This window comes from Pseudomonas sp. 25 R 14, assembly GCF_900004755.1.
Lineage (GTDB): Bacteria > Pseudomonadota > Gammaproteobacteria > Pseudomonadales > Pseudomonadaceae > Aquipseudomonas > Aquipseudomonas brenneri.
Genome location: NZ_CVTS01000038.1, coordinates 343,167 through 400,468, shown reverse-complemented (window position 1 = coordinate 400,468; position 57,302 = coordinate 343,167). Strand labels below are relative to the sequence as shown.

The window sequence follows — 57,302 nt, the reverse complement described above, 5'->3', positions numbered from 1 at the left end:
GACCCTGCAAGGCTGGTCGCCGTTCTGGGGGGTAGGCCGGCACATGCTGGGCAGCCAGATTTTCGATTATTGGCGGGACCCGTCCGGCAACCTTATCGAGCACTTCACCGATGGCGACCTGTTCAACCAGGACTCGCCCTCGGGTTACACCCAGGCGTGCGACGCCAGCCTCTACCAGTGGGGCCCGCCGATGTCGGTGGAGTTCTTCCTGGGTGGGGAGTGTGCCGCCGAACAGACCGTGCCCCGGTCGACTTCAGACCGTCAACGACGCAGTTGAGGACAGATGCCATGAGTCAGGTAATCAGCGAGCAGGTGCTCGATAGGTTGTTTCGCCAGGCCCGTAGCCAGAATGGCTGGCTGGATAAACCGGTGGATGATCACACCCTGAAGAAACTCTACGACCTGGTGCGCTGGGGCCCGACCAGCGCCAACGGCTGCCCGGCGCGCATTGTGTTTTTGTGCAGCGCCCAAGCCCGGCAACGTTTGCTGCCAGCCCTGAGCGCCGGCAATGTCGAGAAGACCCTGGGCGCCCCGGTGACGGCAATCATTGGCTACGACACGCAGTTCCATAAGCAGTTACCCAGGTTGTTTGCGCACAACCCCACGGTACGCGACTGGTTTGCCGACCAGCCGGATTTGCTTGAATCCACCGCCTTTCGCAACAGTTCGCTGCAGGGCGGCTACTTCATCCTCGCAGCCCGGGCCCTGGGCCTCGACTGCGGGCCGATGTCCGGGTTTGACCACGCACAGGTCGACCAGGCGTTTTTCGCTCCAGGGGCCGAGGGCATGCAGGCCTTTGCCGGGATGCAGATCAAGTCGAACTTCCTGTGCAACCTCGGCTATGGCGACCCCGCAAAACTCTTTGCCCGTAACCCGCGCCTGGACTTCGACGAGGCCTGCGCGCTGCTGTAACTGACTGACCGCACCCGTAAATCCTCCAGGCCGATCAAGCGTGCTGCGACGCATCACGTCTGTCGATCGGCCTGGCAAAACAACAACAATAAGGAAAACCTGCAATGCGAGCTCTATCCAAATGGCATGTACTTATCGGCGGTTTCCTCGCGTATCTGTTTGACGCCATGGAGATCATCCTACTCACCATCGCACTCCCGGTGATCCGCCAGGACCTGGGCCTGACGTTCAATGAAGCCGGTATGCTCGCCTCGGCAACCCTGCTGGGGATCGGTTTGAGCGGCATTACCACGGGCTGGTATTGCGACAACTACGGCCGACGCAAAGCCCTGCTGATCTCGTTGATCGTGTTCGGCGTGTTGACCACGCTGGTCGCTACCACGCACAACTGGGGCTTGCTCCTGCTCCTGCGGTTTCTGTCCGGGCTGGGCTTGGGCGGGGTGTGGGGGATTGTCTCGGCCTATGTAACGGAAACCTGGCCTGCCCATCAGCGGGCACGAGCGATCGGGTTCGTGTTGAGTTCATTCCCGATTGGCGCGGCCATCGCGGCAATGGCGGCGGCCAGCTACCTGCCTGACTGGCAGACCTTGTTCATGGTGGCCGGGATCTCCACCCTGATCCCGCTGGCGTATCTGTTCTTCTTTGTGCCCGAGTCACTGGAGTGGACCGCGCAGAAAACCCGCAACCTGGCCGGCCCCAGGCAGCACAAGCACGTCTCGGTACGCGAAATATTTTCCCCCGAACTGCTGCGCCTGACCCTGCTGGGTACCCTGGCGGCGAGTTTTGCGGTGATTGGTTTCTGGGGGGCGAGTACCTGGTTGCCCACCTACTTGATCAAGGAACGCGGACTGGACATTGGCATGATGGCCAACTTCATGGCGATCCTCAATATCGGCGCCTTTATCGGTATCAATGCCTTTGGCTTCATCGCCGACCACATCGGCAAACGCAATGCCACGCTCCTGTCATTGCTCGGCAGTGCGGTGATGTTGTCGATTTATGCACTTACCACCGATAACGCCATCCTGTTCTGGCTGGGGCCGATCTATGCCTTCTTCTACGCCTTCGCCAGTTTGTTTGCCTCCTACTTCAGTGCGTTGTACCCCACTCGGGTACGCACCCTCGGCGCGGGCTTCTGCTTCAACTTTGGCCGGGGCCTGGCGGCTTTTGCGCCGTTGCTGTTGAGCGGCATCGCGACCCACTACAGCCTGGCGTGGGGCCTGTTGGTGTGCGCCGGGTTCTTTGCCCTGGCCACCCTCACCCTGTTGTTCATGCCCCAGGTGGAGTCGGATCTGCCCGCCAGCGCGGGCGTGACGCTGAAAACCACGGATTCCTGATGTTTGAGATCAACCTGGAGTGTCAAGCGATGTTAGAGCAACGCGTAGAACAACAGATCCAAACCCTGGAATTGCGCCGCCGCCAGGCCATGGTCGAGGGCGATATGGACTTTCTGGAAAGCCTCTATACCCGCGACTTGACCTACAGCCACTCGGACGGCAAGAGCGACAGCAAGAGCAGCTACCTGCAGGGCATGCGAGAGGGCGTCTGGCGCTATCGGGGTTTCACCAGCCGTGACGAGCAGATGCGCAGGGCAGGGGACTGCGTGGTCGTTACCGGGCTGATCGACATGGACGTGGTGATCCGTGGCGAGCCCATGCTCCTCAACTCGCGCTACATCAGCGTGTGGAAGGCGGGCAATAACGGCTGGCAAATGATTGCCTGGCAATCCACTCGTTATACCCATGCCTGACGCCCGCTAAACCACAGCACAACTGGCAACTTGAACCCGGCCCTCGTGGTCGTCCGGGCAAGGCTTGCGCATGCCTGGAAACCGGGATGGCTGGAACTTTGACGTGATGGAATCCTGAACATGTACGTACAACAATTACAAAAAACGTATTGCAAGGCCCTTCTGATAACCGCAGGCGCAATGAGCCTGATCTCAAGCCCGGTGCAGGCCAGGGATTGGAGCGACACCTTCATCGGTTTTCGCTACGGTACCGACTTCACCGAACCCAGTATCCGCGGCAAGGTCCAGAAGGAGATCTACCAACTGGGCCATGCCAGCGGCAATGAAGCCGGTTCCAATTTTTTCAACCTGGACGTGCTCAAGTCCGACAGTAACGATCCAAAGAAAGACAGCGATTCGGGGGCAACCGAGGCCTATCTGGTGTACCGCCATCAACTGTTCCTCAGCCAGGTGTTCGAGCGGTCGATGGCGTTTGGCCCGGTCAAGGAGGTGGCCCTGAGCGGCGGGGTTGAGCTCAACTACAAGAACACCGAGTTCGCCACCCGCAAGCGCATGCTGGTGGCCGGCCCGACGCTCAAGTTCGACGTGCCCGGTTACCTGGATATCAGCCTGCTGTATGCCATGGAGTGGAACCACTGCGGGTTGAATGCGTGCCAGACCGAAAACATCCAGTTCGACCCGTACTATGTGTTGCACATGGTCTGGGGCATCCCGTTCCAGGTGGCTGGCGTGCCCCTCAAGTTCCAGGGCTTTGCCAGCTACAAGACCGAGAAGGGCAAGGATTACTTCAAGCAGGACACGGCCGAGGAAAGCCTGGTGCGTGCGTCATTGATGGTCGATGTCGGGCAACTGGCATTCGCTCGCAAAAATACCCTGCTGATCGGTCCAGGCTACGAGTACTGGAAACACAAGTACGGCGCGATCCATAAACCCGGCACCGACACCTACGCACCCACCGTGCATCTGGAGTGGCATTTCTAAAGCCCTTGGGTGAGCCGCTTCTGTGGCTCACCTTTTCCACAGCATGTCTATTGAGAAAGGCTGCGAGTAGCCCGGGTAAAAATCCGGGTGGCGGCCTTGCTGTTGGGCGGATAGCGCTCAAAGAGTTGCTGTACCCAGTCTGGCCGGGTCTTGCTGGCGTCGTTGATCCAGTTGGCCACCGAGTCTTGGGCATATTTGTCGGATTCTTCAAGCATTGCGATCAGCAAGGGCTCGGCTATTTGCGGCTCGGCCTTGAGGTGGGCGATGTGTTCGCACCAGACGCCACGCGGGCGTAGGATTTCAACGCAGAAACGGCGTATTAGCGGATCGTCGCTACGGGCATGGCGGCGTAGCAGTGCCAGGGAGGTAGGCAGGTCCTGGGTCAGAAGCGGCCGCAAGGCAATCCAGGCCCATTCGCGCACGCCAAAGTGGCTGTCGGTGGCGAACCGGAACTGGCTCAGCAAGGCCTTTTCCGGCTCACTGTTACGTTCGCAATAGGCATTGGCGAAGGCCGCCCAACTGCGCACGGTGTCCGATGGATGCTCCAGCAGCAGGCGCCAGGTCTGCTCGCGCAAGGGCCGGGCGGAGCTTTCCAGCCACTGCCCCAACAGGAGACCCATGGCGGCGACTTTCTTGGAGATGCCCAGCGCCTGGCCAGCCTGGGCTGCGGTCTGCAGGGCCACGGCCAGCGACGGGTCGAACTGCGGGGCAAGGGCCGCTGTCAGCGCCACCTGGTCAACTGCCAGGCACTCGCCCAAATTGCGGGTTGCCAGGCGGCCCTGGTCGATCAGGGCTTTGCGTTCTTCACTGATATCGATACGTTGACTGTGCAGCATCAAACACCTCCTTGTGTGATTACCGTGATTGAAGCAATTGAAGCCCGGGCCCGATGCCCATCTGGTAGCTTGATGCAGTTTGTCTTGGCGTCTTACTAAGTCAACGTTTTGTTTGATGTTGGTGCTGATCGGCTTGGTCAACGGGATGCTCTGCATTTTATAGGACGCCATCGCCGGCAAGCCGACTCCTATAAAGAGGGACGTTCCGCCTTCAGGCGCCAACCGCCCGCCCGTTGACGCTCGTGCCAGAAGCCGGCGTAGCGCCCGTTGTCGGCGAGCAACTGACGGTGGCTGCCAGACTCCACCAGGCGCCCTTCATCCAGCACCAGGATCTGGTCGGCCGCCATGATGGTCGGCAAACGATGGGCGATCACCAGTACGGTGGCGTTCTGGATCAGCGTGCCAATGGCGGCTTGCACGTAAGCCTCATTCTGCGGGTCGAGTGCCGCCGTGGCTTCATCCAGCAGCACGATGGGCGCGCGTTTGAGCAGGGCACGCGCCAGGGACACGCGTTGGCGTTCACCCCCGGACAGGCTGGTACCGCCTTCTCCCACCGGGGTGGCCCAGCCTTGTGGCAGGCGCGCCACAATCTCATCGACTCCCGCCAATGTTGCCGCTTGCGCCAACTGCCGGGCGCTGGCATCCGGGTTGCCCACACGAATATTGGCCTCCAGGCTGTCATCGAACAGATACACGTCCTGCATCACCAGGGACAGCTGCGCCATCAGGGCTTCGCTGGACAACGCGCGCACATCTACGCCGCCTACCTTGACGCTGCCCTCGCTGGCATCGAAGAAGCGCATCAGCAGGCGGGTGACGGTGGTCTTGCCCGAGCCCGACGCGCCGACAATCGCCGTCATTGTGTTGGGCTGGGCGCTGAAGCTCAGGTCCTTGAGCACCGGCGGGCCACAGGGGTAGGCAAAGCCCACCCGGTCGAATTCCAGGCTGCCGGGTGCTGTCAGGGGCAGGCTGGTGGCCGGCGCAGGCAGCGCGGGTTGGCGCAGGATGCTCGCCAGTTGTTCCAGGTCGTTGCTGGCCATGCGCAACAAACCGCTGCGCGCGGCCGCCTCCGCCAGGGGGCCGACAAACCGTGCGGCCAGGGCCAGCAACGCCACCAACTCGATAGCATCGATCTGTTGGGTGGCCGCCAGGGCGATGCCTACCGCTACCAACAGGGCGAACGCCAGTTGCACGCTCAGGCCACCGGCCAGCAACTTGGGAAAGGTCTGCGCCAGCATCGAGCCACCGGCCTGTTGCTGTGCGCGATTGGCCGCCTGTAATGGCCGATAGCCGCGCTGCGCCTGGCCAAAAGCACGCAGCACCTGCTGATAGCGGGCAAACTCCACCACCCGGTTGCCGGCTTCGCTGGCCGCGGCTTCGACCCGTGCATCATTGGCGCCAATGGCATTGGCCGACCAGTGATGGGTGAAGTAGATCAGCGGCGCACACGCAACCGCCGTGAGCCCCAGCCGCCAGTCAAATACAAACAGGGTCAGCGCAACGGTGGCAGGCACCACGACACCGGACACCACCGGGCCCAGATAATGGGCAAACAGCCCGGTGACCATCAGCGTACCGCTGGTGGCGCTGCGCGACAGTTGGCCGACTTTCTCGCTGTTGAACCAGCCCAAGGGCAGGCGCATCAGGTGCTGGCCAAGGCGTTCATGCAAGGTGGTGAGCACCAGCAGTGCCAGGGCGAACCCCTGCATCGCCTGCTGGTAGTGGGCGATGCAGGTCAGCAGCACCATCGCCGCCAGGCCGGCGAGCCAGGTCATGGCCAGCGGCAGGTTACCGGCAAACAGCGCGTGGAGGATCGGCACCAGCAACGCCACCGCCAAGCCTTGCAACACGGCACTGGCCACCAGCCAGGCGAGGTAACGGTACAGGCGCGTGGCGTGGGCCGGACCCAGCAGGGTCAGCAGACTGCGGATCATTGCGAGACCTCCACGGCGCTGGCGTGCCATAACCGGGCATAGGCCCCGTCGGCTTGCAGCAGTTGATGATGGCGACCACATTCGACAATACGGCCATGGTCGAGCACGACGATCTGGTCGACATCGCGAATACTCGCCAGGCGATGGGCAATCACCAACACCGTGCGCCCCCGCGCCAGCGCTGAGAGCGCGTCCTGGATCAACGCCTCGGATTGCGGGTCGGCGTGGGAGGTGGCTTCGTCGAGGATCAGCACCGGGGTGTCCGCCAGCAGCGTGCGGGCGATTGACAGGCGCTGCGCCTCGCCGCCGGAGAAGATCGCGTCATCGCCAATCACAGACTGATAACCCCGGGGCAGGGCCAGGATGCGCTGATGAATCTGCGCCGCGCGGGCAGCGGCCTGCAATTGCTCATCGCAGGCAGTGGGGCAGCCAAGGCGCAGGTTATCGGCCACGCTGCCATGCACCAGTTGTGCATCCTGCAAGACAAAACCGACGTGCCGGTACAACTGGTCCGGGTCGATCTGCCGCACATCGACGCCGCCCACCAGCACCCGGCCAGCGTTGACGTCGTGAAAGCGCGGCACCAGCTTGGCCAGGGTCGATTTGCCGGCACCGGAACTGCCCACCAGCGCGGTGATCGTGCCCGCCTTGCAATGCAAGTCGATGCCCTTGAGGATCGGCTGCGCTGCGTCGTAGCCAAACTCGACCTGCTCGAAGGTCACGGCGTGCTCCACCGGTTGGCTGTAGCGTGGCGCCGCAGGCAGTTCTTCTATGCTCAACAGGGCTTCGATCCGCCCGGCGGCGGCCTGGGCGGTGCGTTGGGCGGTCAGGCTCTGATTGATCACCAGCAACGACTGCGGGATCACCACGGCCACCAGGGTTTCGGCGAACAGTTCCAGCGGCGTGATCCAGCCGCGACTCAACCACAGGCTGCCCACCCCCAGGCTGACCAGCAGAATCACCGGCACGCTCAGGGCCATCGACGAAATGGCTTCCAGGCGCAGCAAGGGCCGCACCCAGCCGGCGTACTGCCGGCCGAACTGGTTGACCGCCTGTTGATAGCTGCGATGGGCCTGGCCGACCCGGCCAAATGCCTTGACCACGGCAATCCCGTGTACGAACTCGACAATGGCTGCGCTGATGCGGGTCATGCTCTGGTCCAGCAACTGCATCTTGCTGGCAAAGCCACGCATCATCAGGGTATAGGCCAGCCCGTAGAGGGGCAGGGTCAGCACTGCCAGCAACGCCAGGCGCCAGTTCAGACTGGCCAGCCACACCAGCCCGGCCAGGGGGGTGACGATGGCGGCGGTGCGCTCCACGGCGTGATGGGCGATCAGGTGATGCAGGTCTTCGAGGTCGTCCTGGACTCCCTTGCGCACTGCGCCGGAATTGGATTCGCTATACCAGCCGAGGGGCACGCGGGCGAGTTTGCCGACCATGGCTTCGCGCAAGCTCGCTTGCAAGCGATGGTCCGCCAGATGGGTCAGCCACAACGCGGCACCGCAGGCCATCCAGCCGAGGCACAGGGCAATCACCACCCACCCGGCGCACAGCCATAGGGCTTGCCGGTCGACAGTGCCGGCCAGTAGCAGGCGCGCCAGTTCGGTCAGGGCAATGAAGGGCACCAGGTTCACCAGCGCACCGATGGCAGCGAGCGCTACACCGAGGCGAATCAGGTGGTTGACCGGGCGTTGCAGGGTGTCCAGGGCGGTAGTCATGGGTTTTTCCGTAGGCCGATACACGGTCAGGGATGCTAATCGCTCTCATTTTGGCGGCTACCCGTATCGAGTCGATTGCCCCTCGTATCCGCATGTTGGCCACGGGTTGAGCGTTGCAGCGCCAGGCCGCAGGCGTCGGAAGTTGCGCGATACGGTTGGAAATTGACTTGAATCGGGTAGAGGGCGCTCGCGTGCGTGGCTACCGTCCCGGGCTGTGCCTCTCAAGGGCAATCATTCTCAAATAAGCGCTATCCGGCAGACCTGCTCTCCCTGGATCGGCGCGTTTGCCCATGGAGTTGCAGATGTCAGTCGATTCGGGTTTGCAGGTGCGCGGCCTGCACAAGCGCTACAACAACGGTGTGCAAGCGCTGCGTGGTGTGGACTTGAGTGTCGGCCCCGGGATGTACGGGTTGCTCGGCCCCAATGGCGCCGGTAAAAGCAGCCTGATGCGCACCTTGGCGACCTTGCAGCAACCCGACGCCGGTAGCATTTATCTGGATGGCGTGGATGTGTTGGCCGACTCCGATCATCTGCGTCGACGCCTGGGCTACCTGCCGCAGCAATTGGGGGCATATCCGGGCGTCAGCGCACGTGACCTGCTGGACCGCTTTGCCTGGCTCAAGGGCCGTACCGACAGCCGCCAACGCCGCGCAGAAATCGAAGGCCTGTTGGCCAAGGTCAACCTGCAGGATGCCGCGCACCGCGCGCTGGCTACCTATTCGGGGGGCATGCTGCGCCGCTTTGGCATCGCCATGGCGTTGGTGGGTTCGCCACGCTTGCTGATTGTCGATGAGCCTACGGCGGGCCTCGATCCGGCGGAGCGCAATCGTTTCCATCGGGTGTTGGCGGATGTGGCCGCCGAATCGATTGTGTTGCTGTCGACCCATATTGTCGAAGATGTCGAAAACCTGTGCAGCCGCCTCGCGGTGTTGGCTGGCGGGCAGATTCTGGTGGAAGGCAGCCCGCAGGCGTTGCTCAGTGCGGAGCAGGGACGCCTGTGGGTGGCGTCGTTCGGGCGCGGCGAAGCCTTGCCGCCGGCCTTGCATGTGGCGGCTAGCCCCGAGGGCAGTCGGGTGATTGTGTATGGTGAGCGGCCTGCCGATCCACGCTTCATGCCCCACGCACCGCGCCTGGAAGATATCTATTACCTGGCGCTGGCCCAGGCCGGTGAGGCGGCCGACGCATGAGTACCTTCGCCCTGATGATGCGTGAAGCCTGGGTGGAAGTGCGCGCCGGGCTGCGCAGCGGTATTCCCTTGCTGGTATTTTTGGGCCTGGCCGGCTACCTGCTGATGTCCCTGACCAACGCCGACTATGTGCAGAAAATGGGCGCCAGCGACATCCCGCGCAATGCCCCGAGCCTGATCTACCTGATGGCCTGCGGGTGTATGTTTTTCCTGTTTTTCGCCTGGGCCTGGGTGTTTGCCCAGCCGGCCCTGCGTGATCGCAAGGCGCAGTTGGAGGAAGTGTTGCTGGCGCTGCCGGTATCGCTGCCGGCGTTGTTATGGGGACGGTTTATCGGCGCTGCGGTGGTCGCAGGCTTGCTGGCCAGTTCACTGATTGTCGGCTTCCTGCTGAGCCCGATCCTCGGCTGGTTGGGTTGGGTGCCGGTGGCGAGTATCGGTGCGCCGGCCTGGTCGGCGCTGGGCTTTGCCTGGGTCGCGCTGCTGTTGCCGGTCAGTACCGGCGTGGGCGCCCTGTATTACCTGTTGGCGCTGCGCAGCCGGGGCCTAGCCGCGCCGTTTGCCCTGGCCACGGGGTTGATGCTGCTGTGGATGTTCGCGGTGGTGGTGCTCAAGGGTGGGCATATCAACCCGCTGCTGGCGGCCAGTCTCGATCCGTCCCTGTTTACCTTCGCCCAGGCCCAGGTGGAAACCTGGACCGCAGCGCAGAAATCCCAGGCACTGCTGGACCTCACACCGGGGTTCTGGCTCAACCGGGGCCTGTGGTGTGTGCTGCCGCTGCTGCTGTTGGCCTGGTCCCTGGCCCGTGCCACGCGCCAGAGCCTGATGGGCCGACGTAGCGGTGCGGTGTTGGCAGAGCCGCCGATGCAACTGGCACAGGATGTGCGCTTGCCTGGCCCTTTGCTGGTCAGCCACTGGCCGCGCGCGTTATGGCGCGAAACCTGCTGGCAGATACGCCAGGTCTTTGCGCGCAAGGTCTGGTGGCTGGCGCTCGGGATGCTGGTGGTGATGGGCGTGCTCAGCGGTCTTGTGCATGGGGTGTGGCATGCCCATGGGCCGATGGTGCCGCGCGCTGACTTGACGTTGCCGCTGCTGGCCAGCGCGCTGTTCCTGGTGATTGCCTTTATGGTGGCGGCGCTGGTCGGCCTGATCTGCCGGCGTGATGATGTGCAGGGGCTGGGGGCGATGCTGCAAGCCACACCGGCGCCGGTGTGGCTGCGTACGTTCGGTCAGGTGCTGTGTGTGTTGCTCGCCACCCTTTCGCTGGCTGTGGTGCCTGGCGTCGCCAGCCTGCTGATCAGCGCTGTCGTCGCGCCTGCCAGCCTGGCGCCGGGGTTTGCGCTGATCTACTCGCTGTTGGTGTTTGCCCCGCCATTGCTGGAGTTGGCGATGCTGACGGTGCTGGTGCATGCGCTGATTCGGCGGTCCGGCCTGGCATACGCCACGTCGATGTTGCTGACGTTTTTCCTGGTGCTCAATCACGAACTGGGACTGGTGAGTTACCCCGCGTATGAAATGGCGATCCCGGGCCACATGGCGCTCTCGGCGCTGACCGGCTGGGCCCCGTGGCTGGCCTATCTCGGCACACTGGCCAGTTGGAAGCTTGCGGTGTGCCTGGTGCTGGTCGCACTGGCGGCCCTGGCCGTGCCCCGAGGGCCGGAGAGCCGACGTCTTGCCGACCTGAGTACGCGAGTGCGCGGTGTACCCGGTGTGTTGCTGACAGTGGGTGTGCTGGTGATGTTGGGCAGCGGTAACGTGTTGCACCGCCAGTTGGTGGAGCGGGGCGATTATCAGACCGCCACCCAGGCGCGTGCGGACAGCGCCGCCTGGGAGCAGCGCTGGCTGGCCGGCGCCGGTGCCTTCCAGGTGGCCGGCGGGCAATTGCAGTTGCAGATCGACAGTGCCCAACGCCAGGTGCTAGGGCAGTGGACCCTGGAGGGCGTGACTGCTGCCAATGGCCATCTGGATGCCGAGTTGCCGGCGGGTCTGCAGGTGACGGGCGCCAGGGTGATGGACCAGTCGGTGGTGGTTGAGCAAGCCCATGATCATCTGCGGCTGGCCCTGGGCGCTTGTGCGTCGAGCGGTTGCCAGGTGACCTTGCACTGGACCCTGAATGCCACCGGTTGGTCGAGCGAGGGCGAGGGTATCTGGCTGAGTCCTCGGGCGTTATGGTTGGAAGCGCGACGGGTGGTGCCGCGCCTGGGCCTGGACCCGGAACGTGGCTTGCGTGCGCCAGTAGAGCGTCTGGCAGCCGGCTTGTCCGCTACCGCACCCGCGCTGCCCGAGGGGGCGGCGGTGGCTGCGCAAGCCGTTGCACCGGCCGGGGCCTGGCACTGGACCATCGACGCCCAGGGTTACTCCCTCAGTGGCCGCAGTAAACAGCCGCTGGACTTCGCTTATGCCCTGTCCTCAGCAACCGTGACCCATGAACTGGACGGTGTCCGGGTGCTGGCCGATGCCAGTCGCCAAGCGACCGCCCGCGAGGTGCGTGAGGACCTCACCGCCATGTCTGCCTGTATTGCGCAGCATCTGGGCGCAAGCCCACCGGTCAGCGACGTGAGCCAATGGCCCAGCGGCATGGGGGCCAGTCGACTGAGTAACGGTCACCTGTTGCTGGCCCAGACCCCGGACTGGGACGTGGCGCCAACCGGTGTCGGGCGCTGGGCACGACGCGCCCATATCGCCGAACTGTTGGCCCGCCAGCGGCTGCTCAGCGCCAGCGACCTGCGCGAGCAACCGGGTCACGTGTGGCTGAGCCAAGGTGTGGCCGCAGCGCTGGGTTTGCTGTGTGTCGGCGAAGTTGATGGCCCCGATGCCCGTGCGGCATTGATCGGGCTCAAGGCTGATGACCTGACCCGCGCCCTCGCCAGCGATGGCGAGCCGATCGGCACCCTGGCCAGCGCCCGGCAGCAGGGCTGGGCCGCGCCTTATGCGGCGCTGGCCAGTCTCGATTGGGTTGCCAGCCAGAGCGCTGCGCAACTGCTGGACATGACGGCACAAATCCGTACAGGCCAGGGATGGCCGCCATCGATCCAAGGGCTGCTGGGTGCGCCCTCGGATCCGGTGATCGCCCAGGCGCGTCAGCGCTGGGGCACGCCGCAATGAACCTGTCCCTCTCTTATCTGCCTGGAGTTTTGCATGCTTGATCAGTGGCTACTCAAACCGTTACGCCACCCGCAGGGTTGGCGCGCCAACGTCCTTACCCAAGCCCTGGCGCTGGCCTTGTCCAGCCAGGCGTGCAGCGCGTTTGCTGCCGACTACCAGTCCGACTCACAGGCCCTGGAGCTGGCGCCGGTGACCGTCAGTGCGCGATTGAACCAGGAAAGCGCTAGGGACATTCCCTTCGGCCTCTCGGTGATCGACGGGCAAACCCTGCAAACCCGGCGCCTGCGCACGCTTGAAGACGCATTGCGCGGCACCCCGGGCGTCGACGTCAATTCCTGGGGCGGTGCGAATGACGCCAATGTGCGTATTCGCGGGGTCGGTTCGCTGAACCAGATGAGTATGGATGACGGCTCGGTGGTGCTGAACGTCGATGGCGTGCCGATGTCGGTGCGCAATGCGGCCATGGCTTCCCTCGATGTGCAGCAGGTGGAAGTGCTCAAGGGGCCCCAGGGCACTTTGCTGGGGCGCAACAGCGAGGCCGGGGCGATCAACGTCACCACCCGCAAACCCACCCGTGAGGTAGAAGGCTATGTGCGCGGTGAAGTCGGCCAGCAAGGCCAGTTCATGACCGAAGGCGCGGTAGGCGGCCCCTTGACCGAGACCCTGGCCGGGCGCGTTGCGGTGCGTCGCAGCGGCTTCGATAACTGGGTCGACGACCAGCAGGACCGCGATCCGCTGACCGCGCCACGGGACCTGGCCTTGCGTGGCAGCCTGCTGTGGGACAACGACGCCGGCACCACCGGGTTGCTGGTTGCCGAGCGCCAGCGCGCCGAGCACTACGTCGGCCTGGAAATGCTGCGGCCCTTTGGCGACAGCCCGCGCCTGGACTACACGCCTGGCGTATTTGACGGCAACCAGAAAACCAACGAGCGCTATTCCTTTGAACTCAATCACGATCTGGCGCAAGCTCGGATCACCTCGATCAGCGCCTACACCAGCACCGACTTCAATGCAGTCAAGGGTTATGACCGCAACATCACCCGTGCACTGTACGGTTCACCCTTCGAATACCTTATTGAGGACTCGGCCCACGAACGGGTCTGGAGCCAGGACCTGCGCCTGGGCTCGCTGCCAGAGGCCGAGGTGTTCTGGGTAAGTGGGGTCAATCTTTCCCGTTCCGAGCGCAATTTCGACTCGAACAACTTCACCAACGGCGCGCTTCAGCAACGTGAGTTCACTACCAACAGCTACGCGGCGTATGGCGAGATCACCTTCCCGATTGCCGAGGACTGGAAAATCACCACCGGCCTGCGCCACACCTGGGATCGCAAGACCTACGGTGGCGAATATACGAGCGCAGGCAATCGGGCCAGCGACAGCCGCCAACTGCAAGACAACTACAGCACCGGGCGCGTGGCACTGGCCTATGCGCTGACGCCGCAGACCAATCTCTATGCCGTACTTTCCCGTGGCTACAAGTCTGCCGGCTTCAATGATTACGCGACCTCGGTCACGGACAGCGAGCCGTACAAGGCAGCCAAGGTCAGTGCGGCCGAAATGGGGTTCAAGCACGAAAGCGAGGGCGGTGCGTTGAGCCTGGAGGGGGCGCTGTTCTTCACGCGGGTGCGCGATGACCACTTGCTGGGGTATGACTTCAAGACCGTGGCCGTCAGTGCGGTGAATGCCGACACCCGCAGCAAGGGCGCAGAGCTGTCGAGCACCTGGCACGTCACTGACCAATTGACCCTGGGCAGTGCCGTGAGCTACACCAATGCGCTCGTGACCTCCGATGCCCGGGGTGTTTCTGGCGGTGACGTGGTGGCAGGCAGTCGGGTACCAGACGTGCCGCTGTGGAGCGGTAACTTCAGTGTGGCTTGGCACAAGGATCTGCCTGACCTGCTGGGATTACCGGCGCCCCGTCTCAATACATTGCTCAATTACCGCCTGCAGAAAAACCGCCCGGCAGACCCGCAGAACCACTATGACCTCAAGGGCTACGCCAAGCTGGACCTGCACCTGGGCCTGGAAAGCGGCGGCTCGGAAGTCTACCTGTGGGGCGATAACCTGCTGGATGCGCGCTATGACTTGTATGGTGCCTATTCCACGGCCCAGGTGTTGACCGGGATGCCAGGCAGAGGGCGCTCGGCGGGGGTGGGCTACAGCTATTCGTTCTGATAGAGGCTTGGCCAACAAACCTTATAGACGCTGGCAAGCCAGCGCCTACAAGGGGATTGATTCACCAATCAACCTGCTCCCCCTTCACGTCAGAACTGATAGGTGTAGCCGACGCCCAGGGTACGGCGTCGCGCGGGTGCGCCATAGGCTACCGGATCACTGTAGAACCCATAGGTGTCGTACGTCTGGTTCAGCAGGTTGTCGGCATAGGCATACACCTCGCCGAACTTGCTATGCAGGCCGGCGCGCAGGTCGAGTTTCTCGTAGTTATCCAGGTTGAAATGGTTCTGCGGATCTGCCGCTCGCTCGCCCACAAGGTGGTAGTTGAGGCTGGTGTTGAGGGTGGTTTCACCCAGACCGGCGAAACTGCCCAATGGATGCTCCCAGGCGACGTTGAAGTTGCCACTCCAGCGCGGTACATCCGGGGTCCGGTTGCCAGCGGCGACGTCACCGGCCTGGATGCCCTTCACCGCGCTGGTGATTTTCGCGTCGAGGTAGGTGGCACTGGCGGCCACGCTCAGGCCGTAGTCGAAGCGCCAGCTGCCTTCCAGTTCGGCGCCGCGGGTGCGGGTGTCGGCATTGAACGCATTGGTGGCGAAGGTTGCAGCGTCGTACCCCAGCAGATGGTCGTCGTGCACGCGGGTGAAGAACAATGCGCCATTGAGGCGGCCACGGCGGTCGTCGGTTTCACTCTTGAAGCCCAGTTCCGCAGCTTTGCTGACGGCGGCCTTGTAGGGTTCGCTGTCGCTGACCTGCGATGCATAGTCATTGAACCCACCGGACTTGTAACCGCGCGCCAATTGCACATAAACGTTGGTTTGCGGGGTGATCGCATAGCTCAGGGCAGCGCGACCGGTGCCGTAATTGTCCGTCAGCCTGCGTGAGTCGTTGACCGAGTCGCTGCCCGAGAAGTACTCGCCGTCATAGGTCTTGCGGTCCCAGGAATGGCGGTAGCCGGTGGTCAGTTTCAGCTGCTCGGTCAGGGGGAAGGTGACTTCGCCGTAGCCGGCATAGGTGGTTGTGGTGAAGTCGCGGAACTTGGCGCCTGAGGTGCCGTAGGTATTGCGCGGGGTGTCGTAGGTACGCTCGCTGCGTGTGGCGGCCAGCCCCGTGACCCAGAACACCTGCGAGTCGGGCAGGGAGCTCAGGTGTACGTCCTGGCTCCAACTGCGCTCAAAGGATTTGTCGACCACCCAGAACTCGCTGGGGGTGCCGTAGAGCGCGCCCATCAGTTTGCTGTCATAGGCGATCAGGCCTTCGAAATCGGCGGTTGAAGTGGAACTGGTGGAGGTCAGGCGGCTGTTGGCGAAGTCATGCTCGACCTTGATCGCGTAGCGCTCGGTGGTCTTGTAGTTGTCGTCGAACAGGCCGGGGGTGAGGTCCAGGCTCGGGTCGCTACCGTACGGGCGCAGCACCAGGGAGTTGGTGGCGCGCTTGGACTTTTGCCGCTCGGCGCTGAACAGCACGTGGGTGTCATCGTTGAGATCCCACAGCAGGCTGCCTCGGTATGCTTCGTTGCGGGGTTTGGTCTGGGGGTGGTGGGTCTGGTCGTTGTCGATCCAGCTGTCGTAACCCGCACGGCGTACTGCGAGGCGGCCGCTGAGGTTTTCCGTCAGAGGCCCGCCCACGGCGCCCTCAGTGAGGAACTGGCCTTGCTGGCCGACTTCGCCGCGCACATAACCTTCCCGTTCACGGGTCGGCTGGCGTGTGGTGATATTCACGGCGCCGGCCTGGCCAATTGCCCCGGACAAGGTGCCCTGTGGCCCCTTGAGGACTTCGATGCGCTCCACATCCAGGGTTTCGAAACCCAGGCTGCGCGACGATACCGGCACGCCATCGATATTGAACGCCACCGAGCTGTCATCCATCGACATCTGGTACAGCGAGCCCACACCACGGATCAGCACGTTGAAATCATTCGGACCGCCAGAGGAGTTCACGCTGACCCCGGACGTGTTGCGCAGGGCGCTTTCCAGGGTATTGAGGCGCTGGGTGCGCAACTGCTCACCGCTGATCACGCTCAGGCTGATCGGCACCTCCTTGGGATCCTCCTGCTCCATCCGCGCGGTGACGGTTGAAACCGGCAGTTGCAGCGGTTGGACGGCTGTATCGGCAAAGGCTGAATGAGTGAGTGTGCAACTGAGCAGAGCTGTTATAGTATAACAAATGTGCGGTGATCGACGGTGAGTCGTCGAGTGGCGTCGTGCAGACATGATGGGACCTTGACTGAGGTTTGGGGCAGTGCGCGTCGCGGTGGGCGACGGCGGCTAAGGGCGTAACTGCAGCGCGATAGATGCTAGTGATTATCAATTGCGCTCATCTACCCCAATGTGGTCTGATTCGAGCCGTATCCGGTCAGCAAGGAGATCCAAGATGTCAGCCGTTGAGGAGCAGGGGCGGGCGTTCATGCCGGTCTCGCGGATTATTGCCGATGGCTACGGGGGCGATTTCGGCCCGGGCTCCCAGTGCCGGGTCACCCGAGTGACCTTGCAGGGCGGGCTGGATATCGTGCGTTGGCAAAGTACTTTCGAGCAGCCAGTGGAGATGCCTCTGCATGACGACAGCGAGCGCATCCACTTCAGCTTTACCAACCTGCTCAAGGGCAAGGCCTCTTGCAGCTTTCGCGATGGTCGGCGGCAGCGCCGCTATGTCATTGACCAGGGTACCGGCAGCATCAGCTATGGGCGCAGTCGCAACGGCCTGTATCACCAGCAGGGTGAGATAGACAATATTACGGTGATGATCCATCCCGAATTGTTGACCCAGTGGGAACTGGAAATCGACCCGACCCTGTATAACGCGCTGGCCTGCGATCATTGCTTTCTCGATGGACACCGCAGCGGTGAAATGAGCGCCACCGCCCACCAATTGTCCAATGCCCTGACGTACGCGCCTGGCCAGCCGCGCAGTAGCCTGTGGCTGTATGGCCAGAGCGTGACCTTGGTCAGCCTGTTCCTGGAAGCACGGCGCAGCGTGGACTGCGCCTGTCGCCTGAGCCCCATCGATCGCCAACGCCTTCAGCATGCTCGCGAGCGCTTGCTGGCAGACCTGGGCAAAGCGCCCAGCCTGTCTGAGCTGGCCCGTGAATCCGGTCTGAGCCAGCCCAAACTGACGCGCGGGTTCCGGCAGTTGTTCCTCAACAGTGTCTACGGGGTGTTCCAGCAAGCGCGCATGACTCAAGCCCGCAGCCGGCTACTGGAAGGGGACGAATCGGTGATGCGCGTGGCGTCGGATCTGGGCTATGCCAATGCCAGCCACTTTGCTACGGCTTTTCGCAAGCAGTTTGGCATCAATCCGTCCCTGCTCAAGCAGGGTGGGCGCAGTACTTCCCTGGCCCCGAGCAAACTGTCTTAAGCTGCCTCGGTACGCGATTTGCTCACCGACCGACTGGCCAGCAGCCCCAGCTCGAACAGAATCCACATCGGCACCGCCAGCATGGTTTGCGAAAACACATCGGGCGGGGTCAGCAGCATGCCGACCACAAAGCAGCCGACGATTACATACGGTCGGCTTTTCTGCAGGGTCTGCACATCCGTGATACCGGCCCAGATCACCAGGAAGGTCGCCACCGGTATTTCAAACGCCAGGCCGAACGCCAGTAACAGCGCGAGGATGAAATCCAGGTACAGGGCGATATCGGTCATCATCGCCACGCCGTCCGGGGTTACGCTGGTAAAGAAGCCGAACATCATCGGGAATACCAGGAAAAACGCAAACGCCATGCCGGCGTAAAACAGCACCACGCTGGCGGCCAGCAACCAGGCGGCGGTGCGTCGTTCCTGGCGGTACACCGCCGGCGCGATCATGCCCCAGGCCTGGTGCAGCAACAGCGGCATGCTGATGAACAGGGCGATCATCATGGTCAGCTTGAGCGGTGCCAGAAACGGAGAAGTCACCCCAGTGGCGATCATCGTTGCGCCGCTGGGCAAGAAATCGCGCAGCGGTTGCGAGACGAAGCTGTACAGCGTCTGGGCAAAGGGAAACAGGGCGCAAAACACCAGGAGGATCGCCAGGACGCAGCGCACCAGGCGCGAGCGCAACCGGGTCAGGTGGCCGGTCACCGACAGGCGCGGGGCAGACAAGGGCAGGTCGCTCATGGGGCAGGTTGTCCTGGAGAAGGGGGGATTTCTGGCTGCGGCGCAGCGTCCAGGCGGATGCCGTCGCGCAGTTGCTGCTCCAGTTGCCGCAATGGCTGCTGATCGATGCCCTGCAGCAAGTGTTCGTGGTCCAGTTCCTGGGTGACCTGGGCCTTGAGCGTATTCATCGCCCGCTTGGCCCGGCCCAGCCACAACCCGGCATTGCGCGCGGCAATCGGCAGGCGCTCGGGGCCCAGCACCAGCAGCGCCACCAGGCCCACCAGCAACAGTTCGCTAAACCCGATATCGAACATCAGTGTTTGCTGTCTGCGGGTCGTTGAGGCTCGGCTTGCACCTCAAGGCTGGCCTTTTCTGCGCTCGCCTGGGCAGCGGATTCGTTGCCCATGGAGGAGCGAAATCCCTTGATTGCCTCGCCCACATCGCTGCCCAGGCCCTTGAGGCGCCGGGTGCCGAACAGCATGACCACGATCAGCAGCACGATGACCAGTTGCCAAATCCCTATACCACCCATACCGACACTCCAAGCCATTGATTTGAAATATGAAGGCGCAGTGTGCCGAGGCTTTATGACGCAGCTGTGACGTTTTTGCGGGAATTGTGTGAGCCTGCCACTTGGTTGAAACATCCACTGTGTTGACTGTCGCCAGGTTCTACATAAAAGGTGGTTGGGTCATGGACAAAAAACGGCAGCAGGGGGCGGCGTTGTTGATGGTGCTGGTGGCCCTGGCCATGCTGGCGGGCGGTATGGCCTGGATGGTCGAACAGGGGCGCCAGCAGGTCGACAGCGTGCGTCTGGTGCAGCAACGTGTGCAGGCGCGGGCGATCGAGCGGGCGGCGCTGGCCTTTACCGAACAGGCCCTGCAGGACCCGCTGTGGCGCGCCAGCCCGATGTTCTGGCAGGCCATGCGCGGGCAGCCGTTGAGTTACGACTTCAAGGGGGGCAAGGCGAGCATCCGGATTCGCGACCTGCACACCTGCTTCAACGTCAACGCCCTGATCGGCCCCGAAGCCGAGCGCGCCCAGCGCCAGTTGGTGCATTTGCTGGGAGCCGACATGGCTGCCGAACGCCTGGCCCAGACCCTGGCCGACTGGCTCGACGCCGACCAGCAGACCCGCCTGCAAGGTGCAGAAAGTAACGAATACTTGCGTCAATCGCCACCGCGCCTGGCGGCCAATCAAAGGATGCGCGATATCAGCGAGCTGAACCTGCTGGCGCTTCCCGACGCACTCCGGGCCGTGCGCTACCCGCAGTTATGCAGCCTGGACGAGACCGCAGGCTGGCGCCTGAACGCCAATGCGCTGAACCTGGAGATGCTGGCGCTGCTGGATGCGTTGTATGAGGGAGAGGTCTCGCGGTCGGTGCTGACCCGGCTGGTCAGCGCGCGCCCGGCAGGGGGCTATCGTGATGCGGGTGAACTGCGCCAGGCCCTGGGGGCGATGGATGACGCGATGTTTGAGCGGCTGAGTGAAGGTTTGCAGCTCAACGGTGACCATTTCCTGTTGCAACTGGAGGTTGACCTGGATGGCCAACGCTTTCGCAGCCAATACCGTGTCGAAGCCCAGGGTGTGGTGAAGTGGCACGCACGGGTACCGGCGCAAGGCATGCTGCTGCGCTCGCGGGAACCGATGCCGTTATAGAGTGCTCGTGGGATCAAAGTATCCACAAACAGTGTAGGAGCGGGCTTGCCCGCGATAGCGGTGGTTCAGCCACTACCTCTGGTGGCTGGCAGGCCGTCATCGCAGGCAAGCCAGCCCCCACATTTGGTTTGTGCTGTGCCCAAAATTCTCTGTTGAATCGAACTCCCACAAAGACAGTGCTGCAGGCGCCGGCAAGCCGACGCCTGCATCCTCATCAGATCGCCAAGTCGCCCCCATCGGCACGCTGGATCACCACCGTGGATGCACGTGGGCGTACAGTCCCAACCGTAACGTCAGTGGCGACCGTGGTCGATGGCCAGTTTTCCGGGTGCTGGATGTTGACGAACACCGTCTTGTTATCCGGGGTAAAGGTCACCCCCGTCACTTCAGAACCATTGGGCCCGACGAAGAAACGTCGCAGGTCGGCCTGGTTCTGGGCATTGACCGGCACTTGCTTGCCCTGGGCATCGACCATATTGGTGGGGATCACCACCAGCATCTGGTCGTTGGTGTAGTCGGTCAGGGTCTTTTCGCCGTTGTCAGTCTGGATCCACATCACGCCACGGCTGTCGAAGGTCATGCCGTCCGGGCTGGCGAACTGGTTCAGAGTGGTCAGGCCGGAGCGGTTGAGGTCCGGGCTGCCAGCAGCGTTGGCGCCAAACACGAAGATGTCCCAGGTGAACGACACCTGGTTATCGGCGTCATGCCAACGAATGATGTGCCCGTGTTTGTTGTTCACACGCGGGTTGGCAGGGTTGGCCACCGTACGGCTGGTGTTGTTGGTGAGCGTCAGGTAGACGTCGCCATTGAGCGGGTTGACCGAGGTCCACTCCGGACGGTCCATCGGCGTGGCACCTACAGCATCGGCTGCGCCGCGGGTGTTGAGGATGATCCCCGGCAGGTTGGTGAATTTCGCGCCCAGGGTGCTGCCGTCGGTGGTGCTTGTGGTCACGTCCAGCAGCAACCAGTTACCACTGCCATCGGCGTTGAAGCGCGCCACGTAGAGCTTGCCGCTGTCCATGTACTTGGCACCGGTCGCCAGGCGATCGCTGGGGTTGGCATCGGCCGGGTCCCACAGGGCGGTGGAGACGAACTTGTACAGGTACTCGTTCTGCGAATCGTCGCCGCTGTAGAACACCACTGGCTTGCCGGCGGTGGTCAGGCCAGGCCAGCAACCTTCGTGGCGGAAACGACCCAGGGCGGTGCGCTTCACGGCGCGGGTCGAAGCGTTGTACGGGTCGATCTCGACGATGTAGCCATAGGTGCTGGCTTCGTTGCGGTAATCGTCGGTCGCGGTGGCGCCGCTTGGGGTCACGTTGAAGCGGCTGAACTCGCCGTTCACTTCGCTCGGGTCGCCAGCCACCGATTCCCAGCGATAGTTACCATTGCCGGTGCCCACGCCGATGCGCACCTGGTCTGCCGGACGGGCGCCACTTTTGTTGACGAAAATCCCCGGCCAGTTCTCTTCGCAGGTCAGGTAGGTGCCCCACGGGGTGTAGCCGTTACCGCAGTTGTTGTTGGTGCCGCGGGTCTGGGTGCCGGTGGTGGAGAACTTGGTCTTGACGTGATCGGTGCCTTTCATCGGGCCCGCCAGGTCCATGACGGTGGCAGTGGTGAAACGACGGTTCAACGGGTCGTTTTCCATCACCTGCCAGCGGCCATTGACCTTGGTGATGCGCATTACGCCAGCGCCGTGGGCGTTGATCTCTTTGCGCACTTCTTCAACCGGACGAACGCCGCCGACCAGGGTCGGGCCCGCCGGGTGCAGGGCTTGTGCGTCGATGTATTCATGGTTGATGGCCAGCAGGCCGTCGGTGGAGCTGCCATTGATAGGGAAGAAATGCATGCCGTCGTGGTGCATGCCTACCGAGTTGGCCTGGTCGGTGGAGGTGTTGCTGCCGTCGCTTTTCCACGGGGCTGCGTTGCTGTTCAGCGGCGTGCCCCACGGCGCCAGGACGTGTGCGGTGTAGCCGGCAGCCACGGTGCAGGCATCGGTGAGGGAACCTGGGATCGAATTGAAGCCCAGCTTCAGCGCAGGTTTTGGCGGCTGGGTAGGCGTGTCGTTGTCTGAACCGCCACCGCTGTCAAAACAGCCGGTCAGGCCAGTACCGGCAATCATGGCGATCGCGGCGCCGAGCCCGCCACGCACCACACTGCGGCGGCTCAGGTAGGCAGTGAGTACCGATTCCATCGGCTCATTGAGGCTCAGGTTGCGATTCTGGTTGTCGCCAGTCTCTCGACTCATTTCATCAGGTCCTTTGTAGATCACGGTTATTTTGAAAGGAGCCCGAACTCTAAGAGTCGAATGTGATGATTCGCGGTCGGTTTTGTTAAAAATGTATTTAAGTGTATTTCTTTTATTTCCTTTTGTTGCAGGGCGACACATTTCACTCCTGTTAAAAAACTGACATCAAAGCGTCATTAATTGCCCCCCACTATGCGGCCCCTATAAGAGTGTGCTTCAGGGTGAGGGAATAATGCTTTCAATGGTGCGGCGCGATGTATTGGGATGGATGACACTGGGTGCATGTGCGCCTTGGCTGGCCGGTTGCTCCAGTTTGAGCAAGGCGGGGCCGGCCGACAGTCAGCCGGTCGACCTGCTGTATATCGCCGACACCCTCGATGCACGCCTGCCGGGCCGCCCGGTGGTGCCGGCCACGCGCCTGGGGCCAGCCACACGCATCGGCCAGGCACCGTGGATCACCGGGGCCAATGCGCGATTTCGCCAAGCCGATGGCAGCCAGTTGGATGGCCTGCTGGATGCTTCCTTAAGTGACAGCGTGCAAACCGGTGGCTATGCGGTACTCGGTGCCGTGCTGCAACGCCTGCGCGATGAAGCGGGGCATGAGAATAGCCTGACTCTGGAAAACGGCCAGTGCTGGAACGGCAGCGGCCTGGCCTACCTGACCCGTGGCCTGTCCGGGGTCCAGGGCAGCCAGTTGCTGGGCAGTGAAGTGCGGGTCAGCAGCGATGAGCGCGTGTTGTGGCCCGAACAATGCCAGGGCCTGTACCAGCAATTCGGCCATCCGGTGCTCGGCGCCGGGCTGGCCAGCAACAGTGCGCAACGCCTGGCCACTCCGGGCATGCAGGTGTTCCGCCGTGGCGGCGTGCGCATTGCTGTGGTCGGCATTACCGACCCTTATGCACGGGACCAGCAAGCGTCCTTGAAGCAATGGTTGCACAGCCTGCAACCGGTGCTCACTCAGGCCCGCGAAGAAGCCGACCTGGTGGTGGCCCTGGCCGACGTCGGTACCGGGCCGGGGTTCTGGCTGGCTGAACGCCTGAGCCAGGTGGATCTGGTGCTGTGTGCCCGTGGCCAGGATTTGTGGCCGCAACCGGTGGAAATCCTGCAAAGCTCCGGCAAGCGGGTGCCGGTGGTGCTGGGCGGGACCCGGGCCAGCGGCGCCTTCCGCATCCGCTGTCAGGCCCAGGCGGGGCAATGGCGTTTTGATGCGCGCTTTTTTCCGGCTCAGGCCAGCGCGTTGGACGCTACCGCCCAGGCCCACGCCCAGCGCCTGCAACCTCGCCTGCAACAACAGCGCGCAGCGCATGCCGCCTGGCTCGACCAACCCCTGGCCAAGGCTCCGGAAAACCTCTGGCGCCGTGATGTGCGCGCCGGCAGTTGGGATCGCCTGTTGCACCAGGCCCTGGCCCGCGAGCCCAAGAGCGCGGTGTTGCTACCGGGCCTGCGCTACGACAGTCCCCTGGCGCGCGGCCAGATGATCACCCGCGAACACTTGATCAGCCTCAGCGCCAGTTACCCGGCGCCGGTAGTCGATGTTCCAGCACAGCAAGTGCGCCAGGTCCTGGAGAACGGCGCCGAGCAACTGTTTGGCGAGCCATTGCTGCTGGATAACAGCCAGGACTTGCCGCGCTGGCTCGGCCAGCCCTGGCAGGTCACCTATAGCCCTGGCGGCAAACGGGTCAGTGAGTTTGCCGAGCCGGTCGGCACCTGCCGCACCTTTGGCCTGGGCTTTGCCGCCGATGCCGGGCAACCGCTGTGGCAACACCTTGAAGGCTGGTTGCGCGAGCAGCCGGCGGATTGGCAACTGGCGCCCTTGCAGCTGCCCGAAGTGCGCTACGTGCAGGGGCATCCGGGATGGCATCCACGGAGTGTGGTCAGTTGAGCCGGGCAGGCAGCCTGTTCAGCCTGCTGCTGGTCACGCTGTGTGCCTGGTTGGCGGCGCAATGCGTACTGCAACTGTGGCATGGGCTGGCGCAGCCGGTCGTGCCATACCCGGCATCGGCGCCGGTGGCCGACCTCTTGAACAGCCACTGGACACCACGCCAGGCGCCCAGCGACGACCTGCCATTGACCACGCTCAAGGTCGATTATCTGGGCAGCCTCAAGGCCAGCCCGCTGCGCGCCACAGTGCTGGTGCTGCGCTACCAGCAACAAGAACGCACGCTGACCCTGGGTCAGCGCCTGGCCCCTGGCATCGTCTTGCACGACATCGATGAACGCGGGCTGATTTTTGACAATCAAGGGCAGCGCGAGCGCTTGCCATGGCCGACTGAGCGACCGGTGATCGGCCTCAAGCGCAAGGAATGAACCGAGATGCACATGATCAATAAATGCCTGGGCCTGACTGCGTTGTGCCTGGCCTTGAGCGTGACCCAGGCCCGCGCCGAAGAAGCGCCGGCCTTGTATGAAGTGAACTTCATCGACACCGAACTCACGGACTTTATCGACAGCGTATCGCGCATCACCAACACCACCTTCATTATCGACCCTCGGGTCAAGGGCAAGGTCACGGTACGCAGCCTCGACATGCTTGGCAGCGAAGCGATCTACGACATCTTCCTTGCCCAGTTGCGCGCCCAGGGTTTCGCCGCCGTCAACCTGCCCAATGGCAGCGTGAAGATCGTGCCGGACCAGGCTGCGCGCCTGGAGCCGGTGCCGGTGGAATCGACGCGCCAGGCCGGGCACGGCAACGATGGCATGGCTACCCGGGTGTTCAGTGTGCGCAATGCCGGCAGTGAGCAGATACTCAATATCATCAAGCCGCTGATCGACCCGCGCGTGGGGGTGATCAGCCCATACCCGGCAGCCAACCTGCTGGTGATCACCGACTGGCGCAGCAACCTGGACCGCATTGACAGCCTGTTGTCGCAACTCGATCAGGTCAGCCAGGAACCCCTGGAAGTGCTGCCCCTGACCAACGCCAGTGCCAACGACACTGCGCAATTGGTGACCCGCCTGCTGGCCCGCGAGCAAGGTGCCGACAGCGCCCAGGTGATCGCCGATCCGCGCAGCAATGCGTTGCTGGTGCGTGGTAGCGCCGACAGTCGCCAGCGGGTGCGCGCGCTGCTCAAGCAATTGGATCAGCCGCAAAATGCCTTGCGTCCTTCGAACACCGTGGTGATGTACCTACGGCATGCCAATGCGGCTGAGGTGGTCAAGGTATTGCGCGGCTTGAGCCAGGACACGCCCGGCGCCGGCGGCGAAGGGGTACCGGTGGAGGGTGCGCCGAAGCAGGTCGCAGCCAGCGCCTCGGCGATTCGCATGGAATCGGAGGAGGGCACCAACGCGGTGGTGATGGTCGGCCCGGACAGCGAAATCGCCGCCTACCGCACCATCGTCGAGCAACTGGATATCCGCCGCGCCCAAGTGGTGGTCGAGGCAATCATCGCCGAGGTCTCCGATACCCGCGCCCAGGAACTGGGGGTGCAATGGCTGTTTTTGGGCGACTCGTTTGGTGGCGGCGCGGTGAACTTTACCAATGGCGGGACGAGCATCGCCGGCCTGGCGGGGGCCGCTGCCAGTGGCGACACGGCTGGCCTGGGCAAGCTGTTGGCCAATGTGCCAGGGGCGACCGCAGGCTTTGGCAAGCTCAACGGCGGCGGGCTGAACTTCCTTGCGCTGCTCAACGCACTGAAAAGCGAAAGCGGTTTTAACCTGCTTTCGACCCCGACCCTGCTGACCCTGGACAACGCCGAAGCGTCGATCCTGGTGGGCCAGGAAGTGCCTTTTGTAACGGGCTCGGTGACGCAGAACAACACCAACCCCTACCAGACCATCGAGCGCAAGGAGGTGGGGATCAAGCTGCGGATCAAGCCGCAGATCAATATCGACAACACCGTGCGCCTGGACATCGTGCAAGAAGTCTCGTCGATTGCCGACAGCACCGGCGCCAGCGATGTGATCACCAACAAGCGCGAGATCAAGACCAAGGTCATGGTCGAAGACAACGGTCTGGTGGTGCTCGGTGGGCTGATCGGCGACGAGGCCAAGAACAGTGACCAGCGTGTGCCGTGGCTCGGCGACATTCCGGGGGTAGGGCGGCTGTTCCGCTCCAACGCCAGCCAGCGCACCAAGCAGAACCTGATGGTATTTATCCGCCCGCGGATCATGCGCGACGGCGAGACCCTGGCCCAACTGAGCAGCGAGAAGTACCGCAACCTCAAGGTCAACTCCAACCTGGCATTGCCCGCAATCTCCGATAACAACGCCTTGCTGCGCCTGTTCCCGGCCAGCCGCGAACGCCTGGACGAGGGCGTGTGGTGAGTACGTTGTTGCCTTATCGACTGGCGCGCCAGGCGGGTTTGGCACGGGCGCCGGGCCCGCAGGGCTGGACCTTGTGCCTGCGTGAGGATGTCGACACCGACGCCTTGCAGGAAGTCTTGCGCGTGCACGGCCTGCCGACGGCGGTCGAGCACCTTGACCCGACGCAATACGAACTGCGCCTGGGCGCCTTGTACCAGGCCGGCGAGTCGGCCACGGCGGCGTTGATCGAGGGCATTGGCGAGCAGGTCGATCTTGATAGCCTGATCAACGAACTGCCACGTATTGAAGACTTGCTGGAGAGTGACAACGAGGCGCCGGTGATCCGCCTGATCAACGGCTTGTTCGCCGAAGGCCTGCGCCTGCGCGCCTCGGATATCCATATCGAAACCTTCGAACAGAGCCTGGTGGTGCGCTTGCGGGTCGATGGCCATCTGCGCGAGATCCTGCGCCCGCCGCGGGCCTTGTCGGCCATGCTGGTGTCGCGGATCAAGGTCATGGCGCGCCTGGATATCGCCGAAAAACGCCAGCCCCAGGATGGGCGGATCACCCTGCGTTCAGGTGGTCGCGAGGTGGATATCCGCGTCTCGACCTTGCCCGGCATCCATGGCGAGCGCGTGGTGATGCGGGTGCTCGACAAGCAGGCAAACCTATTGGACCTGGCCAACCTGGGCATGCCCGCCGAGGTCGAGCAAGCCCTGCGTGCCTGCCTGTCACGGCCCAACGGGATTCTGCTGAGCACCGGGCCCACCGGCTCGGGCAAGACCACCACGCTGTATGCCAGCCTCAATGCACTCAACGATGGCTCGTGCAACATCCTTACCGTCGAAGACCCGGTGGAATACGCGATTACCGGCATCGGCCAGACCGCGATCAACCCCCGTGCCGGCATGACCTTTGCCAGCGGCCTGCGGGCAATCCTGCGCCAGGACCCGGACGTGATCATGCTCGGCGAAATCCGCGATCAGGAGACCGCGCAGATCGCCGTGCAAGCCAGCCTCACCGGGCACTTGGTGTTGTCGACGTTGCACACCAACAGTGCGGTGGGCGCGGTCACCCGCTTGCGTGACATGGGCATCGAACCCTTTCTGATCGCCTCCAGCCTCAAGGGCGTCATGGCCCAGCGCCTGGTGCGCCGTTTGTGCCATTGCGCAACGCCTGCGCCATTGCAGGCCGCCGAGCGTCAACTGTGGCCGGAGCTGGCAACCCTCGAACAGAGCTTTCACCCCCAGGGCTGCGATGACTGCCAGGGCAGTGGCTACAACGGGCGGATCGGGCTCTACGAATTCATCACCCTGGATGCCGGCTTGATCAGTTTGCTGTACGACGGTGCCAGCGAAGCGGCCATGCACGAATACCTGGCTGACAAGCGCCAGAGCCTGACCGCCATGGCCACCGACTGCCTGCGCCGTGGCGAAACCAGCCTGGAGCAGGTCCTGCGTGCGGTGCGTGACTGATGCCGACCTATCGCTACCAGGCGCTGGACCTGCGCGGTAATTGCCGCAAAGCCAGTATCCAGGCCGAAAGCGAGCGCCATGCCCGGCAACTGCTGCGCGAGCAGGGCTTGTTTGCCCGTGAGCTGCAGGTGCAGGGCGCGAGTCTGTCGAGCCCGCGCGGGCAACGTTTGAACCATGGACAGTTGTGCGAATTGACCCGCCAGTTGGCTACGCTCTTGAGTGCCGGTATCCCGTTGGTGGATGCCCTGGCTACCCTGGAGCGCCAGCTGGCGGAGCCGGCGATCCGCAACTTGCTGGTGGCGGTGCGCGGAGCTCTTGGCGAAGGCTTGAGCCTGGCCCAGAGCCTGCGCCGCCAGGGCGGGCAGTTCAACACGCTGTATTGCGCGCTGGTCGAGGCCGGGGAGCGCTCCGGCAAGCTGGCGCCGGTGCTGGAGCGGCTGGCCGAACACCTTGAGCAAGTGCAGAAACAACGGCACAAGGCACGCACCGCATTGATTTACCCGGCGGTGCTGATCCTGGTGTCGCTGGCCGTGGTGATCGGCCTGATGACCTTTGTCGTGCCCAAGCTCACCGAGCAGTTCAACCACACCGGGCAAAGCCTGCCGCTGATTACCCGGGTGCTGATCGGCGCCAGTGAGGGCCTGGTGATGCTCGGCCCGTGGCTGCTGGGGCTGGCCTTGCTGCTGGGGCTTGGTGCGCGGGTTTTACTGCGCCGGCCTCTGTGGCGTTTGCGGCGTGACGGCCTGGCCTTGCGCCTGCCACGCATTGGCGTGCTGTTGTCGGTGCTGGAAAGCGCACGGGTGTCACGCAGCCTGGCGATTTTGCTCGGCAGTGGCGTGCCGTTGCTTGAATCCCTGGAGGTCGCCACCGCCACGGTCGGCAACCGGCAGATTCATCAATCCCTGGAAACCGTGCGTGAGCAGGTCGAAGGCGGCGTGACCCTGTTCCGCGCCCTCAGTGCCAGCGGTCACTTCCCACCGATGCTGCTGAACATGGTCGCCAGCGGCGAGGCCAGCGGCACCTTGCCCGACATGCTGGAGCGGGTTGCCGACAACCAGGAACGTGGTTTTGCGCGCCAGGTCGACCTGCTGCTGGCGTTATTCGAGCCCCTGATGATTCTGCTGATGGGCGCGGTGGTGCTGTTCATCGTACTGGCAGTGCTGTTGCCGATCATGCAGCTCAACCAGGGCCTGAGCCTTTGAACAGACAACCTGAAAATGGAGAACTTGAAATGGAAAAGCACGCCATGCCTGGTCATCGTGCCGTCAAGCGTCGCGAGCGCGGTTTCACCCTGATGGAAATCATGGTGGTGATTTTTATCATTGGCCTGTTGATCGCCGTGGTCGCCCCCAGTGTGCTCGGCAGCCAGGACAAAGCCATGCGCCAGAAGGCCCTGGCCGACCTGGCGACCCTGGAACAAGCGCTGGATATGTACCGCCTCGACAACCTGCGTTTCCCCACCTCCGAGCAAGGCCTGCAGGCGCTGGTCAGCAAGCCGAGCCTGGAACCGCTGCCGCGCAGTTGGCGTGCCGACGGTTATATCCGGCGCCTGCCACAGGACCCGTGGGGCAATGCCTATGGCTACCGCACCCCTGGGCAGCACGGTCGGGTGGATATCTTTTCCCTGGGCGCCGATGGCCAGGAAGGTGGCGAAGGCACCGACGCCGATATCGGTAACTGGGACCTCTAGGCATGCAGCGCAGTCGCGGGTTTTCGCTCCTGGAAATGCTGGTGGTCTTGTTGATCGTTGGTCTGTTCAGTGCTCTGGGCGTGGCCTTCCTGGATGCCGGCCAGGCGCCGATGCGCCAGGCCCTGGCACAGTTGGCCAACGAGGCACGCAGCCAGGCCGCCCAGGCCCGGCATGCCGGGCAACTACTGGGCTTGCGCTGGAATGGTCGGCAGCCGGAGTTCGTACGCTGGCAGGCCGGTGCGCCTGCGTGGCAGGTCGAACCGTCACGCGGCGCGCCCTGGCCGGTCGGTTTGCAACCTGATTGGCCGGTAACCAGCGAGCCTCAGGTGATGTTCACGCCCTCGGGTCTGGCACGTCCGGTGTCACTGACCTGGCGTTGGGCCGAGGGCCGTCAGCGCTGGCAATGGCAGGCCGACAACACCCTGCATATTGCGACCCTGCCATGAAGCGCCAACGAGGTTTTACCTTGCTCGAAGTCATGGTTGCCCTGGGAATTGCCGCGCTGATGGCGGTGATGGTCAGCCAGTTGTTGCGCCAGCGCATCGCGACCCACCAGGCCGTCGCGCAACATCGCCTGGGCAGTTTGTGTGCGCGGGAGCTGGAGACGCGCTTTGGCGTAGAGCAGTACTGGCCGCAGATCAATGTGGTGAGTGGTAAGTTGCGTCAGGGGCTCGCCACCTGTCATTGGCAACTGACCCTGGGCAATACCGGGGTCAATCGCTTGCGTCGTGGTGAGTTGACGCTGTTTGCCGATCCCGAGCAGCGCCAGCCGCTGGGTCAGTTCAGCCTGTTTCTGGTGCGCCCATGAAGGCCGCGCAGCGCGGCTTGACCCTGATCGAATTGTTGGTGGCGATGGCCCTCACGGCGGTGGTCGGGGTGTTGCTGGCGGCCTTGGTCAATGGCTGGGTCAAAGTGCGTGAGCGTCTGGAGGAGCCCGGTGGCGAACCTCAGGTCCTGGAATTCTGCATGGCCCTGGAGCGTCGCTTCGACGCCCTGGTGCTGCGCCAATTGTATGAACAGCGCTTGCCCCTGGATCTGGCGTGGCTGGAGTGGCAGCCAGCTCTTGGGCAGTTGCAGTGGGTGGCCCTGGCCGCATGGCCACCGGCTGACGGTGCGTCGCGGGTACAACGCCAGCGCCTGCTGTTCGATGCCCGCCAGCAGCGTCTGGAGCTGTGGGTGTCGGCCGACCTGTACGCCGCCGACAAGCCACGCTGGGCGCGCAAGGAGTCATTGGCGCCGGTCGAGCGCGCCACGTTCAGTTTTTACCAGGGCACGCGCTGGCTGGCCTTTCCTTCTACTGTTGCCGCCCAGCCCAATCGCGGTGTGCGGATCGAGTTCGAGCATCATGGAGCCCCTTATGTCTGTACCTTCACCTTGCCCGATACCCAGCCGTGAGTCGGAGCGTCGGCATGTTTGAGCGTCTGCGGGCCAAGCCGCGGGAATGGTTGCTGATGCGCCCGCCAGCCACTGCCGAGGGCCGTTGGCAGTGGCTGCACTACCGCGCGCAACAGGCGTGTGCCAGCGGCGCCTGGCCGCCACCGCCTGCATTGCTGCAATTGCCGGGGGCGTTGATTATTCCTGCGCTCGATTGCAGCCATTTCTGCCTGCCGGCGCCGCCAGGGCTCAAGCGTCATGAGTGGCCGCAGCTGTTTGAAGAGTATGCGCAGCAACCGGCTGAAGAGCTGCTGGTCAGTTGCCTGTCCCGGGAGGCCGGCCAACTTGAGTTGCTGGTGATGCAACGGGAACAGGTGCAGCACTGGCTGGCCGAGTGCGGGCTACTGGGGGTACAGATCACCCACGGTTGGGCCGAATTGCAGTTATTGCCGCAGCCCGAGCCGGGGCATGTCGTGCGTTGGCAGTGTGAACTGTCGCTGTGCCTCAAGGCGCACTCGCGGCAATGGTTGGTCTGGCCGCAGGTGTTGGGGGAGCGCTTGCCCCAGGCCTGGCGCGAACTGCCCGCGCAGACGCTTGAGGGCGACTGGCCGTCGCGCCTGGCGCGCCTGGAGCAACTGCCCAGTGTGCTGGAGGGCACACGGCCGACGCGTGCCCGCGCGCAACGGGCCCCGTTAATGAACCGCTTGCAGCGACACTTGCTGGTGGGGTGTGTGGTGTTGGCGGCCTGTTGGGGCGCGGTGTATCTGCTGCAGAGCCTGCGCCAGATCGACGTCTGGAAAGCCCAGGTCACGGCGCTGGCCGGGCCTGCGAAGCACCCGCAACAGGCCCGTGTGGCGTTGGCGCGTGTGCAGGGCGAGGCGATCGACTGGCAGGTGCGCCAGCAGAAAATCGTCGCCCTGGAACAGGCGCTCTCGGCCTGGTTGCAACAGCAACCGGGCTGGTCGGTGATGAGCATGGCGTTTGACGGCAAGCATTGGCGCCTGGGCCTGCGCGGCAATGGCCCTCGGCCTGCGCCGGCGCAGTGGCAGGCGATTGCCCAGGTCGCTGGCGCCCAATGGATGGATGAGGCGCAAGGAGCTGGCGGGCAACTGCTCCTGAGTTTTGATTTGGGAGAACAACCATGAAAGCCCGGATGCAAGCGTACCTGACCCACTTCAACCAACTGCCGCCCAAGCGTCGTTATGGCCTGCTGGCCGGTTGGTCAACGGTCGTGCTGTTATTGCTGGTGTTGCTGGCACGGCCGCTGCTGGCGGCCTGGCAGGAGGCGCGCCAGTGGCAGGCGTTGGCGCAACAGGCCGGCGCGCTGGTCCCGCCGGCAGCGTTTTCCAACGAGCAATGGCAGGCGCTGGCCGTGTCGCGTCAATGGGTGTTGACCCGGGTCGAGCAACAGGGCGATCGCTGGCAATTGCAAGGCGAACTGCCCGGCCCCCAGGCCCTGCAATACCTGCTGCGCACCGTGCAGGAACAGGGCGGACGGCCCTTGCAGTGGAGCCTTACGCAAGGTATCGGCCAGGGCTATGCCTTCAGTCTGGAAGTGGCGGCCAGGCCATGAGTCGCGCCGTCATCCTCTGGGGCATTGGGGTATTTGCCCTGACCTTGCTGCTGGAGCTACCCGCGGCCTTTGTTGCTCGCCAGGTGTCGTGGCCGACGGGCTGGCAGCCCAGCGGTGTCACGGGCAGTGTGTGGAATGGCCGCGCGGCACGTGCCGGTGCCCTGGGCCCGGTGGAGTGGCGCATCAGTCCATGGAAGGCGCAGATGAACCTGGGCTTTCAGCAACGCATCTGGGCGTTGTCGGTCCAGGGCTGGCCGTGGAATTGGCAGGCGCAGTTGGCACCGCGTGCGGTCAGCGCCTTGCCGGCGCCGATGTTCGTGCTGGACGGCCGTTGGGAAGGGCGATTGCAGGTCGATGGCGCTGGAGCGGGGTGCCGTAAAGCCGAAGGGGAGTTGCTGGGGCACGACCTTGCCGTGTTGAGTCCATGGCTGGTCAAACTGGGAAACACCCGGATAGCGCTACAGTGCCGGGATGGGCTGCGGCTGTTGGCCGACCTGCAACTGGCTGGCGAGCATCATTTCCAGATCGAAGCGCAGCCACGGCGCTTGCAGGTGGACGGGCAGATCGAACCGGGTGCCGCCGTGACCCCGCTGCTGGTCCAGGCACGCTGGTTACAACCGGCGGCGCAAAGCTTCAGCAAGGTGCTGGGTAGGCCCTGACTCCTATGGGAGCGGGCTACGGGCATTGGCAATGATCGAGTCCACCGCCTGCTGGGCAATCGGTGACAGCGTGCGCCCGGCCTGGCATACCACGGCGTTTCTGATGGTCAGCAAGTCGGCTGGCCAGCCCGGTTGGATGAACGGCATCAGGTCCACCAGCAAACCCTCACGCAGGTCCTGCGCAAGCCAGGAGCACCAGGTCAAGAGCAGCGAGTCGCTGGTCAAGGTGGTTTCACGCAGCAGGTTCAGATCGTTGGAGCTCAGGGTCCAGGGCAACAGCGTTCCGGGCGTCAGGTCGAACAAGGCATATAGCGACGCCTCGTTTGACGGCACGACGCCGCTCCAGGGGTAATCGAGAATCTGCTCCCGTGAAATCGGTTGTGCCTGCCGTGCCAGGGGGTGATCGCTGCGGCAAAAGATCGACGCCGGTTGCGGCGGCAGGTGGGTGATGGAAAAGCGTGGATCGAATTGCTGGTCGGCCCGCAATGTGGCCACGACAAATTCCAGCTGGTCGGTTTCCAGTTGATGGGACAGGTGTTCCCAGAAGTTGACCTGAACATTGAGCACCAGCCGGGGAATGCTTTTACGCAGCTTGACCAGCACGTCTGTGGTGTTGAGGTTGGCGGCCATCGGCGTTACGCCAAACCGCAATTCACCGCCTTCGGTCCCGGCCAGGTCATTGGCCTGGGCCTGCATTCTCTTGGCACAACTGAGCAGCTCATGGGCGCGTCCGATCAGTTGTTTTCCGGCCTCGGTCAGGGTGACGGAGCGTGTGTCCCGGTCGAACAAGCGCACCCCCAGGTCGCTCTCCAGCGATTGAATGCTGCGGCTGAATGCAGTCTGTGAGAGGTGGGCGCGAGCTGCCGCACGGGAAAAGTGCAACTCCTCGCTCAAATAGACCAGGTGGCGAACCCGCTTCAAGTCGATTGAGTCGTCCACTGCATTAATCTTCCTTCATATTTGCATTGGACACCTTTAACACGCTCCCCGAAGATTCTCCAGCGCCAACATCGCCCGGCAGGCCACGTGCACTGCCTTCAATAATAAAAACGATGGGGAAGTTCTGTGGCAAACCACTTTCAGTTTGATCGAGTGCGGCCCTGTGCATTGACCGCCGTCCTCGCACTCGGCACCAGCATCCAGGCCCAGGCCATCAGCTTCAATGTCGGAGAAATCGAGGGGCAGTTCGACTCGTCGTTGTCCATTGGCAGCAGTTGGGCGTTGCGTAACGCAGACCCGGCTTATGTGGGCACCTGGAACGGCGGGCACGCTTCCAGCCAGAGTGCCGATGACGGACGCATGAATTTTCGTAAAGGCGAGACCTTTTCGAAGATCTTCAAGGGCGTGCACGACTTGCAACTGAGCTACGGCGATACCGGTGTCTTTGTGCGCGGCAAATATTGGTACGACTTCGAGCTCAAGGACGAGAGCCGCCGCTACCTGCCCATCAGCGATAGCAATCGCAAGGAAGCGGCCCAGTCATCCGGTGCGCAAATCCTCGATGCATTCATCTATCACAACTATTTCATCGACGGCCAACCCGGCAATGCGCGGGTGGGCAAACAGGTGATCAGTTGGGGCGAGAGTACGTTTATCGGTAACGGGATCAACGTGATCAACCCCACCGATGTGGCCGCTTTCCGCCGGCCAGGGGCAGAGATCAAGGAAGGGCTGATCCCGGTGAACATGCTGTTTCTATCCCAGGGCTTGACCGACAGCGTGTCTGCCGAGGTGTTCTACCAGTTGGAGTGGGACCAGACGGTTCTGGATAACTGCGGCACTTTTTTCGGCTCGGACGTGATGGCCGACGGCTGTAGCACGCGCATGGGGTTTTCGCCGCCGTGGGATCCCAGCGGGCAGTATCACTTCACGCGCGGCGCCGATCGTGATGCGCGTGACAGCGGCCAGTTCGGGGTGGCGCTGCGCTGGCAGGCCGAGGCTCTGAACAATACCGAGTTCGGGCTGTATGCCATGAACTATCACAGCCGCGCACCTTTTGTCGGCGGCCGGGTAGGGGACAGCCCATTTGCGGTCAAGCCCGGCACCCAGGCGTCGAGCGCCGAGTACTTTGTCGAATACCCGGAAGATATCCGCCTCTATGGCCTGAGCTTTTCCACCACTCTGGGCACCACCGCCGTCTCCGGTGAGCTGAGCTATCGACCCAACATGCCGCTGTCCCTCAACGGCAGTGATGTGACGATTTCCGCCCTGGCCGGCTCGATGGCGGCGGACCTGGGCAGCCCGATTTTCGCCAGTGGGTTCGCCCGGCCGGTACCCGGCGAAGATTTCCACGGTTATGTGCGCAAACCGGTGAGCCAGGCGCAGGTCACGTTCACCCACTTTATCGACCAGGTGTGGTCGGCCGAACGCCTGACGCTGATTTCCGAAGTGGGTTACAACCATCTTGGCGACCTCAACAGCAGTGCCCTGCGCTTTGGCCGCGACAGCATCTTCGGCAATGGCGAGCTGCCGGATAACCGCAATTGCCCGACCATGGCCAACCCGGTCAACCCGCAAAACTGCAATAGCAAAGGGTTCTACACCCGCAACTCCTGGGGTTACCGGGCGCGGGCGATGCTTGACTATCAGAACGTGTTTGCCGGGGTGAATCTCAAGCCCAGCCTGTCCTGGTCCCATGACGTGGAAGGTTACGGCCCCAACTTCAACGAAGGCAGCAAGGCCATCAGTCTTGGCCTGGATGCGGACTTGAAAAATACCTACACGGCGAGCCTGTCCTACACCGATTTCTTTGGGGGTGACTACAACACGGCGACTGATCGTGACTTCGTTTCCCTGAGCATGGGCGTGAGCTTCTGAACCTGCCATCCGATAACAAGAAAAGGATTGAGCCTGATGAATTTTTCGACACCGGTTATATATGGCAGCACGTTGGCGCTGCTGCTCTGCAGTTCGGCGATGGCCGCTGTTTCACCTGAGGAAGCGGCTCGGCTGGGCACCACGTTGACGCCACTGGGCGGCGAAAAAGCCGGCAACGCCGACGGCTCGATCCCGGCCTGGACCGGTGGTTTGCCCAAGGATGCCGGTGCGGTCGACAGTGCCGGGTTCCTGGCCGACCCCTTCGCCAATGAACAAGCGTTGTTCACCATCACTGCGCAGAACGTCGAGCAGTACAAGGGCCGCCTGTCTCCAGGCCAGATCGGCATGTTCAAGCGTTACCCCGACTACACCATGAATGTTTATCCCACGCACCGCAGCGTCAACGTGCCGCCGGCGATTGTCGAGGCCGCGCGCAAAAATGCCCTGAACACCCGGCTGGTCGCGGGTGGCAACGGTCTGGAAAACTTTACCAAGGCTTATCCGTTCCCCATTCCCAAGGACGGCCTGGAGGTGATCTGGAACCACATCACCCGTTATCGGGGCGACAGCATGAAGCGCCAGATGGTGCAGATCGTGCCGGATGTACGCGGTGTGGGCACGCCAGTGACTTATGACCACCAGTATGTGTTGCGCGAAAGCCTGGCCGATTACGATCCGGCCAAACCGAGCAATGTGCTGTTCTACAACAAGCAGACAGTGATTGCCCCGGCGCGTCTGGCCGGTAACGTCGAGTTGGTGCATGAGACCCTCGATCAGGTCAAGGAGCCACGCCAGGCCTGGATCTACAACGCAGGCCAACGGCGAGTGCGCCGGGCGCCGCAGGTGGCCTATGACGGCCCGGCCGCCAGTACGGATGGCCAGCGGGTGGTCGATAACTACGACATGTTCAATGGCGCGCCGGATCGCTACGACTGGCAGTTGGTCGGCAAGCAGGAACTGTACATTCCCTACAACAGCTACAAACTCGATTCGCCCACGCTCAAGTACGCGGATATCACCAAGGCCGGCCATATCGACCAAGGCTTGGCACGTTATGAGTTGCACCGGGTCTGGCATGTGGTTGCGACGTTGAAACCGGGCCAGCGGCATGTGTATGCCAAGCGCGATTTCTACATCGACGAGGACTCCTGGCAAGCGGCTGTGATTGACCACTACGACGGGCGCAATACCTTGTGGCGCGTGGCTGAAGCCCACCAGCAGTCCTACTACAACCATCAGGTGCCGTTCTACACCGCCGAAACCCTGAATGACATGATCAGCGGGCGGTACCTGGTGCTGGGCCTGAAGAACGAAGAAAAACGCAACTATCAGTTTGATGTGAAAGCACTGGAAGGTGAGTTCACGCCCAATGCCCTGCGTCAGTCCGGGGTGCGCTAAACCATGAAGACGACCTCGGCTCCTTCATCCTCGTTTGACTATGTAGCCCCTGTGCCGGCGGTGCCGTCGCGCGCCAGGACGCGCCGCGTGGTAGTGGCCTCGTCCCTGGGCAACGGCCTGGAAATGTACGACTTCACGGTCTACAGCTTTTTTGCGGTGATTATCGGCCAGCTGTTTTTCCCGGCTGACTCAGCGCTGGCGTCGTTGATGATGTCGCTGGTGACCTTCGCCCTGGGCTTTTTGATCCGCCCCCTGGGCGCGGTGTTGATTGGCCGGTTCGCCGACCGTTATGGGCGCAAGCAGGCGTTGACCCTGACCATCGCCTTGATGACCGTGGGCACCGGCATTATCGCCTTCACTCCGACCTATTCGAGCATCGGCATCTTTGCCACCGTGCTGCTGGTCTTTGGCCGTCTGCTCCAGGGCTTTTCGGCTGGCGGCGAGGTGGGTGCGGCCTCAGCGTTCTTGATGGAGTCCGGGCGTACCGATAACCGTTGCTTCATGGTCTGCTGGCAGGGCGCAAGCCAAGGCGCCGCCGCGCTGTTGGGCGCGCTGTCGGGGCTGGTGCTGACCACGATGCTGTCGCAGGAGGCGTTGCACAGCTGGGGCTGGCGTGTGCCGTTCATCATCGGATTGCTGATTGGTCCGGTGGGCTGGTACATCCGCCAGCACCTGGATGAAACCCACGAAAACATCGACAAACCCACGCCATTTCGCGACTTCGTGCGCAATCACGCACGCACCCTGGGGTTGGGCATCCTGCTGATGGCCAGCTCCACCGTGAGTTCGTACATGGTGGTGTTCTACATGCCCACCTACCTGACCCGCACGCTGCATTACCCCAGCAGCTTTGCCTTTGGCCTGGTGGCCTTTGCCTGTGTGTTGCTGGCCGTGGTGCCGCCTTTTGCCTCGCGTTTCGCCGATCGCATGCCCCGGCGCAAACCCCTGTTGTATTGGTTGTGCGGCCTGCAAGCGGTGCTGACCTATCCCGCGTTTGTGATGCTCGACCAGCAAAGTACGCTGCTGTGCCTGGTGGCGGTCTCGTTGCTGATTCTACCCATGGCCATCAGCGGTGGAGCGGGGCTGGCATTGTTGATGGAAGCCTTTTCCCGTGATGACCGGGTGACGGGGCTGTCGATCATCTACAGCTTTGGCGTGACGCTGTTCGGCGGTTTTTCACCGTTGATCGTGACGTGGCTGATTGCCCTGACCGGCAGCCCGCTGGTACCGGCCTGGTACTTGTGTGGGGCCATCGTTTTAAGTGGCGCGGCACTGCGTTTCTACCCTGAGCACCCTGGGCGTCCCTGAATTTTCTGACCTGAACCCAAGAATAAGGAATCTACCGTGAACTACAGCCCTCTACACACGCGCCTGCAAGACAGTACCGAGCGTTTTGTCACGATCCGCCGCAATATCCACGCCGAACCTGAGCTTGGGCAGAACACCCGGGAAACGGCAGCTTTGGTCATTGGCTTGCTCGAAGGCTGGGGCTACGAAGTACACACCGGCGTCGGCGGTTGTGGTGTGGTCGGGGTGCTGCGGCGTGGCAGCGGCTCAAAAACCCTGGGGCTGCGGGCCGATATGGATGCGCTGCCCATCGTTGAGAAAAACGGTTTGCCCTGGGCCAGCCGTCGTGAAGGATTGATGCATGCCTGTGGTCACGACGGGCATACGGCAACCTTGCTCGCGGCAGCTGAACAACTGGCGTTGCATGCTGAGTTCGACGGTACGGTGAACGTGATTTTCCAGCCGGATGAAGAGGGGCTGACCGGCGCCAAGGCGATGATGGACGATGGTCTGTTCCGGCGCTTTCCGTGCGATGCGGTGTACGCCTTTCACAATATGCCGGGGTTCCCGGTGGGCCACGCGATCATCAAGAGTGGCGGGGTCATGGCCTCGTCCGAGCGGGTGTGCATCACGCTCACGGGGCGTGGCGGGCATGGGGCGATGCCGGAGCGCAGCATTGATCCGATCCCGGCATTGGCGAGCATCATCAGCGCGCTGCAAACCGTGGTGTCGCGCAATATCGGGGTCAACGATTCGGCGGTCATCAGCATTGGCAAGGTGCATGCCGGGACTGCCGTCAACATCATCCCGGAAACGGCCATGCTGGAGTTGAGCGTGCGTACCCTCGACCCGCAGGTGCGTGAGTTCGTCGAGCAAAGAATCCGTGGGATCGTCCTGGGGCAGGCCGCGTCATTTGGCGTCACGGCCCATATCGACTATCAACTGCTGGCGCCTGTGCTGGTCAATACCCCGGCCGAGACCCAGCACATGCTGGAGGCGGCCAAGCGGGCGCTGGGCACCGCCAATGTCCTGGAGCAAGTGTCGCTAAAGGCCATGGGCAGCGAAGATTTTGCCTGGATGCTGCATGAGGTGCCGGGGTGCTATTTCGGCTTGGGCAATGGCATGGGTGAGTTCAACGGTTGCTCAGTGCATAACGATCACTACGACTTCAATGATGAACTGATCCCACTGGGCGCGGCCTGCTGGGTGGCGCTGGTGGAAGACTACCTGCGCTGAGATCACGCCCCCTGTAGGAGCGAGCTTGCTCGCGAAGGTCGTCAACGATAACGCGGGCTTGCCGGTTAAGCGCGGCGCTCTCGGGTTTTTCGCGAGCAAGCTCGCTCCTACAGGGAATATCGCCATTACCAGGACTTTGTCATGACTATTGCGCAGATGAGTGCCGTCGAACTGCTCGAACATTTCCGCGCCAGAAGGCTGTCGCCGGTGGAAGTCACCGAGGATGCATTGGCCCGTATCGAGCGCTTCAACCCGCAGGTCAACGCTTATTGCTATACCGACCCGCAAGGTGCGCTGGACACGGCCCGTGCGGCTGAGCAGCGCTGGTTCAAGGGCCAGCCTTGTGGTGCGCTGGACGGCTTGCCAACCTCGATCAAGGAACTGACAGCGACCCGCGGGATGCCGACCCGTAAAGCCTCGCGGGTGATTCCCGCAGAGGGGCCGTGGGAGGTCGACGCGCCGATCACCACGTTTTTGCGCGACGCGGGCGCCGTTATCCTGGGCAAGACCACCAGCCCTGAGTTCGGCTGGAAAGGTGTGACGGACAGCCCGCTCTACGGCATCACCCGCAACCCCTGGGACACGCGCATGACCTCTGGCGGGTCGTCTGGCGGCGCGGCGGTGGCGGCCTCGCTCAACCTGGGGGTGTTGCACCAGGGCAGCGATGCCGGCGGTTCGATTCGCATCCCCAGCAGTTTCACCGGGACCTTCGGCTTCAAGCCCACCTTTGGCTACATTCCCCAGTGGCCGGCCAGCGCTACCACCCTGGTTTCACACCTGGGGCCCATGACGCGCACGGTGGACGATGCCGTGTTGTTTCTGCAAACCGTCGCGCGGCCTGATCCCCGGGATGGATTGCTGGGGGCGCCACGGCATACGCCCTGGTTGCCGCAGGACACCGACCTGCGTGGGCTGCGCATTGCCTACAGCGCGGATTTTGGCTATGTGCAAGTTGACCCTCAAGTGGCCCGCGCGGTGGCCCAGGCGGTTGAGCGCCTGGCGCAGTTGGGTGCGCAGGTGGAGGCCGTGGACCCTGGCTTCAGTGACCCGTTGGAGTTGTTCAAAACCGTGGTCTACGCTGGGGCCGTGGATTTGGCAAGGCAACTGAGCAGTGAGCAGAAGGATTTGCTGGATCCGGGCCTGCGGCGGTTTACCGAGCAGTGCCAGCACACCACCCTGGCACATTTCACCGCGGCCCAGGAGGCACGGGCTGCGCTGGTGGCGCGGATGAATCAGTTCCACAGCCGCTATGACCTGCTGGTTTGCCCAATGATGCCCATTACCGCATTCGAGGCAGGGCACGATGTGCCACCTGGCTCGGGGCTGGAGGACTGGATGAAATGGTCACCGTTGAGCTATCCCTTCAACCTGACCCAGCAACCTGCCGCGTCCTTGCCGTGTGGTTTTTCCAGCGAAGGCTTGCCGATTGGCTTGCAGGTGGTTGGCGCCAGATTTGCCGATGACCAGGTACTGCGGGTGTGTCGCGCCTATGAACAGGCGTTTCCCACGACCCATCCGCTGGCGCCTATAGTGAAAAACTGAAATCGCGCCTGCGAACCGTTGTCCAAGCAAGGACCCCAAGACCATGACTGCACCTGTTTCCCTCGCTCGGCTGAGTGATATCGAAGCCCTTGAACGGCAGTGCCCGTTGGCTGCGCGTGATCTGCCCGCCAGTACCTATGAGTTGCTACAGCGTTCGGCCGAGCGCTTCGGTGACCTGCCAGCCTTGTGTTTCCTGCCCACGGGCAGCATCGACGACCAGCCCTGGCGCATCAGCTATGCCGAACTGTTCGCCAAGGTCACGCAAACCGCGAATGCCTTGCACCGCCTGGGATTGCGACCAGGGCAGTCGGTATCCTTCCTGTTGCCCAACTTGCCGCATACCCACTTTGTGATTTGGGGCGGTGAGGCAGCGGGGATCGTCAATGCCATCAACCCGTTGCTGGAGCCTGAGCACATTGCCGAGCTGATCCGCGCTTCCGACACCTCGGTGCTGGTCACGTTGGCACCGTTCCCCGGCACGGACCTGTGGCAGAAGGTGACCGCATTGGCCGACCTGTTGCCGCAGATGCCCACAGTGGTGACGGTTGATCTGGCCAACCTGCTGGCAGAACCGCAACGCAGTGCCGTGAAGGCTCAACGATCACCGATGCCCGCAGGCGTACTGGATTTCGATGAACTGCTCGCCGCTGCCCCGGCCGATTATCTGGAGAGCGGGCGCGTCATCCAGCCGCATGACATCGCATCCTACTTCCACACCGGCGGCACCACCGGCACGCCGAAGCTGGCGCCCCACACCCATTTCAACGAAGTGGCAATGGCCGAGATCATTGGCCTGCACGGGCGATATGTGCCGGACGATGTGCTGTTGTGTGGTTTGCCGCTGTTCCACGTCAACGGGGTGATGGTCACCGGGCTTGCGGCCTTTCACCGGGGGGCCCAGGTCTTGCTTCCCGGGCCACAGGGTTACCGCAACCCGACGTTGATCAAGGACTTCTGGAGACTGGTAGAGCGCTACCGCGTCAGCAGTTTCAGCGGTGTACCCACCATCTATGCGGCACTGCTGCAGGTTCCCAACGCCGGTATTGACGTCTCCACCCTGCGTTTTGCGCTCTGCGGTGCGGCGCCGATGCCGGTGGAGCTGATCCGCCAGTTCGAAGCCCGCACCGGGCTGCGCATCATTGAAGGTTATGGCCTGACCGAAGGCACCTGCGCCACCGCTTGCAACCCTTACGAGGGCGAGCGCCGGCCCGGCTCCATCGGCCTGCGCCTGCCGTATTGCGAGGTCAAGATCGCGGTGCTCGACAGCGATGGCAACTACACGCGTGATGCCGCCACGGATGAGCCTGGCACCCTGTGCCTGCGCGGTCCGACGGTGTTCAAGGGGTATTTGCAGGCGGACAAGAACGCAGGCATCTGGCTCGATGGCGACTGGTTCAATACCGGTGACCTGGGGCGGATCGATACCGATGGTTACATCTGGCTGACCGGTCGCAGCAAGGACCTGATTATCCGTGGCGGTCACAACATTGACCCGCAGATGATCGAAGAGGCATTGCATCGCCATCCCGCCGTGGCGCTGGCGGCGGCGGTGGGCAAACCCGATATCAAGGCCGGAGAGCTACCGGTGGTGTACATCCAGCTCAAGGCCGGTGAGCAGGCCAGCGCAGCCCAACTGATGGAACACGCCATGCAGCACATTCACGAGCGTGCGGCGGTGCCCAAGGATATCTGGCTGGTGGAGCAGATCCCGTTGACCGCCGTGGGCAAGACCTTCAAGCCGGCCTTGCGCCTGGATGCGGTGCGTCGAGTGTTCGAACACGAAGTGGGGCAGATTGCTGCCAGCAGCCAGGTCCAGGCGCTGAGTGACGAGCGCCATGGGCAGCGGGTGGATATTCACGTGCCTGGCCTGACGGCTGCGCAGCGTGAGCAGTTGCATCAGCGCCTTGGCGGTTATGCCGTGCGGTATGTGGTGTATTGAGGGGGGCTGATAACATCGGCCAGCCGTTGATTTTTTTCAGGAAACCCGAGGAATCCTGAAAAAGTGTCTATCGTCTATGGGCAGGCAGTCGCGCACTTTGCGGTGCGCAATGTGATTTTCGATGCGGGTTCCTGGGGCGTCATGACGCCTGGAGCGCTATGGAAAAGCTCAACGTTGACCCCAAGGCCACACGGCAAGGAACTTCCAATCTTTCGATGGCACGCGGCTCTTTAGTCGCGTGCTCGACGCTGTTACTGGCGATGTTTCTGCTGGTGGGGTTGTTGCTGACCTCCATTGCCCATCACCTGAACCACGATGCCGGGGAACATAGCCGGCTCGATATCGAAAACGCCTTGCTATCGGTTGAAAAAATCGCCGGTTCTACGGTTAAGGACTACGCATTCTGGGGGGATGCCTATCAGCACCTGCACCAGGCGATTGACGTGGAATGGGCGTTTGTCCGGCAGAACCTTGGCGCTACGTTATTCACGGACTTGGGCTTCCAGGGCGTCTTTATTGTCGACCCTGCGGGCCGTACGGTGTACTCGGTGATTGACGGCCAGTTGCAGACGGTTGCCGTGCAGGATTGGCTGCACGCGCCGATTGATACGCTGCTGGCCCAGGCCCGCGCGGCTGCAGTCAACAGCCAGTCTGTCAGCCGGCTTATCAACGCAGGCGGCACACCCGCTGTACTGGCGGCAGCGGCACTCACGCCCGGAACCGATCCGGACGTAACGGCCGATGACGGTCCCCAATCGGTACTGATCTTCGTGGCCAAATTGGAACCGGCAAGGCTCGAAGCTCTGGGCCGGGATTTTGGTGTGCAGGGTTTGCAAGTCGCCTCGTCGAATGCGGGCTCGGCCAGCACTCCAACCTTGCAGCTCAAGGATAATGCCGGCGTCGTGCAGTGGTCCTCGGAGGACCCGGGGCATCAGCTGTTGGTCATCATCGTGCCCCTGGTCACGGTCGCCGGCCTGATTTTCGGCCTGATGGCCTGGTTCATCCTGCGCCGGACTACCGCTGCAGCACGGATCATGGACAGCAACTACGCCACCCTGCAAGCCAGCCGCGCGGCCCTGGCGGTCAGCGAGGAGCGCTTTCGTGATGTAGCGGAAGCGGCATCCGACTGGATCTGGGAGGTGGATAGCCACCTGCGGTTTACCTACCTGTCGGACCGCTTCGAGGCGATCACCGGGCTTGTGCGCCGCGAGTGCCTGGGGCTTGCGCTCGATGAGCTGCTGACCTCCGATCAGGGTTCGCTGTCGATCTGGTTCAAGGAGCACGCACGGCGCGCCAATGCCATCGTGCAGTGCAACTACCTGTCTGGCGAGGGCGAGGTGCGTATCTGCCGGTTGTCGGTACGCGAGATCCCGGGGCAGGGGTATCGGGGCACTGCCAGCGACATTACCGAAGAGGTCGCCGCCCGGCGGCGCATTGAATACTTGTCGCAACACGATGCCTTGACCGGGCTGGCCAACCGCACACGCATGCAGGAGTTTCTGGAGGGCAAGCTCAAGGCCTCGCCGACCCTGGAAAAACCGCTGGTGATGCTCAGCATCGACCTGGACCGCTTCAAACCGGTGAACGACCTGCTGGGGCATGCGGCGGGTGACGAGGTGCTCAACCAGGTCTCCCGTCGGCTGCAGGATTGCCTGCGGGGTGACGACCTGGTGGCGCGTATCGGCGGCGATGAGTTTGTGCTGGTGGTGGCGGACATGAGCTCGCCGCTGGAAGTGGAGAGCCTGTGCCGACGCCTGATCGACTGCATCGAGCAGCCGTTCTACATCTGCGAGCATGAAGTGTTTATCAGCGCCAGCATCGGGATTGCCATGGCGCCGGCGGATGCGACCCTGGCCGAAGAGCTTCTACGCTACGCCGACATTGCGTTGTATGAGGCCAAGGACGGTGGCCGCAATACCTGGCGTTTTTATGCCGGCGACATGAATGCCCGCATCATCGAGCGACGCCAGCTCGAAAGCGACTTGCGCCATGCGATCAAGAATGACGAGCTGCGCCTGGATTTCCAGCCGCGCTACCGCATCGAAGGCAAGCGCCTGGCCGGTGCCGAGGCCTTGGTGCGTTGGGAGCACCCGTTGCGTGGGCTGCTGGGGCCGGACGTGTTTATCCCGATTGCCGAGGAAACCGGGCTGATCCTGCCACTGAGCAATTGGGTCTTGCACGCGGCGTGTCAGGCCGCAGCGGGCTGGCCTGAGGACGTGATGATTTCGGTCAACCTGTCTTCTACCGAGTTCCAGCGCGGGCACTTGGTGGCGCGGGTCAAATCGGTGCTGGCCGAGACGGGTTTGAACCCGGCGCGGCTGGAACTGGAACTGACCGAAAGCGTGATGCTCAACGATGAGAAAATTGCCTTGAGCATCATGCTGGGCCTCAAGGCCCTGGGTGTACGCTTGCTGATGGATGATTTTGGCACCGGCTATTCATCACTGAGCTACCTGCGCTCATTTCCGTTTGATGGGCTGAAGATCGACCGCAGTTTTGTCGGTGGCCTGACCGCCAGCGGCGGCGACCAGTCGATCATCCAGGCCATCGTCGGCCTGGGCCGGGCGCTATCGCTGACGGTGACTGCAGAAGGCGTGGAGACCCTTGACCAGCTCAAGGCCTTGAAAATCGTGCAGTGCGATGAAGCGCAAGGCTTCTACCTCAGCATGCCGATGAATGCCCAGGCGATCAGCGAACTGATTACGCGACGCATGGATTAGGGCTTGCAGGTGTACCTACATAGATAATATGTTAACGATATAACTATAAATTATCTGTGGGAGGGGCTATGCCTGCCTTGTTGCACACCCGCACCGAGTTTGCCGACTGGAACCGTGACTTGCGTGCGGTGTGCGGCAATTTCAGTACCGCGCTTTCTGAGCGCCACAGCCTGTTTATCGGCAGTGTCCATGGCCAGGATGTGTGTGGCCTGGAGTTGGCGCATATCCGCACCAACGCGGGCTTGATCAGTCGGCAGCACACCCGTGGCGATGGGGATGATGACCGTCACTGTTTTCTGATCCTGCAAAGCAGTGGTCATCAGCTTATCCGACAAAAAGACCGAGTGATCGAACTGGGGCCGGATGATATTGCCCTGGTGGATTCAGCCCGGCCCTTTGAGATCGAGCCGCAAGGCCTGGTGCAAAATATCTCGGTGCATCTATCACGCGAAGCCGTCAGCCGGCAGTTCGCCCAGCAACGCCTGTTTGGCAAGCTGGCGCGCAACAGTGTCTCGACCCATATGATCCGCGCCTTGGTCCGCTCGCTGGGCGACGCCGAGTTGAGTGAAGGTCATGGCGGCAAGAACGATGGCCCGGCGTTGGAGCAGGCGCTGATTGGGCTGGCGATTGCCGGCCTGGACGAGGGTGCCGAAGGCCAGCCCGGATTTGCCTGTGTAGGGCATGACGATATTTATGGGTTGGCCACCCGCCTGGTGGAAGCTTCCCTGCAAGAGAGCGAGCTGGGCCCTGAATACCTGGCGCGGCACCTGAATGTATCGGTGCGTCAGTTGTATCGCTTGTTCGAGCAGCGCCATGAAAGTATCGCGCGCTATATCCAGCAACGCCGCCTGGAGCGGGTGGCCCAGGATCTGCGCGCGCGTGAGCTGCGCCATGAGTCGATCACCCAGATCGCCTTCAAGTGGGGATTTGTCGACGCCGCGCACTTCAGCCGGGCCTTCAAGCGCCATTTCCAGCATGCGCCTCGGGATTTTCGCCAGCACCCTGCGTAAGCCACGGTTTGGCAGGGAATGCCAAGCGCGTTGGCAGCCTCAGTCAAGTGCCATGGCGTGACAGGCTCTCTAATAGCCTGGCCTGGGCTGGGTTGATACCGAGCCGATCAATGTTGGAGAACAATAACAATGAGAATACGCAGCCTGCTGATAGGCAGCCCTTTGCTGATGGCCTCGCTTGCATTCGCAGGCCCGGCCCAGGTCGATGGGCCGCGCATCATAGCCGCCGACCAGGAGCCGGGAAACTGGATGAGCCACGGCCGCACCTACGATGAGCAGCGCTACAGCCCGCTCGACGGGGTGAATGCCGGCAACGTCGGCCAGTTGGGGATGGCCTGGACCACCAAGCTGGATATCGACAGCGGCACCGAAGCCACGCCGCTGGTGGTCGATGGGGTGATGTACACCACGGGTGCCTTCAGCATCGTCTATGCGATGAATGCCGCCACCGGCGAGCTGCTGTGGAAATATGACCCGAAAGTGCCCGCCGAAAACCTCAGCCAGGGTTGCTGTGGCCCGGTCAACCGGGGCGTGGCGGTGTGGCAGGGCAAAGTCTACGTGGGCAGTTTCGATGGGCGCTTGATTGCCCTGGATGCGGGCACTGGCCAGCCGGTGTGGAGCGTCGACACCCTCATTGATCGCAGCAAGAGCTACTCGATCACCGGCGCGCCACGCATCGTCAAGGGCAAGGTGCTGATTGGCAATGGCGGTGCCGAATTCGGCGTGCGCGGTTACGTCACGGCCTATGACGCCGATAGCGGCAAGCAAGTGTGGCGCTTCTACACCGTGCCGGGTGATCCCAAGCTGCCCGCGGAAAACGCGGCGATGAGCAAGGCCATGAAAACCTGGGATGGCGACGGCTGGGTCAAGTGGGGCGGCGGCGGCACAGTGTGGGACTCCATGGCCTACGATCCGCAACTGGACCTGCTCTACGTGGGCACTGGCAATGGTTCGCCGTGGAACTATCAGTTCCGTAGCAATGGCAAGGGCGACAACTTGTATGTGTCGTCGATCCTGGCCTTGCGCCCGGACACCGGCGAGTACGTCTGGCACTACCAGGTCACGCCGCAGGACCAGTGGGACTTCACCGCGACCCAGCACATGATCCTCGCCGATATCAACATTGCAGGCAGCGTGCGCAAGGTGATCATGCAGGCACCGAAAAACGGCTTTTTCTATGTCCTCGATCGCAGCAACGGCAAACTGCTGTCAGCGAAGAATTTCGTGCCGGTGAATTGGGCCAGTGGCATCGACCTGCAGACCGGGCGCCCGATCCTCACCGGCGCGGCGGACTATTCCAAGGAACCGAAGGTGGTGCAGCCCAGTTTCCTCGGCGGGCACAACTGGCACCCCATGTCCTACAGCCCGAAGACCGGCTACGTGTACATTCCGGCGCAGTACACCCTGGCGGAGTTGAAGGCGGCCAAGGCCCCGCAATTTCTGCCGAACAAATCGGTGGTCAACTTTGGCCTGGATGTGCCGGACCTGCCGGAAGACCCGAAAGTGCTCAGCCAGATCCGTGACGCCTGGAGCGGTGAGTTGATCGCCTGGGATCCGGTCAAGCAGCAGGCCGCCTGGAAACAGCCCTACATCAGTGCCGGCAACGGCGGCACGCTGGTTACGGCGGGCAACCTGGTGTTCCAGGGCACCGCCGACGGTCGGGTGGTGGCCTACCGTGCCGATACTGGCAAGCCGCTGTGGGAGCACCGGGCCAATTCCGGGGTGATGGCGGGACCGGTCACGTACACGGTCAATGGTGAGCAGTACGTGGCGTTCTCGGTGGGCTGGGGCGGGATCCTGCCGCTGTTGACCGGCCCGCTGACCAACAAGGGCAAGGTGCGGGCCGAGTCGCGGGTCATTGCCTTCAAACTCGGTGCTACAGGCGAGTTGCCACCGCCCAAGGCCGCGCCCGTGCTGCCGGCCACCCGCCAGGTACTCACCGCGACACCCGGGCAACTGGCCCAGGCGCGTGACCTGTTCAACGGCCTGTGCGCCGGTTGCCATGGCCTGAATGCCATCAGCGGCGGGGTGGTGCCGGACCTGCGTTACCTGGATGACAACAAGCACGCGGCATTCCCGGCTTTTGTCAGCGGGGCGCTGATCAACCGGGGCATGCCCAACTTCTCCGACATTCTGCAACGCGAAGACATGGAGTTGATCCGCCAATACCTGGTCAAGCGGACCCAGGACTTGCAGGCCGATCTCAAGACGCTCCACTGACCCCTCGTTGAAATTTGCGCCTGGCGACTTCCTGTGGAGTCGTCATGGCGAAGCTTTGCCTCCAATTCCAATAACAATAAGACGGACTCGCCATGAAAACACTTAGTACGCTGACCCTCGGCACACTTTTCGCCAGCCTGGCAGCATTGGCCCATGCCGACGTCAAGCCCGACCCCGGCGACTACACCGCCTTGCCCCAGGGCACTGATGTGGTGGTGCTGTACCAGCAGAACCCGCGGGGCGACAAGGTTTACTCTGGCGGCAAGAAAGTCGCCGACAACCTGGACCTGGACATGAGCGTAGGCGTGTTGCGCCTGATCCACTTCACCGAGTTCTTCAACACCGGCCTGACCTGGGACCCGCAGATCGTCATTCCTTTCGGTTACCAGAAGACCGGCGCCAGCGACAGCAAGAACTCGGGGTTGGGCGACATCACCTTTGGCGGCACCGTGTGGACTCTTGCGGACCTGGCCAACAACGAGCACCTGGGCTGGTCAGTATTTGTCACCGCGCCCACGGGCGCGGACAAGAACCAGAGCTTTGCCCTGAGCAACAATCGCTGGGCCCTGGACTTCCAGGTGGGGTATATCAAGGGGCTGACCGACAAAATCACCTGGGATGTGATCGCCGAAACCGAGTTCTACGGCGAACAGCGCGCCACCGATGCCAAGAAAGACCCGCTGCTGCAACTGCACAACCACCTGCGCTACAACTTCACCCCAGAGACTTACGCGGCCATCTCCTATCGCCACAATTGGGGCGCCCGCGAGACGCTGGACCATGAAACCCTGGCCACCAGCCGCAGCAATGGCACGGTCGGCTTTACCGTGGCCACGATGCTGGGCAAGCAGGTACAGGTGCTGGGGCAACTGATGCATGACACATCAGTGCGCGAAGGGGTGAAGATCGATAATTCGCTGCAGTTTCGCCTGGCGTATTTCTACTGACCTCATAGGCGATGGCGCCCGAAAGGGCGCCCAAGTGCCTAATGCCAGTCAGTTAAGCGGATTCTGCTTTCTGTAGGAGCGAGGGGGACGCCTAGTTCTTGCTCGCGAAGGACGTCAACGATAACGCGTGTTTGCTAGGTAAACGCGGCGCTCTCAAGTTCTTCGCGAGCAAGAACTAGGCGTCCCCCTCGCTCCTACAAAAAGGCTTAACTGACTGGCATTAGCCCAAGTGCTTCACTGCTGGGACAGAATGCACTCCAGCAATCCAGGAAACCGCACCGCCAACACATCGGCCCGCAACGAGTTCATATGGGTCGTGCCGACGCTGCGCGTATGCACCAGCCCGGCATCGCGCAACACCCTAAAGTGATGGGACATGCTGGACTTGGGGCGCCCGCCATCGAGCTCGCCGCAGCTGGCTTCTTCAACGCCGGCCAGGCAGCGCACGATGTCCAGGCGCACAGGGTCGCTCAACGCATAGAGCAGGCGTTCGAGGGTCAATTCTTCAGAGGAGGGGTGTTTAAAGGCTCGCATGAAACGAATGATAACAGGGCTAGCATTGATTACCATAGTTCGATTAAGATCGAACTATCGAATCAAACGTTACCCTCGTTTCAGGAGCATTCCCATGGCTGCATTGTTCGAACCCTTCACACTCAAAGACGTTACGTTGCGCAATCGCATCGCCATTCCGCCGATGTGCCAATACATGGCTGAAGATGGCCTGGTCAACGACTGGCATCACGTCCACCTTGCCGGTCTGGCCCGTGGTGGCGCTGGCCTGGTGGTGGTCGAGGCAACCGCCGTTGCACCTGAAGGTCGTATCACCCCTGGCTGCGCCGGCATTTGGAGCGACGCCCATGCACAAGCCTTCGTGCCTATGGTCCAGGCGATCAAGGCTGCAGGCTCGGTGCCCGGCATCCAGATTGCCCACGCCGGGCGCAAGGCCAGTGCCAACCGTCCGTGGGAAGGCGATGACCATATCCCCGCAGGCGACGCCCGTGGCTGGCAAACCCTCGCGCCATCGGCCATCGCGTTTGGCGCGAACCTGCCGAACGTCCCGCGTGCGATGACACTGGAAGACATTGCCCGCGTCCAACAGAATTACGTCGATGCCGCCCGCCGAGCCCGCGATGCTGGCTTTGAATGGATCGAACTGCATTTCGCCCACGGTTACCTGGGGCAGAGCTTTTTCTCCGAGCACTCCAACCAGCGCACCGATGCCTACGGTGGCAGCTTGGACAACCGCAGCCGCTTCATGCTTGAAACCCTGGCCGCCGTGCGTGAAGTCTGGCCGGAAAACCTGCCACTGACCGCACGTTTTGGCGTAATCGAGTACGACGGGCGCGACGAACAGACCCTGGAAGAATCCATCGAACTGGCTCGCCGTTTCAAAGCGGGCGGCCTGGACCTGCTGAGCGTCAGCGTCGGCTTCACTATCCCTGACACTAATATCCCTTGGGGACCGGCGTTCATGGGCCCGATTGCCGAGCGCGTGCGCCGCGAAGCCGGTCTGCCGGTCACGTCAGCCTGGGGGTTCGGCACGCCGCAACTGGCCGAAGGCGCGTTGCAGGCCGGTCATCTGGACCTGGTTTCCGTAGGCCGTGCACACCTGGCCGACCCACACTGGGCGTACTTCGCCGCCAAGGAACTGGGAGTAGACAAGGCCTCCTGGACCCTGCCGGCGCCTTACGCGCATTGGCTTGAGCGCTATCGCTAACCCTGTAGGAGTCGGCTAACGATACCGGGCACCTGGATGAATGCGGCGCCTGGGCGGTTTTCGCTGGCAAGCCAGCGCCTACATAAGGCTGTGCCTTTGCTGAGCCGTCGCAGTTTCTGCGGCGGCTTTTTTGTGGGCCATGGAAAGTACAATCTTCCATCTGGAACGTGCATTTTGCGCTGCGACCCTGGGTCACATACTGGTCGTGTCATTACGAACGTTCCCGGTGGTTTTACCCTGTCTTTCGCTTGAGCAGGACGCAGGCGCACCAGGAATGGGGATATCCAATAATAAAGAGACGACCCATGAAAAAGCCAAACCCTCTGCTGGAAGACCTGAAGTCGGTCTTGCCCACTATCGCTGCCAATGCCTTCGCCGCCGAGAACGACCGTAGTGTGCCTGCCGAGAACATCGCGTTGCTCAAGGGCATCGGCATGCATCGGGCGTTCCTGCCGAAAAAGTACGGTGGCATGGAAATCTCCCTGCCGGATTTTGCCCAATGCATCGCGCTGTTGGCCGGCTCTTGCGCGAGCACTGCCTGGGCGATGAGCCTGCTGTGTACGCATAGCCATCAGATGGCTATGTTCCCGTCAAAGCTGCAGGACGAGGTCTGGGGGACTGACCCCGACGCGACCGCCAGCAGCAGCATCGCACCGTTCGGGCGTACCGAAGAAGTGCCGGGTGGCGTGACCTTCAGCGGCGAGATGGGCTGGAGTTCAGGCTGTGACCATGCCGAGTGGGCGATCATGGGCTTTCGTCGCAAAAACGCCGAAGGCACCCAGGACTATTGCTTCGCCGTGCTGCCGCGCAGTGACTACACGATTCGTGACGACTGGTTTGCTGTGGGCATGCGTGGCAGTGGCAGCAAGACCTTGATCGTCGATCAGGCCTTCGTGCCCGTGCACCGCATCCAGAAGGCCAAGGACATGATGGAGGGCAAGTCGGCGGGTTTTGGCTTGTATCCGCACAGCAAGATTTTCTTCGCCCCGTACCGTCCGTATTTTGCCAGCGGCTTCTCCACCGTGAGCCTGGGGATCGCCGAGCGCATGCTCGACGTGTTCCGCGAAAAGACCAAGAACCGGGTGCGGGCCTACACCGGTGCGGCAGTCGGCGCAGCGACACCGGCGCTGATGCGCCTGGCCGAGTCCACACACCAGGTGGCCGCCGCGCGGGCCTTGCTGGAAAAGAGCTGGAGCGAGATCGCCGAGCACAGCGAGCGTCATGAATATCCAAGCCGTGGCACCCTGGCGTTCTGGCGGACCAACCAGGGTTACGCGACCAAGCTGTGCATCCAGGCGGTAGACCGCTTGATGGAGGCCGCTGGCGGCGGTGCGTGGTTTGAGTCCAACGAACTGCAACGACTGTTTCGCGATGCGCACCTCACCGGGGCGCATGCGTACACCGACTATGACGTTTGCGCACAGATCCTGGGGCGTGAACTGATGGGCCTGGATCCAGACCCGGCGATGGTTTGACCCACCACTCTTTACCTATAAGAACAATCAGGGCAGGGCCATCGGCCTGCCCGGGAGTCTTGCATGTCTACTGAAAATACAACGGCTGCTGGCATCGATACCCGCGCGTTTCGTCGCGCCCTGGGCAATTTCGCCACCGGCGTCACCGTGGTGACGGCGGCTGACGCCACAGGGCGCAAGGTTGGCGTGACTGCCAACAGCTTCAACTCGGTGTCCCTGGACCCGCCGCTGATCCTGTGGAGCATCGACAAACGCTCGACCAGCCACGCAGTGTTCGAGGCCGCCAGCCACTTTGCGGTGAATGTGCTGGCCGCCGATCAGATCGACCTGTCCAACAACTTTGCCCGCCCCAAGGAAGACCGGTTTGCCGAAGTCGAGTACCAGGTCGGTGAGGGCGGGGCTCCGGTGCTGGCTGACTGCTCGGCACGTTTTGAGTGCGAGAAGTACCAGCAGGTAGACGGCGGTGATCACTGGATCATGATTGGCAAAGTGGTTGCATTCGACGACTGCGGCCGCTCGCCGTTGCTGTATCACCAGGGCGCGTATTCCATGGTGTTGCCGCACACCCGCATGACCAAACGCGAGGACGGCCAGCCACCGAGCAGCCATTTCCAGGGCCGCCTGAGCCATAACCTCTACTACCTGATGACCCAGGCGCTGCGGGCCTATCAGGCCAGCTACCAACCACGCCAACTGTCCACCGGCCTGCGCACCAGTGAAGCACGGATGCTGATGGTGCTGGAAAACGACGCTGGCCTGAGCCTGGCCGATTTACAGCGCGAAGTGGCAATGCCGGCGCGCGAGATCGAAGAGGCGGTGAACAACCTCAAGCGCAAGGCGTTGGTGCGCGATGATCAGGAACGGGTAAAACTCACCCCCAAGGGCATCGACGAAACCGAGTCGCTGTGGACCATCGCCCGCGAGCAGCAGGACAAGGTTTTCAGCCAATTCAGCGAAGCGCAGTTGGAGACCTTCAAGGCCGTGTTGAAAGCGGTGATCCAGCACTGAATACGGTCACTCAATCCAGGTGCTGGAACGACTTGACGATAAAGTCGATAAACACGCGGGTCTTGGCCGGCAGGTGTTGCCGCGAAGGGTAGACGAGGTTGATTTCCAGGCGGGGCAGGTCCCAGTCGGTCAGCACGGGAGTCAATCGCCCGGCGGCGATATCGTCGTGTATCACATACGTTGGTTGCGCAAGGATACCCATCCCTTGCAGCGCGATGGCCCTGAGCAGATAACCGTCGTTGGACTCGAACGCAGGGGTGACGGGTACCGTGAGGGTCTCGTGCTCGCGCTGGAAAGTCAGCTCATAGGGATCAGTGGCGTAGCTGTAGAGCAACAACTGATGCTCAGCCAGCGCCTGCGGATGTTCGGGGTGACCGTTGCGTTCGAGGTAGTCCGGCGAGGCGGCCAGTATGCGCCTCGTATCGGTCAGGCGGCGGATGACCAGGCTGGAGTCCGGCTCGCTGTCACGGGTACGCAGGGCCACGTCGATGTTGTCATCGATGATGTCGTGGTAGCGATTCTCGGCCACGACATCCAGGCGCACATCCGGGTACAGCACCTTGAACCTGGGGACTAGCGGCAAGATATGTTGCAGGCACAGGGATAAGGATGCGGTCACACGCAACACCCCGGCTGGATGATTTTTGCTCGCACTGACCGCCTCGGTAGCGCCTTGCATCGTCGTGAGGGCCGCCTTGGTGCTGGCGTAGAACACCTTGCCGACTTCGGTGACGAACAAGCGCCGGGTGCTGCGCTCGATCAGCCTGACGCCGAGGCGATTCTCCAGCGCCGCAAGGTGCCGGCTGGCGGCCGCACTGGAGAGGTCCAGGGCCTCTGCGGCCTTGGTTACGCTGCCCAGTTCCACGACCTTTACAAACAACTCATATTCGGTCCAGCGATCCATCAGCATTGCTCCGCTGCGCGCAAGTGTGTTTTCCATCTACAGACTTTTTCAGGTTTGTGCCGCCGGTTAACCTTTTTCTGCCCCTGCCAGTCTAGCCGTTGGGTGCAGGGAAAAACTTGATCGGAGTCGAAATGAGCAAGAATCTGGATACAGTGAAAAAGTACTTCAAGTATTGCGTCGACGGTAAGGATGTTGAGCGCGTAGCGGAGTTTTTTGCCGACGATGTGGTGGTTCATCGCCCCGATTGTCCGGCGCCTATCGTCGGTGTCGAACCTTTCAAGCAGGCCTTGCGCCTGAACGTCACCGAACGCTACGACTCGATCGAGACCATCTTCCAGAAGGAAGTGGTGGCCGGCGATGTGGTGGTGGTTGCGCTGATGCATCACGCCAAGGGCTCCAATACCTGGCATGGCTACGATGTCAGTGGCAAGGACCTGGCCTGGAGCGCATTGACCTATTTCCGGTTCAATGCCCAGGGCAAGGTGGTCGAGGAAATCGTCGAGCGCAATGAGCTGTTCATGGCCAGGCAGCTCGGCATTTTTACTGACGGCATCTAGCGCCTTGCGCGGGGCTCCTGGAGGCCCGCGCAAGTCACTGCAATCAGATAAAGTCGAACAGCCCCTGGGCCGGCAACCGGGACTTTGACAAGCGGGCGTTGAAGTCCTCGTTGCTGCGATAACCCAGGCTCACCACGACTGAACTGGTAAAGCCGCGCTCACGCAGCCCCAGTTCGGTATCCAGCACCTTGCTGTCGAAACCCTCCATGGGGGTTGCATCAAGGTCCAGTGCCGCAGCGCCCAGCAACAGGGTGCCCAGGGCCAGATACGTCTGTTTTTCCATCCAGTGCTGAACGTCCTTGAGATCATAGCGATGCAGGTTGACAAAGCTGCGTCGTCCCCGGTCCTGGCCGGCCTTGGCTTGCGCGTCGTGAAAGCGCCCATCGCTCGCCTCTTGACTGAGCAAGGCCTGCAGGTACTCCTCGGACATCTGGGTGCGGGTACACAGCACCAGCACATGGGAGGCGTCGAGGATTTTTGCCTGGTTGAAGGCAAAGGCACCTTCCACACTTTTGGCAATGCGTGCTTTACCGTGCTCACTTTCTGCGACCACAAAATGCCAGGGTTGCGAGTTGACCGACGAAGGACTGTTGCGCAGTTGTTCCAGCAACAGCTCCAGAGTTGCCTTGGGAATCCTGCGTGAAGCATCGAAGAGCTTGGTTGTATAACGACGTTTGGAAAGCGTGATCAGGTCGATCTTTGAGGCTGTGGAGCAGGGAAAAGTCATGACAGTCTCCGGTGTGTTTTCGCGGGTTTGCAGATGAGGTACCCCGTCCAGCCCCTTTAACACAGGGGGGGGGACGGGGTTATTTAGGCAATAGCCTTGTAGAAATTCACTTGCGCCTCATCCAGGTAGGCGAGGATCTTCGCCGGCAGGCGCTCGGTAGGCTTGGCCGGGCCGAAGGCCTTGTAGAGGGTTTCAAAATGCGCGTGCA

At 62.4% G+C, this 57,302-nt stretch carries 50 protein-coding genes and 1 pseudogene (2 of these 51 cut by a window edge); 37 read left to right on the top strand and 14 right to left on the bottom strand.

The features are described 5' to 3' along the window. The 5 genes from BFQ03_RS11660 to BFQ03_RS11640 all read left to right on the top strand — a co-directional run. Positions 1-277, top strand: partial view of a 2,4,5-trihydroxytoluene oxygenase gene (locus BFQ03_RS11660; protein WP_032861398.1) — the end only. It extends 719 nt beyond the left edge of the window; only the last 277 of its 996 coding nucleotides appear in the window; the start codon falls outside the window, past its left edge; its stop codon occupies positions 275-277. 11 nt (positions 278-288) lie between these two features. Next, positions 289-912: a malonic semialdehyde reductase gene (locus BFQ03_RS11655; RefSeq protein ID WP_032861397.1), complete on the top strand. Its 624-nt coding sequence runs from the start codon at positions 289-291 to the stop codon at positions 910-912. A 104-nt stretch (positions 913-1,016) separates the two neighbouring features. Continuing rightward, complete coding sequence (locus tag BFQ03_RS11650; protein ID WP_065943147.1) at positions 1,017-2,249, top strand: MFS transporter; 1,233 nt, start codon at positions 1,017-1,019, stop codon at positions 2,247-2,249. Between the two features lie 29 nt (positions 2,250-2,278). Beyond that, entirely contained in the window at positions 2,279-2,662 is a 384-nt protein-coding gene (locus tag BFQ03_RS11645) for a nuclear transport factor 2 family protein (RefSeq protein ID WP_032861464.1), read from the top strand. A 180-nt stretch (positions 2,663-2,842) separates the two neighbouring features. After that, positions 2,843-3,643: a hypothetical protein gene (locus BFQ03_RS11640; RefSeq protein ID WP_223232682.1), complete on the top strand. Its 801-nt coding sequence runs from the start codon at positions 2,843-2,845 to the stop codon at positions 3,641-3,643. Between the two features lie 47 nt (positions 3,644-3,690). Here the strand turns inward: BFQ03_RS11640 and BFQ03_RS11635 are convergent, their stop codons facing one another. The 3 genes from BFQ03_RS11635 to BFQ03_RS11625 form a co-directional block, all read right to left on the bottom strand. Then, positions 3,691-4,455: a DNA alkylation repair protein gene (locus BFQ03_RS11635; protein WP_083204838.1), complete on the bottom strand. Its 765-nt coding sequence runs from the start codon at positions 4,453-4,455 to the stop codon at positions 3,691-3,693. A gap of 212 nt (positions 4,456-4,667) precedes the next feature. Next, positions 4,668-6,413, bottom strand: coding sequence for an ABC transporter ATP-binding protein (locus BFQ03_RS11630; protein WP_065943145.1), 1,746 nt, complete (start codon positions 6,411-6,413; stop codon positions 4,668-4,670). Then, positions 6,410-8,131, bottom strand: a complete 1,722-nt coding sequence (locus tag BFQ03_RS11625; protein WP_065943144.1) for an ABC transporter ATP-binding protein — start codon at positions 8,129-8,131, stop codon at positions 6,410-6,412. The genes BFQ03_RS11630 and BFQ03_RS11625 overlap by 4 nt, the downstream gene beginning before the upstream one ends. 302 nt (positions 8,132-8,433) lie before the next feature. On the opposite strand from BFQ03_RS11625, the gene BFQ03_RS11620 reads away from it, so the two are divergent. The 3 genes from BFQ03_RS11620 to BFQ03_RS11610 are packed head-to-tail and all read left to right on the top strand — an operon-like array spanning position 8,434 to position 14,594. Continuing rightward, positions 8,434-9,318, top strand: coding sequence for an ABC transporter ATP-binding protein (locus BFQ03_RS11620; protein ID WP_032861392.1), 885 nt, complete (start codon positions 8,434-8,436; stop codon positions 9,316-9,318). Continuing rightward, a complete protein-coding gene (locus tag BFQ03_RS11615) occupies positions 9,315-12,419 on the top strand; it encodes an ABC-2 transporter permease (protein ID WP_065943143.1) in 3,105 nt (1,034 codons plus the stop codon). The genes BFQ03_RS11620 and BFQ03_RS11615 overlap by 4 nt, the downstream gene beginning before the upstream one ends. 33 nt (positions 12,420-12,452) lie before the next feature. Next, complete coding sequence (locus tag BFQ03_RS11610; RefSeq protein ID WP_065943142.1) at positions 12,453-14,594, top strand: TonB-dependent receptor; 2,142 nt, start codon at positions 12,453-12,455, stop codon at positions 14,592-14,594. Between the two features lie 89 nt (positions 14,595-14,683). On the opposite strand, the gene BFQ03_RS11605 is transcribed toward BFQ03_RS11610, so the two are convergent. Further along, a complete protein-coding gene (locus tag BFQ03_RS11605; RefSeq protein WP_229689193.1) occupies positions 14,684-16,630 on the bottom strand; it encodes a TonB-dependent receptor in 1,947 nt (648 codons plus the stop codon). A gap of 337 nt (positions 16,631-16,967) precedes the next feature. Between BFQ03_RS11605 and BFQ03_RS11600 the strand changes: the two genes are divergently transcribed. Continuing rightward, entirely contained in the window at positions 16,968-17,948 is a 981-nt protein-coding gene (locus BFQ03_RS11600) for a helix-turn-helix transcriptional regulator (RefSeq protein WP_050593397.1), read from the top strand. On the opposite strand, the gene tatC is transcribed toward BFQ03_RS11600, so the two are convergent. The 3 genes from tatC to tatA are packed head-to-tail and all read right to left on the bottom strand — an operon-like array spanning position 17,945 to position 19,202. After that, entirely contained in the window at positions 17,945-18,691 is a 747-nt protein-coding gene (gene tatC / locus BFQ03_RS11595; protein ID WP_032861385.1) for a twin-arginine translocase subunit TatC, read from the bottom strand. The genes BFQ03_RS11600 and tatC overlap by 4 nt on opposite strands. Then, the gene (gene tatB / locus BFQ03_RS11590; RefSeq protein ID WP_065943141.1) at positions 18,688-18,984 is read right to left on the bottom strand and encodes a Sec-independent protein translocase protein TatB; all 297 of its coding nucleotides are present in this window, start codon (positions 18,982-18,984) and stop codon (positions 18,688-18,690) included. The genes tatC and tatB overlap by 4 nt, the downstream gene beginning before the upstream one ends. Then, a complete protein-coding gene (tatA, locus tag BFQ03_RS11585) occupies positions 18,984-19,202 on the bottom strand; it encodes a twin-arginine translocase TatA/TatE family subunit (RefSeq protein WP_032861381.1) in 219 nt (72 codons plus the stop codon). The genes tatB and tatA overlap by 1 nt, the downstream gene beginning before the upstream one ends. Before the next feature lie 161 nt (positions 19,203-19,363). On the opposite strand from tatA, the gene gspK reads away from it, so the two are divergent. Next, positions 19,364-20,329, top strand: a complete 966-nt coding sequence (gene gspK / locus BFQ03_RS11580) for a type II secretion system minor pseudopilin GspK (protein ID WP_065943140.1) — start codon at positions 19,364-19,366, stop codon at positions 20,327-20,329. A gap of 214 nt (positions 20,330-20,543) precedes the next feature. Here gspK and BFQ03_RS11575 read toward each other — a convergent pair whose 3' ends face one another. After that, positions 20,544-22,574, bottom strand: a complete 2,031-nt coding sequence (locus BFQ03_RS11575; RefSeq protein WP_065943139.1) for a PhoX family protein — start codon at positions 22,572-22,574, stop codon at positions 20,544-20,546. A gap of 229 nt (positions 22,575-22,803) precedes the next feature. Between BFQ03_RS11575 and BFQ03_RS11570 the strand changes: the two genes are divergently transcribed. The 12 genes from BFQ03_RS11570 to gspN are packed head-to-tail and all read left to right on the top strand — an operon-like array spanning position 22,804 to position 33,587. Next, complete coding sequence (locus tag BFQ03_RS11570; protein WP_090293164.1) at positions 22,804-24,456, top strand: bifunctional UDP-sugar hydrolase/5'-nucleotidase; 1,653 nt, start codon at positions 22,804-22,806, stop codon at positions 24,454-24,456. After that, positions 24,429-24,881: a hypothetical protein gene (locus BFQ03_RS11565; protein WP_065943137.1), complete on the top strand. Its 453-nt coding sequence runs from the start codon at positions 24,429-24,431 to the stop codon at positions 24,879-24,881. The genes BFQ03_RS11570 and BFQ03_RS11565 overlap by 28 nt, the downstream gene beginning before the upstream one ends. Positions 24,882-24,887: 6 nt before the next feature. Next, a complete protein-coding gene (gene gspD / locus BFQ03_RS11560; protein WP_065943136.1) occupies positions 24,888-26,837 on the top strand; it encodes a type II secretion system secretin GspD in 1,950 nt (649 codons plus the stop codon). A gap of 5 nt (positions 26,838-26,842) precedes the next feature. After that, positions 26,843-28,291, top strand: a complete 1,449-nt coding sequence (locus BFQ03_RS11555; RefSeq protein WP_082445632.1) for a GspE/PulE family protein — start codon at positions 26,843-26,845, stop codon at positions 28,289-28,291. Beyond that, complete coding sequence (gspF, locus tag BFQ03_RS11550) at positions 28,291-29,493, top strand: type II secretion system inner membrane protein GspF (RefSeq protein WP_065943135.1); 1,203 nt, start codon at positions 28,291-28,293, stop codon at positions 29,491-29,493. Before BFQ03_RS11555 ends, gspF begins: the two co-directional genes overlap by 1 nt. A 44-nt stretch (positions 29,494-29,537) precedes the next feature. Beyond that, positions 29,538-29,981 (top strand): type II secretion system major pseudopilin GspG, encoded by a 444-nt coding sequence (gspG, locus tag BFQ03_RS11545; protein ID WP_032861457.1) that lies wholly within the window; start codon positions 29,538-29,540, stop codon positions 29,979-29,981. A 2-nt stretch (positions 29,982-29,983) separates the two neighbouring features. Next, the gene (gene gspH / locus BFQ03_RS11540) at positions 29,984-30,427 is read left to right on the top strand and encodes a type II secretion system minor pseudopilin GspH (protein ID WP_065943134.1); all 444 of its coding nucleotides are present in this window, start codon (positions 29,984-29,986) and stop codon (positions 30,425-30,427) included. Then, entirely contained in the window at positions 30,424-30,789 is a 366-nt protein-coding gene (locus BFQ03_RS11535; protein ID WP_065943133.1) for a type II secretion system protein, read from the top strand. The genes gspH and BFQ03_RS11535 overlap by 4 nt, the downstream gene beginning before the upstream one ends. Beyond that, positions 30,786-31,376 (top strand): PulJ/GspJ family protein, encoded by a 591-nt coding sequence (locus BFQ03_RS11530; protein WP_032861369.1) that lies wholly within the window; start codon positions 30,786-30,788, stop codon positions 31,374-31,376. The genes BFQ03_RS11535 and BFQ03_RS11530 overlap by 4 nt, the downstream gene beginning before the upstream one ends. 14 nt (positions 31,377-31,390) lie before the next feature. Next, complete coding sequence (locus tag BFQ03_RS11525) at positions 31,391-32,500, top strand: GspL/Epsl periplasmic domain-containing protein (protein ID WP_032861368.1); 1,110 nt, start codon at positions 31,391-31,393, stop codon at positions 32,498-32,500. Continuing rightward, a complete protein-coding gene (gene gspM, locus BFQ03_RS11520) occupies positions 32,497-32,928 on the top strand; it encodes a type II secretion system protein GspM (RefSeq protein WP_082445625.1) in 432 nt (143 codons plus the stop codon). Before BFQ03_RS11525 ends, gspM begins: the two co-directional genes overlap by 4 nt. Further along, the gene (gene gspN / locus BFQ03_RS11515) at positions 32,925-33,587 is read left to right on the top strand and encodes a type II secretion system protein N (RefSeq protein ID WP_065943132.1); all 663 of its coding nucleotides are present in this window, start codon (positions 32,925-32,927) and stop codon (positions 33,585-33,587) included. The genes gspM and gspN overlap by 4 nt, the downstream gene beginning before the upstream one ends. Before the next feature lie 3 nt (positions 33,588-33,590). Here the strand turns inward: gspN and BFQ03_RS11510 are convergent, their stop codons facing one another. After that, a complete protein-coding gene (locus tag BFQ03_RS11510) occupies positions 33,591-34,526 on the bottom strand; it encodes a LysR family transcriptional regulator (protein ID WP_065943131.1) in 936 nt (311 codons plus the stop codon). Positions 34,527-34,530: 4 nt separating this feature from the next. Continuing rightward, positions 34,531-34,695 (bottom strand): hypothetical protein, encoded by a 165-nt coding sequence (locus BFQ03_RS30230; protein WP_162237646.1) that lies wholly within the window; start codon positions 34,693-34,695, stop codon positions 34,531-34,533. On the opposite strand from BFQ03_RS30230, the gene BFQ03_RS11505 reads away from it, so the two are divergent. The 11 genes and pseudogenes from BFQ03_RS11505 to BFQ03_RS11460 all read left to right on the top strand — a co-directional run bounded on the left by BFQ03_RS11505 (position 34,695) and on the right by BFQ03_RS11460 (position 50,703). Beyond that, positions 34,695-36,404, top strand: coding sequence for a DUF1302 domain-containing protein (locus BFQ03_RS11505; protein WP_223232679.1), 1,710 nt, complete (start codon positions 34,695-34,697; stop codon positions 36,402-36,404). The two genes, BFQ03_RS30230 and BFQ03_RS11505, sit on opposite strands and share 1 nt — an antisense overlap. A 36-nt stretch (positions 36,405-36,440) precedes the next feature. Next, positions 36,441-37,802, top strand: coding sequence for a DUF1329 domain-containing protein (locus tag BFQ03_RS11500; protein ID WP_065943129.1), 1,362 nt, complete (start codon positions 36,441-36,443; stop codon positions 37,800-37,802). 3 nt (positions 37,803-37,805) lie between these two features. Then, positions 37,806-39,110, top strand: coding sequence for an MFS transporter (locus BFQ03_RS11495; RefSeq protein ID WP_083204834.1), 1,305 nt, complete (start codon positions 37,806-37,808; stop codon positions 39,108-39,110). Between the two features lie 36 nt (positions 39,111-39,146). After that, complete coding sequence (locus BFQ03_RS11490; protein ID WP_050593392.1) at positions 39,147-40,325, top strand: amidohydrolase; 1,179 nt, start codon at positions 39,147-39,149, stop codon at positions 40,323-40,325. A 1-nt stretch (position 40,326) separates the two neighbouring features. Next, positions 40,327-40,437: pseudogene (locus BFQ03_RS31075) on the top strand (outer membrane lipoprotein carrier protein LolA); the annotation flags it as partial. Between the two features lie 29 nt (positions 40,438-40,466). Further along, positions 40,467-41,867: an amidase gene (locus BFQ03_RS11485; protein ID WP_032861360.1), complete on the top strand. Its 1,401-nt coding sequence runs from the start codon at positions 40,467-40,469 to the stop codon at positions 41,865-41,867. 43 nt (positions 41,868-41,910) lie between these two features. Next, a complete protein-coding gene (locus BFQ03_RS11480) occupies positions 41,911-43,806 on the top strand; it encodes an acyl-CoA synthetase (RefSeq protein WP_065943127.1) in 1,896 nt (631 codons plus the stop codon). A 158-nt stretch (positions 43,807-43,964) separates the two neighbouring features. Next, positions 43,965-46,526 carry a bifunctional diguanylate cyclase/phosphodiesterase gene (locus tag BFQ03_RS11475; RefSeq protein WP_065943126.1) on the top strand — a complete coding sequence of 854 codons (2,562 nt, stop codon included), beginning with the start codon at positions 43,965-43,967 and terminating at the stop codon, positions 46,524-46,526. A gap of 68 nt (positions 46,527-46,594) precedes the next feature. Continuing rightward, positions 46,595-47,536: a transcriptional regulator FeaR gene (feaR, locus tag BFQ03_RS11470; protein WP_032861355.1), complete on the top strand. Its 942-nt coding sequence runs from the start codon at positions 46,595-46,597 to the stop codon at positions 47,534-47,536. A 129-nt stretch (positions 47,537-47,665) separates the two neighbouring features. Then, positions 47,666-49,756, top strand: a complete 2,091-nt coding sequence (locus BFQ03_RS11465) for a PQQ-dependent dehydrogenase, methanol/ethanol family (protein WP_032861354.1) — start codon at positions 47,666-47,668, stop codon at positions 49,754-49,756. 92 nt (positions 49,757-49,848) lie between these two features. Next, the gene (locus tag BFQ03_RS11460) at positions 49,849-50,703 is read left to right on the top strand and encodes a transporter (RefSeq protein WP_065943125.1); all 855 of its coding nucleotides are present in this window, start codon (positions 49,849-49,851) and stop codon (positions 50,701-50,703) included. A 234-nt stretch (positions 50,704-50,937) separates the two neighbouring features. Here the strand turns inward: BFQ03_RS11460 and BFQ03_RS11455 are convergent, their stop codons facing one another. Beyond that, entirely contained in the window at positions 50,938-51,273 is a 336-nt protein-coding gene (locus BFQ03_RS11455; protein ID WP_029291131.1) for an ArsR/SmtB family transcription factor, read from the bottom strand. Between the two features lie 58 nt (positions 51,274-51,331). Between BFQ03_RS11455 and BFQ03_RS11450 the strand changes: the two genes are divergently transcribed. The 3 genes from BFQ03_RS11450 (at position 51,332) to BFQ03_RS11440 (ending at position 54,906) form a co-directional block, all read left to right on the top strand. Next, positions 51,332-52,423: an NADH:flavin oxidoreductase/NADH oxidase gene (locus tag BFQ03_RS11450; RefSeq protein WP_032861349.1), complete on the top strand. Its 1,092-nt coding sequence runs from the start codon at positions 51,332-51,334 to the stop codon at positions 52,421-52,423. A gap of 305 nt (positions 52,424-52,728) precedes the next feature. Continuing rightward, positions 52,729-53,898, top strand: coding sequence for a p-hydroxyphenylacetate 3-hydroxylase oxygenase component (locus BFQ03_RS11445; RefSeq protein ID WP_065943124.1), 1,170 nt, complete (start codon positions 52,729-52,731; stop codon positions 53,896-53,898). 63 nt (positions 53,899-53,961) lie between these two features. After that, positions 53,962-54,906, top strand: coding sequence for a p-hydroxyphenylacetate 3-hydroxylase reductase component (locus tag BFQ03_RS11440; RefSeq protein ID WP_065943123.1), 945 nt, complete (start codon positions 53,962-53,964; stop codon positions 54,904-54,906). Positions 54,907-54,916: 10 nt separating this feature from the next. On the opposite strand, the gene BFQ03_RS11435 is transcribed toward BFQ03_RS11440, so the two are convergent. Further along, positions 54,917-55,810: a LysR family transcriptional regulator gene (locus BFQ03_RS11435; protein ID WP_032861451.1), complete on the bottom strand. Its 894-nt coding sequence runs from the start codon at positions 55,808-55,810 to the stop codon at positions 54,917-54,919. Positions 55,811-55,941: 131 nt separating this feature from the next. Here BFQ03_RS11435 and BFQ03_RS11430 point away from each other — a divergent pair, with 131 nt between their 5' ends. After that, the gene (locus BFQ03_RS11430) at positions 55,942-56,367 is read left to right on the top strand and encodes an ester cyclase (protein WP_065943122.1); all 426 of its coding nucleotides are present in this window, start codon (positions 55,942-55,944) and stop codon (positions 56,365-56,367) included. Between the two features lie 43 nt (positions 56,368-56,410). On the opposite strand, the gene nfsB is transcribed toward BFQ03_RS11430, so the two are convergent. Both nfsB and BFQ03_RS11420 read right to left on the bottom strand, forming a co-directional pair. Continuing rightward, positions 56,411-57,064 (bottom strand): oxygen-insensitive NAD(P)H nitroreductase, encoded by a 654-nt coding sequence (gene nfsB / locus BFQ03_RS11425; RefSeq protein WP_065943178.1) that lies wholly within the window; start codon positions 57,062-57,064, stop codon positions 56,411-56,413. Between the two features lie 113 nt (positions 57,065-57,177). Next, on the bottom strand, positions 57,178-57,302 hold the final stretch of the coding sequence (locus BFQ03_RS11420; protein ID WP_032861341.1) for a putative quinol monooxygenase. The gene runs 187 nt beyond the window's last position; the window shows 125 of its 312 coding nt (coding positions 188-312); its start codon lies off the right edge, out of view — the gene reads right to left on this strand; the stop codon is at positions 57,178-57,180.

Excerpts from the sequence above, each read along its gene's own strand:
- BFQ03_RS11655 (WP_032861397.1), top strand. The coding sequence starts at position 289 with ATGAGTCAGGTAATCAGCGAGCAGGTGCTCGATAGGTTGTTTCGCCAG.
- BFQ03_RS11565 (WP_065943137.1), top strand. The coding sequence starts at position 24,429 with ATGGCATCCACGGAGTGTGGTCAGTTGAGCCGGGCAGGCAGCCTGTTC.
- tatA (WP_032861381.1), bottom strand. The coding sequence starts at position 19,202 with ATGGGTGGTATAGGGATTTGGCAACTGGTCATCGTGCTGCTGATCGTG.
- BFQ03_RS11630 (WP_065943145.1), bottom strand. The coding sequence starts at position 6,413 with ATGATCCGCAGTCTGCTGACCCTGCTGGGTCCGGCCCACGCCACGCGC.
- gspN (WP_065943132.1), top strand. The coding sequence starts at position 32,925 with ATGAGTCGCGCCGTCATCCTCTGGGGCATTGGGGTATTTGCCCTGACC.
- gspD (WP_065943136.1), top strand. The coding sequence starts at position 24,888 with ATGCACATGATCAATAAATGCCTGGGCCTGACTGCGTTGTGCCTGGCC.
- BFQ03_RS11615 (WP_065943143.1), top strand. The coding sequence starts at position 9,315 with ATGAGTACCTTCGCCCTGATGATGCGTGAAGCCTGGGTGGAAGTGCGC.
- gspF (WP_065943135.1), top strand. The coding sequence starts at position 28,291 with ATGCCGACCTATCGCTACCAGGCGCTGGACCTGCGCGGTAATTGCCGC.
- gspM (WP_082445625.1), top strand. The coding sequence starts at position 32,497 with ATGAAAGCCCGGATGCAAGCGTACCTGACCCACTTCAACCAACTGCCG.
- gspG (WP_032861457.1), top strand. The coding sequence starts at position 29,538 with ATGCCTGGTCATCGTGCCGTCAAGCGTCGCGAGCGCGGTTTCACCCTG.
- BFQ03_RS11485 (WP_032861360.1), top strand. The coding sequence starts at position 40,467 with ATGACTATTGCGCAGATGAGTGCCGTCGAACTGCTCGAACATTTCCGC.
- BFQ03_RS11495 (WP_083204834.1), top strand. The coding sequence starts at position 37,806 with ATGAAGACGACCTCGGCTCCTTCATCCTCGTTTGACTATGTAGCCCCT.
- BFQ03_RS11640 (WP_223232682.1), top strand. The coding sequence starts at position 2,843 with ATGAGCCTGATCTCAAGCCCGGTGCAGGCCAGGGATTGGAGCGACACC.
- gspK (WP_065943140.1), top strand. The coding sequence starts at position 19,364 with ATGGACAAAAAACGGCAGCAGGGGGCGGCGTTGTTGATGGTGCTGGTG.
- BFQ03_RS11525 (WP_032861368.1), top strand. The coding sequence starts at position 31,391 with ATGTTTGAGCGTCTGCGGGCCAAGCCGCGGGAATGGTTGCTGATGCGC.
- BFQ03_RS11435 (WP_032861451.1), bottom strand. The coding sequence starts at position 55,810 with ATGGATCGCTGGACCGAATATGAGTTGTTTGTAAAGGTCGTGGAACTG.
- BFQ03_RS11650 (WP_065943147.1), top strand. The coding sequence starts at position 1,017 with ATGCGAGCTCTATCCAAATGGCATGTACTTATCGGCGGTTTCCTCGCG.
- BFQ03_RS11625 (WP_065943144.1), bottom strand. The coding sequence starts at position 8,131 with ATGACTACCGCCCTGGACACCCTGCAACGCCCGGTCAACCACCTGATT.
- BFQ03_RS11530 (WP_032861369.1), top strand. The coding sequence starts at position 30,786 with ATGAAGGCCGCGCAGCGCGGCTTGACCCTGATCGAATTGTTGGTGGCG.
- BFQ03_RS11620 (WP_032861392.1), top strand. The coding sequence starts at position 8,434 with ATGTCAGTCGATTCGGGTTTGCAGGTGCGCGGCCTGCACAAGCGCTAC.
- BFQ03_RS11460 (WP_065943125.1), top strand. The coding sequence starts at position 49,849 with ATGAAAACACTTAGTACGCTGACCCTCGGCACACTTTTCGCCAGCCTG.
- BFQ03_RS11480 (WP_065943127.1), top strand. The coding sequence starts at position 41,911 with ATGACTGCACCTGTTTCCCTCGCTCGGCTGAGTGATATCGAAGCCCTT.
- BFQ03_RS11645 (WP_032861464.1), top strand. The coding sequence starts at position 2,279 with ATGTTAGAGCAACGCGTAGAACAACAGATCCAAACCCTGGAATTGCGC.
- BFQ03_RS11500 (WP_065943129.1), top strand. The coding sequence starts at position 36,441 with ATGAATTTTTCGACACCGGTTATATATGGCAGCACGTTGGCGCTGCTG.
- BFQ03_RS11445 (WP_065943124.1), top strand. The coding sequence starts at position 52,729 with ATGAAAAAGCCAAACCCTCTGCTGGAAGACCTGAAGTCGGTCTTGCCC.
- BFQ03_RS11450 (WP_032861349.1), top strand. The coding sequence starts at position 51,332 with ATGGCTGCATTGTTCGAACCCTTCACACTCAAAGACGTTACGTTGCGC.
- BFQ03_RS11610 (WP_065943142.1), top strand. The coding sequence starts at position 12,453 with ATGCTTGATCAGTGGCTACTCAAACCGTTACGCCACCCGCAGGGTTGG.
- gspH (WP_065943134.1), top strand. The coding sequence starts at position 29,984 with ATGCAGCGCAGTCGCGGGTTTTCGCTCCTGGAAATGCTGGTGGTCTTG.
- BFQ03_RS11475 (WP_065943126.1), top strand. The coding sequence starts at position 43,965 with ATGGAAAAGCTCAACGTTGACCCCAAGGCCACACGGCAAGGAACTTCC.
- BFQ03_RS30230 (WP_162237646.1), bottom strand. The coding sequence starts at position 34,695 with ATGCACAGGGCCGCACTCGATCAAACTGAAAGTGGTTTGCCACAGAAC.
- BFQ03_RS11575 (WP_065943139.1), bottom strand. The coding sequence starts at position 22,574 with ATGAGTCGAGAGACTGGCGACAACCAGAATCGCAACCTGAGCCTCAAT.
- BFQ03_RS11535 (WP_065943133.1), top strand. The coding sequence starts at position 30,424 with ATGAAGCGCCAACGAGGTTTTACCTTGCTCGAAGTCATGGTTGCCCTG.
- BFQ03_RS11465 (WP_032861354.1), top strand. The coding sequence starts at position 47,666 with ATGAGAATACGCAGCCTGCTGATAGGCAGCCCTTTGCTGATGGCCTCG.
- BFQ03_RS11600 (WP_050593397.1), top strand. The coding sequence starts at position 16,968 with ATGTCAGCCGTTGAGGAGCAGGGGCGGGCGTTCATGCCGGTCTCGCGG.
- BFQ03_RS11455 (WP_029291131.1), bottom strand. The coding sequence starts at position 51,273 with ATGGTAATCAATGCTAGCCCTGTTATCATTCGTTTCATGCGAGCCTTT.
- tatC (WP_032861385.1), bottom strand. The coding sequence starts at position 18,691 with ATGAGCGACCTGCCCTTGTCTGCCCCGCGCCTGTCGGTGACCGGCCAC.
- BFQ03_RS11440 (WP_065943123.1), top strand. The coding sequence starts at position 53,962 with ATGTCTACTGAAAATACAACGGCTGCTGGCATCGATACCCGCGCGTTT.
- BFQ03_RS11430 (WP_065943122.1), top strand. The coding sequence starts at position 55,942 with ATGAGCAAGAATCTGGATACAGTGAAAAAGTACTTCAAGTATTGCGTC.
- tatB (WP_065943141.1), bottom strand. The coding sequence starts at position 18,984 with ATGTTCGATATCGGGTTTAGCGAACTGTTGCTGGTGGGCCTGGTGGCG.
- feaR (WP_032861355.1), top strand. The coding sequence starts at position 46,595 with ATGCCTGCCTTGTTGCACACCCGCACCGAGTTTGCCGACTGGAACCGT.